This is a genomic window from Mesorhizobium sp. M0227 (genome assembly GCF_040321855.1).
Classification (GTDB): Bacteria; Pseudomonadota; Alphaproteobacteria; order Rhizobiales; family Rhizobiaceae; genus Mesorhizobium.
The window spans coordinates 738684-790502 of the sequence record NZ_JAMYSJ010000001.1 but is presented as its reverse complement, the minus strand read 5'-3'; the positions used below and the strand labels follow the sequence as shown (position 1 = coordinate 790502).

The window sequence follows — 51819 nt, the reverse complement described above, 5'->3', positions numbered from 1 at the left end:
CCGGCCTCAAACCCGAGCCGCAAGGCACCCCACATTGGCCCGACCCTCCCTCCTTGCCCCTATAACTTAATAACGCAACGGGCCCCTTGAGGGGGAGATCGCCGGCAGGCCAGGGGGGGGTGCAGCGCCATACGCCCGTCATTATCTAACCTGGCGCTCTACGAGAGCTATGGGCGCGTGCAGCGCCATCCTCAAGTAATCACACTTGGCTCGGCGCGGCCGGTATGGCTGTGAATACCGGCAATATCATCGGCCGCGGCAATCAAATCGGCAAGGGCGGCCTGGGTGTCGAGGTCGTGCCTCGACTTGTCCGACTCGTAGCGCTCGATATAGACGCGCAGCGTGGCACCTGACGTGCCGGTGCCGGACAGCCGAAAGACCACCCGCGAACCACCTTCAAACAGCACCCTGATGCCTTGATGCTCGCTGACCGAACCGTCGACGGGATCGTGATAGGCAAAGTCGTCGGCGCTGGCGATTGTCATGCCGCGCACGCTGGCACCCGGCAGCGCGCCGAGCTTGGCGCGCAGTTCGTCGACCAATGCGTTGGCGCGGTCGCTCTCAACCTCTTCATAATCGTGCCGCGAATAGTAGTTGCGACCGTAGGTCGCCCAGTGCTCGGCGACGATCTGCTTGCAGCTTTCGCCCCGCGCGGCAAGGATGTTGAGCCACAAAAGCACCGCCCAAAGGCCGTCCTTTTCGCGGACGTGGTTGGAACCGGTGCCGGCACTTTCCTCGCCGCAGATCGTCGCCATGTCGGCGTCGAGCAGATTGCCGAAGAACTTCCAGCCGGTCGGCGTCTCATAGAGGGCGATGCCGAGTTTTTCGGCGACGCGGTCGGCAGCGCCACTGGTCGGCATCGAGCGGGCAATTCCTTTCAGACCGGCCTTGTAGCCGGGCGCCAGGCGGGCGTTGGCGGCAAGCATGGCAACCGAATCCGACGGGGTGACGAAAATGCCCTTGCCGATGATCAGATTGCGGTCACCGTCGCCATCCGAGGCAGCGCCGAAATCCGGCGCGTCCGGCCCCATCATCTCGTCATAGAGGTGCTTGGCATGGACGAGGTTCGGGTCCGGGTGATGGCCGCCGAAATCCGGCAGCGGCTTGAAATTGCGGCAGGTGCCGTTGGGCGCGCCGAGCCGGTTTTCCAGGATCTCCTTGGCGTAGGGGCCGGTCACCGCGTGCATGGCGTCGAAGCGCATGCGGAAGCCGGATTTGAACAGTTTGCGCAGGGCATCGAAATCGAACAGGCTTTCCATCAGTTCGGCATAGTCGGCGACCGGGTCGATGATCTCGACCGTCATGCCGGCGGCCTTGACCGTGCCTGTTGTGTCGATGTCGATCGGATCGATATCGGCGATCTTGAAGCTTGAGATCGTCTTGGTTTTCTCGAACATCGCGTCGGTCAGCTTTTCCGGCGCCGGGCCGCCATTGCCGGCATTGTACTTGATGCCGAAATCCTCATGCGGGCCGCCCGGATTGTGGCTGGCCGACAGGATGATGCCGCCAAAGGTCTTGTATTTGCGGATGACATGCGAGGCGGCCGGCGTCGACAGGATACCGCCCTGCCCGACCATCACCTTGCCGAAGCCGTTGGCGGCTGCCATGGCGATGGCCTTCTGGATGACCTCGCGGTTGTAGAAGCGGCCATCACCGCCGATCACCAGCGTCTTGCCCTTGAAGCCGTCGAGCGCGTCGAAGATCGACTGGATGAAATTCTCGGCATAGTGCTCCTGCTGAAAGACAGGCACCTTCTTGCGCAGGCCCGACGTGCCGGGCTTCTGATCGGAATAGGGTTTGGTGGGGACGGTGCGTATCATGCTTCAGGCAACCCTTTTCGAAAGCAGCGAGCGATAGAGTTCAACATATTTGTCCGCGCTCTTGTCCCATGACACATCGGCCTTCATGCCCTGGCGCTGCAACGATTCCCAGACCGCCGGACTGGCATGGGCGTCGACGAGGCGGCGGATGGCATGCAGCAAGGCACCGCCATTGTTGGGCGCGAACTGGAAGCCGGTGGCGACGCCGGCAGAGACGGCGGCCTCATTGGCGTCGATGACCGTATCGGCCAGACCGCCGGTGCGCGCGACCACGGGCACGCAGCCATAGCGCAGGCCGTAAAGCTGCGTCAGCCCGCACGGTTCGAAGCGCGAGGGAATGACGATGGCGTCGCAGCCGCCTTGCATGATGTGCGACAGCCCCTCGTCGTAGCCGACGACGACCCCAATGCGGCCGCGATGCCGGGCGGCGGCGGCGAGCAGCGCGCCTTCGAGGCCGGCATCGCCCGAGCCGAGGATGGCCAGGCGCGCGCCGGTCGCAACAATGCCGTCGACCGCTGTCGCCAAGGTATCCATGCCCTTTTGCCAGGTCAGGCGGCTGACGACGCAGACGATCGGGCTGTCGTCGCGCTCAAGGCTGAAGCGGTCTTCCACGGCAACCCTGTTGGGCGCGCGCGCCTTCAGCGTGCTAGCCGTATAGGTCGACACCAGGTGCTTGTCGGTTTCCGGATCCCAGATGTCGGTGTCGATGCCGTTGACTATGCCATAGAGATCGCTGGAGCGCATGTTGATGAGGCCGTCGAGGCCCATGCCGAATTCCGCCGAGCGGATCTCCTGCGCGTAGGTCGGACTGACCGTGGTGATCGCCCAGGCGGCCTGCAGGCCGGCCTTGAGGAAGCCGACACCGCCATAATATTCGACGCCGTCGAGCGCCATCGCCGCTGCCGGCAGGCCGAGTTCGCCAAAGATGGCGGCGCCGAACTGGCCCTGGAAAGCGAGGTTGTGGACAGTCATCATCGATGGCACGCCGACCGCCTTGCCGTAGCGCATATAGGCCAGCGTCATCGCCGACTGCCAGTCATGGGCGTGGACGATGTCGGGCTGGTAGCCCGAGATGGCGCCACCGGCAATGTCGCCGCCGACCTGGCTCAACGCCGCGAAACGCCGCCAATTGTCTGGCCAGTCCACGCCGGTGGCGTTGCCGTAGGGACCGCCGGGACGGTCGAACAGATGCGGCGCATCGAGCACGAACAGTTCGAGCCCGGCGAGTTGGACTGAATGGACGGAGGCCTTGCCGCCCTGCAGCAAGGGATATTGCAGAACCGCCCGCTTCTTCTTGAAGGCAGCCATGACGGTCGGAAAACCGGGAATGAGCGTGCGCACGGTCACGCCCTTGGCGGCAAGCGCGATGGGCAGCGCGCCGGTCACGTCGGCAAGCCCTCCGGTCTTGATCAGCGGAAAGATCTCGGGCGTGACCGACAGAACCTGCATGCGTTAGAGCCCCAGCTTGTCGATCATGTCCTGGGTGACCAGGCAGATGCCCTTTTCGGAAACGCGGAAGCGCTTGGCGTCGAGGACGGGATCTTCGCCGACCACCAGGCCTTCCGGTATCCTAACACCATGGTCGATGACCACGCGCTTCAACTTTGCGTTCCGGCCGACATGAACGTCGGGCAGCATGACGACTTCTTCCAGCGTCGAAAAGGAATTGATGCGCGCGCCGGTGAAGATCAGGCTTCTTTTGAGCGACGCACCGGAGACGATGCAGTCGCCCGAGACAAGCGAGGACACGGCCGAACCGCGGCGGCCATCCTCGTCATGCACGAACTTTGCCGGCGGCTTCAATTCGGCATAGGTCCAGATCGGCCAGTCGCGGTCGTAGAGGTCGAGTTCAGGCGTGATGTCGGTCAGGTCGATATTGGCTTCCCAATAGGCGTCGACCGTTCCGACGTCGCGCCAGTAGGCCTCGTTCTCGGCGGTCGAGCGGACGCAGGATTTGGCGAAGCGATGCGCGATCGCCTTACCGTGCTGGACGATATAGGGGATGATGTCCTTGCCGAAGTCGCGACTTGAGCCCGGCTCGGCCGCATCGCGGCGCAATTGCTCCATCAGGAATTTGGTCTTGAACACGTAGATGCCCATCGAAGCCAGCGCGAATTCCGGCTTATCGGGAATGCCGGGCGGATCGGCGGGTTTTTCGACAAAGGCGATGATGTTGTCCTTGGCATCGACATGCATGACGCCGAAGCCGGTGGCTTCCATGCGCGGCACTTCGAGGCAGCCGACGGTGACATCGGCATTGGCGTCGACGTGCTGGCGAAGCATCATCTCGTAGTCCATCTTGTAGATGTGGTCGCCGGCCAAGATCACCATGTATTCGGGCCCGTAGGCCTCGATGATGTCGATGTTCTGGTAGACGGCGTCGGCCGTGCCTTCGTACCACTGCGTTTCCGAGACGCGCTGGCTGGCCGGCAGGATGTCGAAACTCTCGTTTCGCTCGGGCCGCAGGAAGTTCCAGCCGCGCTGCAGATGGCGGATCAGCGAATGTGCCTTGTACTGGGTGGCGACGCCGAGGCGTCGAATGCCGGAGTTAAGCGCGTTGGAAAGCGCGAAATCGATGATGCGCGTCTTGCCCCCGAAATAGACGGCCGGCTTGGCGCGCCGATCGGTCAGTTCCTTGAGGCGGCTGCCACGGCCGCCGGCCAATACATAGGCCATGGCATCGCGCGCCAGCGGCTGGGTCCGTTTCAAGTCTGCCATTTCTACCCTCCCAAGTTACTCGATCTCGACATGTTACTCAGTGTCGATGGGTTCAGTCGGCGACGAGCTCGAGCATGATCGTGGACAGCGGCGGCAAAAGCATCGTCGCGGAGATGCTTCCTTCCTCCGCCCGCGCCTCGACCATGCCGCCATTGCCCTTGCCGGAACCGCCATATTCAGAAGCGTCGGTGTTGATGATCTCGCGCCATTTTCCGGCGGTCGGCAACGGCACGCGATAATTATCGCGCGGCACCGGCGTGAAATTGGAAATGACGGCCACCGGGCTGCCGCCCGGCGCGCTGCGCAGCCAGGCAAAAACCGAATTCTGGCTGTCGTCGACGATCAGCCAGGAGAACCCTTCCGGTTCGCAGTCGCGGCCATGCAGCGCCGGACGCGAACGGTAGAGATAGTTGAGATCGCGCACCGTCTGCCACACGCCGCGATGCGGCCGGAACTCCAGCAGGTTCCAGTCCAGCGCGCGCGCCTCGCTCCATTCGCGGCGCTGCGCGAACTCCTGTCCCATGAACAGCAGCTTCTTGCCGGGATAGCCCCACATGAAAGCGTAGTAAGCGCGCAATGTCGCGAATTTCTGCCAGTCGTCACCGGCCATCTTGCCCAGCAGCGTGCCTTTGCCGTGCACGACCTCGTCATGCGAGAGCGGCAGCACGAAATTCTCCGAGAAGGCGTAGGTCAGGCCGAAGGTGAGGTCGTTGTGGTGGTGCTTTCGGAAGATCGGTTCCTTGGAGAAATACTCCAGCGTGTCGTGCATGAAGCCCATATTCCACTTGAAGCCGAAGCCCAGCCCGCCTTCATGCACCGGTGCCGAGACCTTCGGCCAAGAGGTCGATTCCTCGGCGATGGTCATCACGCCCGGATGGTGGCCGTAGACCTCCTTGTTCATCTTCTGCAGGAAGCTGACCGCCTCAAGGTTCTCGCGGCCGCCTTTCTCGTTGGGGATCCATTCGCCGGCCTTGCGCGAATAGTCGAGGTACAGCATCGAGGCGACCGCATCGACGCGAAGTCCGTCGACATGGTATTTCTCGGCCCAGAACAACGCATTGTTGACCAGGAACGACACCACCTCGCGGCGGCCGAAATTGTAGATCGCGGTGTTCCAGTCGGGATGAAACCCCTTGCGCGGATCGGCATGTTCATAGAGCGCGGTGCCATCGAAATTGGCCAGGCCGTGCTCATCGACCGGGAAATGCGCCGGCACCCAGTCGAGAATAACGCCGACGCCGGCACGGTGGGCGCCGTCGACGAAGCGGGCAAAGCCGTCCGGATCGCCAAAGCGGGCCGATGGCGCGTAGAGCCCGGTCGTCTGGTAGCCCCAGGACGGGTCATAGGGATGTTCAGAGATCGGCATGAATTCGATATGGGTGAAGCCGGTCTCGACCACATAGGGGATGAGCCGGTCGGCCAGTTCGTCCCATGACAGGAACGTACCGTCGTCGCGAAGCTGCCAGGAGCCGGCATGGACCTCGTAGATCGAAATGGCTTCGCGCCGGTGATCGGCATTGCGCCAGAAATTGCGATGCGCCTCATCGCCCCACTCATGCGCCGGCGGCACAGCAACGACCGAAGCGGTGGCCGGACGCAGTTCGGATTTGAAGGCGAACGGATCGGCCTTCAGCGGCAGCCTGACGCCGTCGGGGCCGATGATCTCGTATTTGTAGGGCCGGCCAGCACCGATATCGGGAATGAACACCTCCCAGATGCCGGTGTCGCGGCGGTCGCGCATCGAGTGCCGGCGGCCGTCCCATTCGTTGAAATCGCCGACCACAGAGACACGCCGCGCATTGGGAGCCCAGACGGCGAAATGCACGCCCGTGGCGCCTTCGTGCTCGATCACATGGGCGCCGAGCTTGTCGAATAGCCTGAGATGCGATCCCTCGGCGATGTAGTAGTCGTCCATCGGCCCGAGCACCGGACCGAACGAATAGGGATCGGTCAGCCACCAGTCGCCGCCGGCATTGCGCGCGTGATAGCGAAGCGGTTGCCGCTTCTTGATCGAGAGCTTGCCTTCGAAAAAGCCGCCATCGTCGCGCCTGGACAATTCACCCGCGATGGTGCCGGTCAGCGTATAAGCGGTGACGAATTCGGCATTCGGAACAAAGCAGCGGGCCACAAAACCCTTCCCAGCCTCCTGAACACCGAGAACGGCAAACGGATCGCCATGCGTGCCCGCAACAATCGCCGCAACATCGCTGGCTGCCGCCAGTCCGTCCGGCCCGCTTGTCGCAGCGGTCGCGCGCGGCTTCTTCATCAGGCAGTGTCCCTCCCCAGGCACCGAGTGTTTGTTTCTAGTGGTGTGATCCGACCTTTAAGTTCACACCACCGGGACCACATTGTTTGCGGCCTCATGCAATCACATCAGGCAGGCACGTTCCAGATTTCTTTCGCATATTGGCGGATCGTGCGATCGGAGGAGAACCAGCCGACACGCGCCACATTGCGGATTGCCCTGGCGTACCAGTCGGGACTGTTGCGCCAGACCGCATCGACCTCGCGCTGGGCGGCGGCATAGGCATCGAAATCCGCTGCGACCATGAACCAGTCGCTGTTGTAGAGACCGTTGATGAGGTCGCGGTAACGCTCCGGATCGTCCGGCGAGAAGACGCCTGACGAAACAGCCGCGACCGCTTGCGCCAGCTCGGGCGATCCTTCGATGACGGCGCGCGGATCGTAGCCGTTGTTGCGCCGCTCGGCGACCTCGGCGGTGGTCAGGCCGAAGATGAAGATGTTGTCGTCGCCGACGCATTCCTTGATCTCGACATTGGCGCCGTCGAGCGTGCCGATGGTCAGCGCGCCGTTCAGTGCGAACTTCATGTTGCCGGTGCCCGACGCTTCCATGCCGGCGGTCGAGATCTGCTCGGACAAGTCAGCGGCCGGCATCATGATCTCGGCAAGGCTGACATTGTAATTCGGCACGAACACTACCTTCAGCAGACCGCGCACGGCCGGATCGCGGTTGATGACTTTTGCGACATCGTTGGCGAGTTTGATGATCAGCTTGGCATTGTGGTAGCTGGGCGCCGCTTTGCCGCCGAAGAATTTCACGCGCGGCATCCAGTCGCGCTCGGGGTGCGAGCGGATCTGGTCATAGAGGGCGATCGCCTCGAGGATGTTCAGAAGCTGGCGCTTGTATTCGTGGATGCGTTTGATCTGGATGTCGAAAAGCGCCGAAGGATCGACCTTGATGCCGAGCCGGTCGGCGACGAGGTTGGCCAATCGCGCCTTGTTGGCGCGCTTGACGGCTGCGAACTTGTCGCGAAAGACGGCATCGCCGGCGAAACCGTCGAGATCCTTAATGGCGTCGATGTCATCGAGAAAACGGTCGCCGATCGCCTCGCGGGCGAGCGACGTCAGTCCGGGATTGCATTGGATCAGCCAGCGCCGCGGCGTGATGCCGTTGGTCTTGTTGTTGATACGATCGGGATAGAGCTTGTGCAGGTCGGCGAACACCGTCTCCTTCATCAGGTCGGTGTGAAGAGCCGAAACGCCGTTGATGGAATGCGAGCCGACAAAGGCCAGATTGCCCATGCGCACCCGGCGGTCGCCATTTTCCTGGATCAGCGAGATGCGGCCAATCTGCTCGTCCGAGAACTGGTTGGAAGCACGCGCCTCCAGAAGCACTTCAGCGTTGATGGCATAGACGATCTGCATGTGGCGCGGCAAAAGCCGCTCGAACAGCGGCACCGGCCAGCTTTCCAGCGCCTCGGGCAGCAGTGTGTGGTTGGTGTAGCCGAAGGTGCGCTGGGTGATATCCCAGGCCTGGTCGAAGTCCATGCCGTGGACGTCCATCAACAGGCGCATCAACTCCGGCACGGCGATGGCGGGATGGGTGTCGTTCAAGTGGATCGCAGCCTTGTCGGGCAGCGACTTCAGGTCGCCATATTGGCTCAGATGGCGCTGCACGATGTCCTGCAGCGAGGCGGTGGAGAAGAAATACTCCTGCCGAAGCCGCAGTTCCTGCCCGGCCTTGTGGGAATCGGCGGGGTAGAGCACGCGCGACAAGGCATCGGCCTTGTTGCTTTCGGCTAGCGCGCCGATGTGGTCGCCGGCATTGAATTTGTCTAGCAGGATCGGATCGACCGGCATCCCCGACCAGAGCCGCAGCGTGTTGACGCGGTTGGCCCGCCAGCCGACGACGGGCGTGTCATAGGCGACGGCCAGCACATGCTCGGTCGGTTTCCAGACATGGCGTTCGAGGCGCCCGTCCTTGGAGGTGATCGATTCCACCGAACCGCCGAAACCAACCTCGAAGGAGCGTTCGCGACGTTCGAATTCCCACGGGTTACCGTGATCAAGCCAGGTCTCTGGCAGTTCGACCTGCCAGCCGTCGTGAATCTCCTGCCGGAACATGCCATTGGCATAGCGGATGCCGTAGCCATGCGCCGGAATGTCGACGGTCGCCATGCTTTCCATGAAGCAGGCCGCGAGCCGGCCGAGGCCGCCATTGCCGAGCGCCGCATCGGGCTCGAGTGCTGCAATCAAGTCGAGGTCGACACCCAGCGACGACAGCGCCTCGCGCATGTTGTCCATCAGGCCCAGATTGGAGAAGGCATCACGCATCAGGCGGCCGATGAGGAATTCCAGCGACAGATAATAGACGCGCTTTTCCTTCTGGTCGTAAGCCTCTCTCGTCGCCTGCATCCAGTGATCGACGATCCGGTCGCGCACGACCTTGATCGAGGCGGTCAGCCAGTCGTACTGGGTCGCAACGGTGGTGTCCTTGCCGACCCTGTATTTGAGGGCCACCAAGACTTCACGTGCGAGTGTCTTTGGATCAGGATTTTCGAGCAGTGGCGGAAGGGGTTCGGATGTCATCGCGCTCGTCATGATGCCTCTCGTGCGGTTGCCATGATCATACCGGCTTTCATCGCTCCTCCCAGCCCATGCTAGCTGATACCGCCATATATTCAATCGATTTAAACAGGTTCGATCCGGCTTGCCCCCTGCGGCAATTTGGCAATTCTGAAGTGTGACGCGTCAAGACGGCCCGCGCGACGCGCTTCAAATTCCTGTTCCGTGCTTGCCGCTGTTGCCAAGCACCAGCCACTTTGGGCGACATGTATCAAGCCGCCAGCGCCGCCTCCGGCGGGGCCTTGGCTCCTGTCATGAAGGCGACGGCATCGGACATCGTATATTGCTTGGGGTCGATGACGGCGAGGCGACGGCCCAGCCGATGGATGTGAATGCGATCGGCCACTTCGAAGACATGCGGCATGTTGTGCGAGATCAGCACGATCGGGAGGCCGCGCTTCTTGACGTCGAGGATCAATTCGAGCACGCGGCGGCTTTCCTTGACGCCAAGCGCGGCCGTCGGTTCGTCCATGATCACCACCCGACTGCCGAAGGCGGCCGCACGTGCCACGGCAACGCCCTGTCTTTGGCCGCCCGAGAGCGTCTCCACAGCCTGGCTGATGTTCTGGATGGTCATCAGGCCAAGTTCGGTAAGTTTGTCGCGGGCGCGCTTTTCCATCGCCGGGCGATCGAGCATGCGAAGCCAATCGCCCAGAAAACCCGGTTTACGGATTTCGCGGCCAAGGAACATGTTGTCGGCGATCGACAGCGCGGGCGACAGCGCCAGGTTCTGGTAGACGGTCTCGATGCCGGCTTCGCGGGCCTCCATCGGCGATTTGAAGGAGACGGGTTTTCCTTCAAGCCGGATCTCGCCTTCATCGGGCACGGCAGCGCCGGAAATCGCCTTGATGAGCGACGATTTGCCGGCGCCATTGTCACCGATGACCGCAAGGATTTCGCCGGGGTAAAGGTCGAAGTCGGCGTTGTCGAGGGCGGTGACGCGGCCGTAGCGCTTGACCAGGCCACGCGCGGTGAGAATGGGTTCCTGGGTCGTGGTCATGCCGAAACCTTTCTGATCCATTGGTCGACTGCCACGGCGCCGATGATCAGCACACCGGTGAGCAGCACCTTCCATTGCGGATCGGCGCCCAGCATGTTGAGGCCCATGGAGACGACGCCGACGATCATCGCGCCGAACAGCGTACCCAGGATCGAGCCACGTCCGCCGAACAGGGAAATACCGCCGATCACCGTCGCGGTGATCGCCTGGAGATTGTAGTCGGTGACGGCGGCCGACGGCGAGATCGAGCCGTTGCGGCCGATGGAGACCCAGGCAGCGAAAGCGGCGATCAGCCCGGCAAGGGTGTAGACCGTCATCAGCACCTTCTTGGTCTGGATGCCCGACAGCTTCGCCGCCTCCTGATCATCGCCAACGGCGTAGACATGGCGGCCCCATGCCGTGTGATTGAGCACGTACCAGAGGATCATCACGAGCACGACCGTGGCAATGACGCCGAGCGTCAGCACCGCCGTGCCGACCTTGAAGCTGATGGCAAAGAGATGCAGCAGCGGCGCCTGGGTGTCGACATCGGTGTCGCGGATCGTCTCGTTGGCCGAATAGATGAAGTTAGTGGCCATGACGATGTTCCAGGTGCCAAGCGTCACGATGAAGGGCGGCAGCTTCATGTAGGCGACAAGCACCCCGTTGAGCAGCCCGCAGGCCGCGCCGGCGGCAAGCCCGATCGCCACGGCGAGCGCGCTCGGCATACCGTAGCTGACAGCGCAATTGCCCATGATCACCGCTGAAATTACCATGATCACGCCGATCGACAGGTCGATGCCGGCGGTCAGGATGACCAGCGTCTGTGCGGCACCCAGAATGCCGATGATGGCGATCTGCTGCAGGATAAGCGTCAGCGTATAGGACGAAAAGAACCGCCCTCCGATGGTGATGCCGAAGACGATGATCGCCAGAACCAGGACGATCAGCGGCACCGCGGCCGGCGTCGAATGCAAGAAATGCTGGATGCGCTTGACGGCCGATTTGTGCTCGTCAAAAGCAGCAACGCTGGTGTCGCTGCTTGAGAGAACCTTCTCGAATTCCTGAGCTTGAGCCATGTTTACTCCCCGTAGGCTTCAGCCAAACGCCGACGCCAGTCCACGCCTTTCCGGTCTGCTGCCGGGATTGTTCGCGGTCACGCGAGCCATCGTCCACCCGAAGCGGCCGGGGATCAAGCCCCGGCCGCTCAGGTTCCCTGGATGCCTGTCAGACCGGGATCAGCCCCAGCACTTGGCGAGGCCTTCCTTGGTGTCGATGGACTTCACGCCGGTAGCCGGCTTGTCGGTCACCAGGTTGACGCCGGTGTCGAAGAAATTCTTGCCTTCGGTCGGCTTCGGCTTGGTTCCGTCTTTGGCAAAAGCGGCGATCGCCTCGATGCCGAGCGCTGCCATCTGCAGCGGGTATTGCTGCGAAGTGGCACCAATGACGCCTTCGGCCACCGACTTCACTCCGGGGCAGCCGCCGTCCACGGAGACGATCAGCACCTGGCTTTCGAGGCCGACAGCCTTGAGCGCCTGGTAGGCGCCGACAGCGGCGGGCTCGTTGATGGTGTGGATGACGTTGATGGTGTTGTCCTTCTGCAGGAGGTTCTCCATCGCCTTGCGGCCGCCCTCTTCGTTGCCGTTGGTGACGTCGTGGCCGACGATGCGCGCATCGTCCTCATCGCCGATCTTGTTGGGATCCTTCACGTCGATGCCGTAGCCCATCATGAAGCCCTGGTCGCGAAGCACGTCGACGGTCGGCTGCGAAGGCGTCAGGTCGAGGAAGCCGATCTTGGCGTCCTTGGCCTTGTCGCCGAGCGTGGCGGCTGCCCAGGCACCGATCAGCTTGCCGGCTTCGAGATTGTCCGTTGCAAAGGTCGCGTCGGCGGCGTCGATCGGATCGAGCGGCGTGTCGAGCGCGATCACCAGCAGGCCCGCATCGCGCGCCTTCTTCACGGTAGGCACGATGCCCTTGGTGTCGGATGCAGTGATCAGGATACCCTTGGCGCCGTCGGCGATGCAACTCTCGATGGCCGCGACCTGGCTCTCGCTGTCGCCGTCGATCTTGCCGGCATAGGTCTTGAGGTCGACGCCGAGTTCCTTGGCCTTCGCGGTGGCGCCCTCCTTCATCTTGACGAAGAAGGGATTGGTGTCAGTCTTGGTGATCAGGCAGGCACCGACACCAGCCGCGGATGCGGACGACGCAGACGCCATCAGCCCCAGAGCCGCGGCGGCAAACACGGTCGATTTCAACAGTTTTGTATTGGTCACGATTTCCTCCCAGTGGAACTATCCGGATGCCGGCCAACCGGCACCTGCAGCGCGTCCAACGAAATTCTCCCAGCGTGGACGCCGTCTCAACAGACACCAGCACGAAGCCCCTGTCAATAATTAAATCACTCTTATTTATTATTGACAGCCTTGCTTCGTTCACCCATTCTGGCCCAAAAGCATTGAGGGGAAACGACGGGAGGAACAGGGTGGAAACGGCCATTGCGAGGCACGGTTCGCCCGAGGTGAATGACAGTCTCATTCACCGCGGCACCAACCAGAGCGGCATGCGCGACCACAACGAGCGGTTGGTGCTGTCGCTGGTGCGCCAGCACGGCAGCCTGGCAAAATCCGACATCGCCCGCATGACCGGCCTTTCGGCGCAGACGGTTTCGGTCATCATGCGCGAGTTGGAGGAAGAAAGCCTCCTGCTGCGCCAGGCGCCGTTGCGCGGCAAGATCGGCCAGCCTTCCATCCCGATGGCGCTCAACCCCGAAGGCGCTTTCTTCATTGGCCTGAAGATCGGCCGCCGCAGCGCTGAACTGGTATTGATAGATTTCCTTGGCCATGTCCGTTCGATGCTGCAGCATTCCTATCGCTACCCGGCGCCGCGCGAGACGGTGGACTTCGTCACCAACGGCATGCGGCAGATGCGCGGCGAGCTGACGCCCGCGCAAGACAAGCGCATCGCCGGGCTCGGCATCGCCATGCCGTTCGAATTGTGGAACTGGGCCGATACCGCCGGCGCCCCGCGCGATGTCATGGACGAATGGCGTCACCGCGACATCAGGGCCGACATCCAGGCGCAATGCGATTTTCCGGTCTATTTGCAGAACGATGCCACGTCGGCCTGCGGCGCCGAGCTCGTCTTCGGCCAGGCTGGCGCCGCGCGTGACTTCGTCTATTTCTATATCGGCGCCTTTGCCGGTGGCGGCATCGTGCTGAATGGCCGGCTTTTTGGCGGCCCGACCGGCAATGCCGGAGCGCTCGGCTCCATGCCGGTGCCCGGGCCGGACGGCAAGCCGACCCAACTGATCGATGTCGCTTCCATCGCCATGCTCGAAAAGGCGCTCAATGCGCGCGGCATCGAGGCCTCGCATCTGTGGACCTCGCCGGAAGACTGGGGCGAGATCGGATCCGAACTCGACGACTGGATCGCCAGCGCCTCAACGGCGCTCGCTTACGCCATCGTCGCCGCATCCTCGATCATCGATTTCGAAGCGGCGGTGATCGACGGTTGGATGCCGAAGGCGGTGCGCCGCCGGCTGGTCGACGCCATCATTGCGGCCATCGCCACGATCGACAGCGAAGGCTTGAAGCTGCCCGCCATTCGTGAGGGAACCGTCGGCATTCACGCCCGGGCGCTCGGCGGCGCCAGTCTGCCCCTTTCCGAACGCTTCCTGATCGGCTCGACGACAATTTCCAGGAGCGCCTGATGCTGATCGGAATTCCGGCGCTGCTCGGTCCGGAGCTTCTGGCGATCCTGCGCGGCATGGGCCATGGCGACGAAATCGCCCTTGTCGACGGAAATTATCCGGCGGAACAGCAGGCAACCCGGCTGGTACGCGCCGATGGCCACCCTCTTATCCCGGTACTCGACGCGATACTAAGCGTCTTGCCGGTGGACGACGCCGTGCCGGAGGCGCTGTTTCGCGCCTCGGTCAAGGGCGATCCTTCGCTTGCCGATCCCGTCCATCATGAGATCGAGGCGATCTGCGCCAAACGCGCGCCTGGCCGCAAGGTGGTTGCGCTGGCCGGCGCCGACTTCTATGCACGGGTCAAATCGGCGCATGCCATCGTCGCGACCAGCGAGCCGCGGCTCTACGCCAACATCATCATCCGCAAGGGCGTGATCCATCCGCCGGAGACCAGGAAGCCATGATCCTCTGCTGCGGCGAAGCCCTGATCGACATGCTGCCGCGCACGACGACAGCAGGCGAGCCGGCCTTTGCGCCTTATGTCGGCGGCGCCGTGTTCAACACGGCGATCGCGCTTGGCCGGCTCGGCGCGCCGGCAGGCTTCTTTTCGGGCCTGTCGTCGGATCTGTTCGGCGGCCAATTCCGGGATGCGCTGGGGGCAAGCAAGGTCAGCTCCACCTATGCGCACACCTCACCACGGCCAACGACGCTGGCCTTCGTCAAGCTCACCAACGGCCAGGCGACCTACACTTTCTATGACGAGAACACCGCCGGCCGCATGCTGACCGTCGACGACCTGCCGCAGCTTGGCAGCGAGATCGAAGCCATGCTGTTCGGTGCCATCAGCCTGATTTCGGAGCCCGCCGGCAGTGCCTATGAGGAATTCATGCGGCGCGAGCATGAAAGTCGAGTCATGATGCTCGATCCCAACATCCGGCCGAACTTCATACCGGACAAGGCCAAGCACCTCAGGCGCATTCGCGCGATGATGGCGATGGCCGACATCGTGAAATTGTCGGACGAAGACCTGAACTGGTTCGGCGAAGCCGGCTCGCACGAGGATGTCATCCGCAACTGGCTGGATCGAGGCCCGAAGCTGATCGTCGTCACCCATGGCAGCGAAGGCGCCGTCGGCTATACCAGGGAACATGCCGTCACCGTCATGCCGGAAAAGGTCGAGGTGGTCGACACGGTCGGTGCCGGCGATACCTTCAACGCCGGCATCCTCGCCTCCTTGCATGAGCAGGGCCTGCTGACCAAAGCGGCGATTTCCGGCTTGTCGAAAGACGCCATCCACAAGGCGCTGGCGCTCGGCGCGAAGGCGGCGGCAGTGACCGTGTCGCGGGCCGGCGCCAATCCACCCTGGCGACATGAAATCGCCTGAGCAACGCTCAACATAAGCTGAGCCCAATCGATCACTTTATGTTTCGCAGGGGCTCTTTCCAAGGCTATGAGGGCGGGATGGCGCCCGACGAAGCCCGGATTTCCGGCATCTGACTGACATTCGCCGGGAAATACTGGTAACGGACTGCGACACTTGGGCAATTTAGGGCTCCGCCTGCCCGGCTTTCTCGGCAAGCGCAACTCTGGTACCAGCGGCCGATTATCTGGCTAACCCGTTTTGAGGCCGACATGCAGTTCATCGATCTTGGCGCGCAGCGCGAACGAATCCGCGACCGGCTGAAGGCCGCGATCGACCGTGTCGTCGACGAAGGCCGTTATATTCTTGGCCCGCAAGTCACCGAATTCGAGAACAAGCTTGCCGCCTATATCGGCACCAAGCATGTCGTGGCCTGCGCCAACGGCACCGACGCGCTGCTGTTGCCGCTGTTTGCGGCCGGCATCGGCCCGGGTGACGCGGTGTTCGTGCCGAGCTTCACTTTCGCCGCCACCGCCGAAGTGGTGGCGCTGGCCAAGGCCGAGCCGGTGTTCGTCGATGTCGACCCGCATAGCTACAACATCGACATTGCCAGCCTCGAAGCGGCCATCGCCATGATCAAGAAGCAAGGCCGGCTGAAGCCGAAGGCAATCATTCCCGTCGATCTGTTCGGCCTTGCCGCCGACTACGAGGCGATCATGGCGATCGCCAACCGCGAAGGGCTGATGGTGATCGAGGATGCCGCCCAGTCGATGGGCGGTTCGCTCGACGGCAAGATGTGCGGTGCTTTCGGCCATGTCGGATCGACCAGCTTCTATCCGGCCAAGCCGCTTGGCTGCTACGGCGATGGCGGCGCGATGTTCACCAATGATGATGCGCTGGCCGAGCAGCTCAGATCCTTCGCCTTCCACGGCAAGGGCGAAACGCAATATGACAATGTCCGCGTCGGCATCAATTCGCGGCTCGACACGATACAGGCGGCGATCCTGATCGAGAAGCTGGCCATCCTCGAAGACGAGATGGTTGCGCGCCAGGTGGTGGCAAAGCGCTATGCCGACGGGCTTGGCGACATCGTCACCGCGGCCCGCAATCTGGACGGCAGCCGTTCGGCCTGGGCGCAGTACGCCATCGAGACACCCAAGCGCGACGGGCTGAAGGCGCATCTCGGCGATAAGGGCATTCCGTCGGTCATCTACTATGTGAAGCCGCTGCATGCCCAGGTCGCCTATCGCGACTACCCGCGCACGCCGACCGGCCTGGCCGTTTCGGAAGACCTGCCGAAGCGTATCCTCTGCCTGCCGATGCACCCCTATCTCAGCGAAGCCGACCAGGACCAAATCATCGAGACGATCCGCAACTATATCGGCTCGAATTCAGCGCAGGCCGCAGCGGAGTAAGCTGCCGAGCCTTTCTCAGCCGGGGCCCGCAGCCCTGCCGCTGGCAATGAAATGCGGATTGGCAAAATCCTCGTCGTCGCTTTGCCTGCGCTTGCCATAAACCAGAGGCTGGCCATCGAGCGTGCGCGTCATGCCGCCGGCGGCGCGCAGGATGGCGTCGCCCGCCGCTGTGTCCCATTCCATGGTGCGGCCGAAGCGCGGATAGACATCGGCCTCGGCACTGGCGAGAAGGCAGAATTTCAAGGACGAACCGACCGAAACGATTTCGGCGGCACCCAGGTCGCGAATATAGGCCTCGGTTTCCGGTGTGTTGTGAGACCGACTGGCGACGACGGCCAGCGGCGTCGCGGCCGTTCTCGCCGCGATCGACCGGCGGCCGACGACCTGGTAATCGCCATCGATTTCGAGTGATTCCGCCCTGCCCGGCTGGCCGGAAAAGAAGCGCCCCGTACAGGGCGCAAAGACGACGCCGACTTCCGGCACGCCATCGCGAACCAGCGCTATGTTGACGGTGAAATCGGTGCGGCGGTTAACGAACTCCTTGGTCCCATCGAGCGGATCGATCAGAAAAAAAGCCCCGTCCAGGTCGGGCGGCACGATCCCGGCGGAAGCTTCTTCCTCGGCCACGCAGGGGATATCGGGAAATGCGGCACGCAGTCCGGCGAGAACGATCTTTTCGCTCTCGCGGTCCGCCTCGGTCACCGGCGAGGCGTCGGACTTGCGGTCAACCGCACAGCCGGCGTGGAATACGCGCATCACCTCGCGCCCGGCCGACAAGGCCAGGCGCTCGAAGATTTCGAGCATCAGCCTGTCGTCAGATGCCGCCGCCGCTATCGTATTGGTCTTCGGCAATGTCGCGCTCGTTCAGCCAGTGTTCCAGGGCGTCGACCATCTCTTCGGCCGACTTGCCGAGTGTCCGCAGATGGATCTCCGGGGTTTCCGGCGCTTCATAAGGGGAATCGACGCCGGTGAAATTCTTGATCTCGCCATTCAGTGCGCGCGCATAGAGGCCCTTGGGATCACGCCTGGCGCATTCCTCGAACGGCGTATCGACAAACACCTCGATGAACTCGCCATCGGCCATCAATTCGCGCGCCATGCGCCGTTCGGCGCTGAACGGCGAAATGAACGACACGATGACGATCAACCCGGCATCGGCCATCAAACGCGCCACTTCGGCGACGCGGCGGATGTTTTCGACGCGATCAGCGTCGGTGAAACCAAGATCGCGGTTGAGACCGTGACGGACGTTGTCGCCGTCCAGGATATAGGTATGGCGGCCGGTAGCGAACAGCTTCTTTTCGAACAGGTTGGCGATGGTCGACTTGCCGGATCCCGACAGCCCAGTGAACCAGAACACGGCGGGCCGCTGGTTCTTCATGTCGGCGCGCACGCGCTTGCCGACATCGAGCGACTGCCAATGAATGTTTTCGGCACGGCGCAACGAGTGCAGGATCATGCCGGCGCCGACCGTGGCGTTGGAGATGCGGTCGATCAGGATGAAGGCGCCGGTGGTGCGGTTTTCGGCGAAGGGATCGAAGGCGATCGGCGTCCGCGTCGAGATGTTGCAGATGCCGACTTCGTTCATTTCGAGCGACTTGGCCGCTTCATGGGCAAAGTCATTGACGTTGATCCGATATTTTAGGTCGGTGACGGTGGCGCTGGTCTGGTCGGTCTCGGTGCGCAGGATGTAAGAGCGGCCTGGTAGCAACGCATGCTCGTCGAACCAGACGATGTTGGCGGCGAACTGGTCGGCGACTTGCGGCCGTGCGGCAGGCGAAACCAGCATGTTGCCGCGCGAGATTTCGACTTCGTCATCGAGGACGAGCGTGACGGCCTGGCCGGCGGCCGCCTGGGCGAGATCGCCGCCATACGAGACGATCCGCTTGACGCGCGAGGATTTGCCGGACTTGGCGACAACGACCTCGTCGCCGGGCGCAACCGAGCCGGAGGCGACCGTGCCGGCAAAGCCGCGAAAGTCGAGATTGGGACGATTGACATACTGGACCGGGAAACGGAACGGCAGTTCGACCATCGCTTCGTCGACCGACACGGTTTCGAGATGCTCGATCAGCGTCGGGCCGGAATACCATTCCATGCTTTCCGACCGGCGGCTGACATTGTCGCCATAACGGGCCGACATTGGGATCGGCACAATGGTCTGGAAGCCGAGATCGCGCGAGAATTGCCCGTAGTCTTCGACGATCCGGTCGAAAACCGCCTGATCGAAATCGACAAGATCGATCTTGTTGACGGCCAGCACGACGTGGCGGATGCCGAGCAGCGAGGCGATGATCGAATGCCGCCTTGTCTGGCGAAGCACCCCCTGCCGGGCATCGATCAGCACGATTGCCAGGTCGGCGGTCGAAGCGCCGGTGGCCATGTTGCGGGTGTATTGCTCGTGGCCAGGTGTGTCGGCAACGATGAATTTGCGTTTCGGTGTGGCGAAGAAGCGGTAAGCGACGTCGATGGTGATGCCTTGCTCGCGCTCGGCCTCCAGACCGTCGACCAGCAGCGCGAAATCGATGTCGTCGCCCGTCGTGCCATGCTTGCGCGAATCGCGTTCGAGCGCGGCGAGTTGATCCTCGAAAATCTGCTTGGTGTCGGACAGCAGGCGCCCGATCAGCGTCGACTTGCCGTCATCGACCGAGCCGCAGGTCAGGAAGCGCAGCAGCGATTTCTTCTCCTGCGCAGCCAGATAGTCGCGAACGCCGTCGGTGGGAGCGAGGCTCTTTGCCATGATGTGGCGCATGGTCAAAAGTACCCCTCGCGCTTCTTCTTTTCCATCGAGCCGGCTTCATCGCGGTCGATCAGGCGGCCCTGCCGTTCGGACGTGCGTGCCGTCAGCATTTCGCCGACGATGGCTTCCAGCGTGTCGGCATCCGATTCGATGGCGCCGGTCAGCGGATAGCAACCCAGCGTGCGGAACCGCACCAGCCTGTTCTCCACTGTCTCGCCGGGGCGCAGTTTCATGCGGTCGTCGTCCCGCAGGATCAGCATGCCGTCGCGTTCCACCACCGGCCGTTCCTTCGCGAAATAGAGCGGCACGATCGGGATACTTTCCTGCAGGATGTACTGCCAGATATCGAGTTCGGTCCAGTTCGACAGCGGAAAGACGCGGATCGATTCACCCGATGCGATGCGGGTGTTGAATATCTTCCACATTTCGGGGCGCTGGTTCTTCGGATCCCACACATGCTGGGCGTTGCGGAACGAAAAGATGCGCTCCTTGGCGCGCGATTTCTCCTCGTCGCGACGAGCGCCGCCAAAGGCCGCATCGAAACCGTATTTGTCGAGCGCCTGGCGCAGCGCCACGGTCTTCATGACATGGGTGTGGGTGTTCGAACCATGGTCGAACGGATTGATGTTGTCGCGCACGCCGTCTTCGTTGACATGAACCAGGAGATCGAAGCCGAGTTTCTGCGCCATCTGATCGCGAAAGGCGATCATCTCGCGGAACTTCCACGTCGTGTCGACGTGAAGAAAGGGGAACGGCGGCTTGGCGGGATAAAACGCCTTCATCGCCAGATGCATCAACACGGATGAATCCTTGCCGACCGAATAGAGCATGACCGGCTTGGCAAAAACGGCCGCAACCTCACGGAATATATGGATGGACTCGGCTTCAAGCCGCTGAAGATGCGTAAGCGCTGTTGTCATGGGCCGTGGGCGTTCTTTCGTATCTTCCAACAGAAGACCTTGCCTCAAATCATCGAGCTCTTCGCGCCCGGTTCGAGCCTTGTTTCCGGACAATCTTTCTCGTGCCGGCGTTCTAGCAGATCGCCATTGTCAAGAACAATGCAAGACTGGCCCGGCCGCACATGGTTCGAGAATGAATTTTCCACAGATGCCGGCAAACCCGGAAATTCCTGCCCGCAAGCTCAACGGCCCAGAAAACGCGGGGAAAATATTGCTTGAATGGACCAGTGTGCGGCTTTCAAGTGACTTCCTCTGGTCGGCCCGCGCCTGCCGCCGATTTTCGGTGGCAATCTGCCCTATACACTATCGAAAATGGGGGGCAGCCGCTATACCAGCCTCGGGAAGCGGGCAAGTGCATCATGAGGCATGGGCAATTTCGAGGCGAGCGCATTCAACTTCGCTAAACAGATCCGCCGCATGAAACTTGCCGAAGACAGCGAGCCCGAAAATTGACCCGGCTTTCATCCCTGAGACAGCAATTCACGCCTTCGCGGATCAACAACTACTTCTCCATCCTTTGCTTCTTTTTTCCACCGGTTCTGGGATCGGTGGTCAGCTTCGTATTCAATGGCGGAGGCCTTTCGTCAGTCCTGCTGATTGCTTTACGGAAAAGGCGCTTCAACGCCGACCGGCCCATGATCTGGATGACGGTCGCGATCTATGCCTACTGCGCCTCCAATCTCCTGGCTTCCATCGTCAACAATTCGTTCGCCCGGGATGCGCCGCATCTTATCCCGCTGGTGACCTTCCTGTTTTTCCCCGTGTCCTATTCGACCTGGAGCATCACGCAGAAAACCACGCTTGCCCGCATCATCGTGCTTTCCAGCATGGCCGCCTGCTTTGTCGCGCTGCTCATAGCCGTCATCCAGCAATATTGGATTGGCGTCAGGGCCGAGGGGGGAGCTGGAAATCCGATCGTGTTCGCAACCGTCGTCTGCCTTGCCGTGGTCATGTGTGTGGCTGGCGCCTTGTCCGGTATTGAGCAAGCCCGGACACCCCTCTTCTACGCGGCACTGGCCGGGACGATCGCCGTCATCTATTCCGGCTCGCGTATCGTCTGGCTGGCACTGCTGATCACCGGTATCGCCGTCATGCTGATCAACCGGCACAGGCTCAGAGGCAGGAATGCCGTTCGCCTGCTGCTGCTGCTGGCGGCGGTCGGCGTCGTGATCGCCGCTTCCAGCTTCCAGGCGATATCCGGGCGGGTCGACTTTTTGCGCTCCGATTGGGGTGCGCTTGGAGCCAGCGGCAACTACGATACCTCGCTGGGAATACGTGTTGCGCTTTGGGAGATCGGCCTCAAAGCATTCCATGACATGCCACTGTTCGGGCACGGTGTGGGTGCAACCCAGCTTCTGATCAAGCAGGGCTTTCATGAGCAGTTCGCGATGGACACAGGCTTCAACCATTTTCACAACGGCTTCCTGACCGCCTTGGTGCAAGCGGGAATTCTGGGCGCCGTGACGCTGGCGGCGATCTTTATCGTTGCCGCTGGAAATGCCGTCCGGGTCTTGCGAAACAGCAGCGATCCGAGCGAGCGGTTCGGCGCGACCATGATTGTCGTCGTGGTGATCACCTATCTGACGGCCGGAATGACAGGCATCCTGATCGGCCATGACATTCTGGACTCGGTGCTGATGGTCTTCCTGGTGAGCGGAACATATCTCGCCTCCGGCCGCCAGGTTCCATTGTTGGAAGAGCAGGCACCTGCGCCAGTGATGGAAGAGCGAGTAGTCAGCAAAGAGCTGTTTCGGGCAAGACCATGAAGGTTCTGGTCACGGGAGCGACAGGTTTCATCGGGCGTCTTGTCGTGCGCCACCTTCGCGAAGCCGGTGCCGAGCTTCGCCTCGCCTCCCGCCATCCCGAGAGGCTGGGTTCGGAAAACGAGACTGTGCCGATGCCCGGTTTCGACGCGCCGGCCGCCGCCTTCCTGGAACTGACCCGGGATATGACTGACGTCGTCCATTGCGCCGGCCTCAACAATGATCAGGGAAATGCAACCGAAGCCGATTACAGGGCAGTCAATGTGGAATTGAGCGCGCGGCTGGCGCATGCGGCGGCCGCCCAGATAAGCGGACGCTTCATCCATCTCTCCTCGATCCGAGCGGTGATCGGCGCGCATATCAGCGCAACGATCGACGAGGACACGCTTCCTGCCCCACAATGCGCCTATGGACGCTCGAAGCGCGAAGGCGAGATCAAGGTTTTGGACGCTTACGCGTTACACGGCCGCTCGGACGCCGCCGTGTTGCGCCTGCCTCCGGTTTATGGAAGCGGCATGAGGGGAAATCTGGCGACGCTGATGCGCCTGGCCGATACGGCACTGCCGCTGCCGACCGGCGCCTTGACGGGAATCCGCTCGCTGATGTCTGCCGGGGCCGCAGTGCGAGCGGTGTCGCACCTGCTGAGCCATTCGGGGTCACTTTGCCCGATCTATGTCGGCGCCGATGTACCGCCGGTCGCAGTCACCGCCATCATCGCCGCCTTTCGCAGGGGTTTCGGACGGCCGATGCGCCTGATGACCGTGCCGGCAGGCCTGATGCGGCCGGCCGCTGCCATGCTGGGCAAGCAGGCATTTTGGGACAGCATGACCGCGACACAGATATGCGATCCTGCCCTGCTGATATCGCAAGGATGGGTGCCTGAAACCGGCACGCTGGAGCGGCTGGCCGAGCTAGCGCGGCTCAATAAATCTCGACTTCCTGTTTGACCATGACCTTTCCCAAAAACCGGCTTCCAGTTTTGGGATCATGCTCCGCTCAGCTTCGATAGAGCGTCCCAGCCAGGATCCGAAGGTCGAGCCAGAACGACGCCGTCCCGAGATAGGCAGCATCCGTTTCAGCCAAAAGCTCCGGGTTCGACATGTCGATGCCCCTGATCTGGGCCAGGCCGGTTATGCCCGGCAGCGCCGCCAAAACCCCCAGCCGCCTGCGACACTCGATCAACTCCGTTTGGGTCGGCAGGCAGGGGCGCGGCCCGACCAGGCTCATTTCGCCCTTCAGGACGTTCCAGAATTGTGGCAGCTCGTCGAGCTTGAACTTCCGTAAGACCTTCCCGACCGATGTCACGGAATCCACCGGCGCCTCATGCGAGGGCAGTGACGGCGTCCCGACATACATCGTGCGCAACTTGTGGCAGCGAAAAAGCCGACCGTCACGGCCGACCCGTACCTGTGAAAAAATAGCCGGGCCCGGCGACGATGCCCGAACGGCAAGGACGGTGAGCGCCAAGACAGGAGATGTGGCCACCAGCAGCAGAGCCGCACCGGCAATATCGAAGATTTGCTTGGCTGCCTTCATGAACGGCCGATAGTGCTCCCTGCCGAAGTCCCGAGGCAACGCCGCAGGCAAATGCCGTCAATCCGGTCGAAGTAGCATGAGCCAATCTTTTGACCAAGCGTGCCACGCACTCGTGCCAATGTTCAGATGCGCCCCAGGACGAAAGCGAGATAGAGCCCTAGGTTTCCGGAAACTGTCTGCCTATAGACGCCGCTTTGGCGCAAGCCCGCCAAACGCCGGAAAAGACCTCCGTTGCGCCCGTTGGTGAACAGGTCGAGGCACGCCGTCGCGTCCTCGGTCAGGAGGTCGCGATTGAGGGCGAGACCGTCGAGGTTAAGGTCTGTCCAGCCGGCGAATTCCCCCTTGAACAGGCGGCCAAGCCGGGAGAACCTTGCTTTCCAGGACACGTTGGCGCCGACCAGGTTCGCCGCGTGCTGCCGGTAGCGCACCAGCGGCCGCGGATCGTAGCGGACGATGCCGCCGGCGGCGGTCACGATGAGATAGGCCCACCAGTCATGGCTGACGAACCCGGTCCGCGTGGAGGCCCTGGCCAGCAGGTCGCGTGCCGCAGCGTTGAGCAGGATTGTGTTGCCGCCGGCGATGCTTTGCACAAGCGCGTTGCGAAAGGTTGGCGGCCGGGCAAACAGCGGCGAATGGCCGACGAGACTTCCTGTTTCCGTCATGGTTGCGGTTCGCGAACAAAACATCAGCGGGGTTTTCGCATCCTGGGTCCGCATCCAGCTGATAGCGCTCTCCAGCCTGTCGGTCTCCCAGATATCGTCCTGGTCGCAGAAGGCATAGCAGTCCGCCTCGATGCGTCGATCGACGATCATGGAGCGGAAATTGGCGGCGAAGCCTTGCCGCGGCCCCTCTACCAGCGTCATCCGACCTTTGGGCCGCCAGCGGGATTTCCATGTCTCGATGATGGCGGTCGTGCCGTCGACGGAGCCATCGTCGGAAATCCACAGGTCGACCAGAGGGTGCGACTGCGCGAGCAGGGACTGCAGCTGTTCATCGATGAAGGCCGCGCCATCCTTCGTGCCCATCAGGACCGCGACGCGCAGATCTGCTTTGCTCACGACCAAGACCGCTTTCTGAATTCTGAACCTAGCTCGCCTGCCCCGCCGTTTTCGGGATCGCGCCCTGATGAGGGCTTTCCCGGGCCTTCTTGGCGCGGTCGAGACCTGCCAATGCGGCGAGCGCGGCAGCCTTGTCCTGGTTTTTCGCCGACTGCTGCAGGGCCGTGAGCGCGACCTGGACATCCGACCATTCCACGACGTCCGTGCTGAGGCCGAAAACCTTCGAGATGCCGAGTTCGACGAGTTCCTCGTCTTCGCCATGCAGCGTTTCGTGAAGTTTTTCGCCCGGCCTGATGCCGGTGAACCGGATCGCGATGTCCTTGTATGGGCTCTTTCCGGACAAGCGGATCATCGTTTCGGCCACTTCAAGGATCGGCACCGGCTTGCCCATGTCGAGCATATAGACGGCATAATCGTGTCCGCTCTGCCGCGACGCGGCATCGGCCGCCGACATGATGACGAGATCGACGGCTTCGGCCACGGTCATGAAATAGCGCGTCATGCGCCGGTCGGTGATGGTGACGGGCCCCCCAGCCTCGATTTGCGCCTGGAATATGGTCGCCACCGAACCATTGCTGCCGAAGACATTGCCGAACCGCACTGCAATGAACTTGGTGGCCGGGTCACGCCCGCTTGTCTCGCCTGCCGGCGTGCCATGCAAGGCGCTGATGATCTGTTCGGCGGCCCGCTTCGTCATGCCGAGCACTGATGAGGGATCCACCGCCTTGTCGCTCGATATCAGGACAAATTGCGCAACCCCGCACTTGGCGGCAACTTCGGCGCAGACGAGCGTTCCGAAAATGTTGGTTTGAACGGCTGAATCCCAGTTTTCCTCGAGTAGCGGAACGTGCTTGAGCGCCGCGGCATGAAAGATGATGTCCGGCCGGAATTCCGTGACGACACGCGTTATCTGGCGCCGGTCCGCAACATCGACGATGCGGACCTTGAGCCGGTCATGGTCCTTCTCGTCAACATACTGGCTCAACTGGAAAATGCCGAACTCGGAGTTGTCGGCGACCAGCACCGCCTCGGCTCCCAGTTCCAGCGACCGCTTGACCAGCGTCTGGCCGATAGAACCGGCGCCGCCGGTCACCAGAACGCGTTTGCCGCTGACAAAGGCGCCGATGCGCTGGATGTCGGACGCGACCGCCGGACGGCGCAGGATCGTTTCCATCTCAACGGTGTCGAGAACCAGCTTTCCGTGCTGTTCCAACTCCGAAAGGCCTGAGAACTGCACCACATTTATGTCGCCGTGCCGGGCAATGCGCACGAGTTCCGAATAGTCCTCGATTTCGTGCTCGGCGCCGCTGCCGAAAATCAACAAGTCCAGGCTTTTGGTGCCGGTCGCATAGTCTTCCAGGACATCGATCAGGCGCGGCATGGTCGCCACCACGGGAACACCTTGAATCCGCGTGCCCAACGGTGCGCCGCGCTCGGTCGCCATGATGCCTGCGATGGAATAGTCCGCCGGTTGCGCCGTGCGTGTGAAACGAATGATCAGGTCGGCCTCGCCGAGCCGGCCGACGAACAGAGCACGCTTGGCCTGCCTGATGTCGGTCTTGCGGCTCAGAATCCCCCAGCTCGCGCCGTCACGCAGGAAGCGGTAGAACAGCCGGGGTGCCGAGATGATGGTGAAGGAGACGAGGAAGAAGACGATGAACTGCCGCTCGTTGAGCCCCGCGACCGGCCGGTAAAAACGCAGCAGCAGCGACGCCATGTAAAGAGTGAACGTCAAAATCGCGCAGCTCTTCAGGATGTTGAAAAAGTCCGGCGTCGAGGCGAAGCGCCAGACGGTGGTGTAGAGGCCACTGTAGCGGAACAGCAAATGGCTGATGACGACGATGCCCGCCCATGTCGCCAGACCCTCCTTGGAGAGCGCTTCGAACGAAAGATTCGACCGCGAAAGCACGAGGCTGAGTGCCACGGCGACCAGGACCATGACCACATCCTGGACCATGATGAAGGCGCGCCGCATCTGTGGCCTGAGCCCTAATACTGATTCGAGATAAGAATTCATTGGACGGCAGAAGACTCCAGGCTCACGGATATGAACACCAGAAAAGCACGAACACGAAGATACTTCGCGGCCGCTTTCTCAAAGTGCCGTCCCCGGCCCCCGCCGTCCTGTATCGCATACTGCGAGGTTGAGGGCATAGCTAGATGTTTTTTGGTAGAGCGCACGCATAATAGTAAGCTTGACGCCCTGGCGCCGGATGCTTGTTGCCGAGCCGGCGCTTGCGATTACACACTGCCGCAACGTTAGCGTGTTTCCAATTTTGCCGCAGTTGACTCTGCTGCCGACCTCGCTACGACGCAATGCGTTGCCATGTACCTGTCGAAATGGCTATTAGAGACGAGCTTGGTGGTTCGCTATGGCAGCGAAGGATAATGCGCCAGAACAACGGATTGCGATACTCCCAGCTATGATAGCGGCACTAAACGGCGCTTTTGACGACATCTCAAAGGCCATGAGATTACACCGGGTCTGGATCGCGCTTGCCCATGAAGACATCGGCGACCAGCACAGGCGCACGACGCTCGGCCCGCTTTGGATGCTGGTCAACTATTTCGCTTTCGTCGGCACATTTGCCTTTGTTTTCGTGACCAAAGACGCAAGCGACCCAAGTTACATCGCGTACGTAGCCATCGGCATGCTGGTGTGGTTCTATCTTACCGAGACCATCACCATGAGCGTGTCACTCTTTCAGCGCGAAGCGAGCTTCATTCAAGGCACCACGCTGCCGTTGTTCGTATATGTGATGCGATTGACGATGCAATGCATCATCAGGGCCGGTTATTCGTTGGCGGGTTGCGTTCTTATTCTGCTGCTGAGCGGCTACGGAATCAACATGAACTGGCTATTGTCGGCGCTGGGTCTGTTGCTCCTCGTCTTGGCAACGCCTGCGTTTGTCATGGTCTTTGCATTCTTGGGCGCCTTCTTTCCCGACAGTGAGTTCATCGTCGGGAATCTGATGCGGGTGGGCATGTTCTTCACGCCGGTCTTCTGGGTCTATAACGGGCAAGAAGGCGTTCAAAAATACGCCTATCATTGGAACCCGTTCACCTATTTCCTGGAGGGCGTGCGTGAGCCGATAACGGCGGGCATATTTCCGGGACATGCCTTGGCCGTGACAGGTTACGTCTGCCTCGGCGTCTGGGCGCTTGCGCTGCTGCTGCTGGGCCTTTATCGCAAGCGCATCGTTTTCCTGATCTGAGTTCCATGACCTCCATCACACTGAACAATGTCAGCCTCGTTTATCGCCTGTTCGAAAAGTTGACGCTTTCGGCGCCTGGCCGGCGTCGGAGCGCTCTCGGCGGCAACATAGCGAAGTCGGGCACCAAACAGGTCGTGCAGGCGCTCGACGATGTCAGCTTCGAGCTCAAGGCCGGCGACCGGTTGGGGCTTGTCGGCCCGAATGGCGCCGGCAAGACCACCCTGCTCAAGGTTCTGTACGGAATCTACCAGCCATCGGCTGGCACGATATCGATCGCGGGCAAGGTCGACGCCCTGTTCAACATCCACATCGGGTTTCGTCCCGAGGCCACCGGACGCAGAAACATCGTGCTGAGGGGGTTGATCAGCGGTTGGACGGCGGACGAGATCGACGAGAAGATGGAAGAAATAATTGATTTCAGCGAACTCGGCGACTTCATCGACTTGCCGTTCAAGGCTTACAGCCAGGGTATGGCGGCGCGCTTGGCATTTGCGGCGGCGACCACGCTTGAGCCTGAAATCCTGCTGATGGATGAATGGATTGGCGCCGGCGATGCTTCATTCCAGGAAAAAGCCAAGCGACGGATGGACGAACTGGCCGAAAAGGCCGGCATCATCGTGCTGGCCAGCCACGACGATTCGCTCATCCAGCGCGTCTGCACGAAGAAAATGACACTTCGAGCTGGCCGGGTGGAGTCGCTGACCTAAAGACGTCTTGCGATCTACTAGTTTTGGGCCGCGCGCAATCGCGATTATCGTTCGCAGGCCGCGATGAAGCGGCCTGAGGGCACAAAACGCCGTCGTTCACCGACCAGCTGACCGCGCCAAGACGGTTGTACTCCGATTCGGCGAATCACTCTTCTTTCCCCCGACGCCGGCCAACCGGGCAACCCATCCCGATTTGTTGATGCGGCGCTCGATTTGATAGAAGCTGAAGAAGCTGAATGGGATAATCACCGCGAAAAGGGAAAGCCACAACACGTACTCGTTTATTTTTCCCACGAGGCCTAATTGCCCATAAATGGCTGCCATTATCGCGAATAGCAGTTGATGCCACAGGTAGAGCGAATAGGACGCGTCGCCTAGGTGAATCCATGCCTTTGAGAACGTCCACATTTGTCTCAACTCGACGGCGACGAAGCCGTAGACAATGAAGCTGCTCGGCAAGCCAAAGCACATCACTCGCCACATCGGTGACAATGCCCACGCGCCAGCGGGGTCGTGAAGATGGTAGTAGGCCGCGCCGATGAGCAGTCCTCCAAAGCCTATGGCCAAAGACGACACCGCGTATTCCGTGAACTTCCTTTCGATCAGCAGGGCGACAAAGATACCGAAGGCGAACTCCAGCACGATCGTCGCCATGAACACTGACGGATTGTAGACGTCGGCCGTCCAAACGTAGAGAACGACGGCAAACCAGAGCGCCAGAACAGCCACAATGCGGCGCGGGAATAACAATATGCCGACCGCGCACATGACGTAGAAAACCATTTCGAATTGAAGTGTCCATGCCGGCATAATCCGGTTGTTCGGCTGGTCGGCGAGCAGCGCCAGCTTCCACCACGGCTGCTGCGCCATCCCTGCTGGGAATAGTTCAGCCGTAGGCATCAGGACTAACACCAGCGAAGCGACGGCAAACGCTATCCAATAGACGGGGTAGATGCGAAACGCACGCCTCACCACAAATTCTCGCAAGGCGCGCAACATTCCAGTGACTTCGGCGCTTTTTCCCAATCTATCTGCCGACAAGAAAACGACGAAGCCGGAAATGACAAAGAACAGATCGACGCCACTCGGCCCGATGGCGCCGACCAGGGGTGGCCAGTGCTCCCGCATCGGCGTGAGAGGCAAAAAAGAGTGCGTGAATACCACCATCAGCGCCGCGATGGCGCGGAGACCCTGGATGTTCTTGTAAAACATTTCGCTGCCTTTTTAGTGGCGGGAGCCATAGCAGCATAGGGCGAATGCGGCAACGGTTAGACAGGCAAGCCTTGCTCCCAATGCGCGTCAGACGGGCGCATGGATCTGTTTGTGGCATCCACACCGTAGGCGTTGGCGCCGCATGGCTGCCTCTGTTCCCATGCAGTTCTATCCGATAGCGGCGGGCACGATGCGCTTCATTGAGCCCTGCCATTGGCTAGGCGTAATGTTCGCTTGCCGGAGGGGTAGGATAGAAACGTCCGCATCTGCAAGCGGCTTGCCTCTCGTTTAGCAGGACGAAAAGAACGCCCCCGACTGGTCGTTCCTAAGAAGGGGCACGAAAGCCGGCTGCTAACCTCTAGGCGCAATTATCCTTTGCAGGCAGCGATAGAGTGGCCTGAGGATCCTGAACGCTGTTGGCGATCTGGCCACGATTGATCTCTTGATCGAGAAGATGAGGCCATGAAAGGCTCTTCTCACCCCCAGGTTTCCAAATTCCATCGGCGCTCCATTGGCGCACAATGCCTGCAATTTGGCCTCCAGCATAACGTAGTTGTGAGCAGCGTGCCCCTCGGCCATCACGTGTCGGAAGGTATATCCTGCGTCGATTGCGACATAGGCTATGATCCGCTCCAAGGCATGGACCAAACTCCCGTCCCGGTATTCCAAATTGGCAAAATCGTCCCAGCTCCATTTATGTTCGAAAAGCTTCCTTAGAGCAGCAGGACGAAACCAGTACATTCCACCATAAGGCGCGACGGGCGTACTATCGTCTAAATGCACGATCAGGCGCAGCTGTTTGGCCAGCTTTGCAACACTAGCTTTGTTGCCAGCCCATGCGTTTCCCAAGGTCGGGTAGCCGATATGAACCACAGGTGGCATAACCAGACCAAGCGCTGGATTGTTGACGAAAAGCTCAAGCAAGTTTTCGACATACCCAGGTGTGTGAAGAAGGTTGTCGAAATTGTGAAGCTTAAATAGCTCTCCCCTTGGGCCGTCTTGGGGAGAGCGTTTGGAATGGATCCGACAGATCAGATCGTAGCGGTCCCCGATCGCGTAGTCCCGGCACCCGACAAGGAGTGCTGAAGTATCCCTGCCGTCGTTCGGAACGATCAGGACTATGGAGTTTCTGGCGTTCGGCGCCTTCGCTACCGCTTGTTGGATCAACGCCTGCTTGCTGGCATTGTCGGTCGTGACGATCAGATCGTGGCCCTTCGGCACGTTTGCGGTGTAGCCCAGCATCTCATCGATCATGTCAACGTGATATACATGCGCAAGAACCGCTATCCGGTAACTGTCCCAATTCCTTTGCGCACCAATGCGAGTGTCCGGCAAGATGGACAGCAACGCCGCATTGCCATTTAGCGTACGAGGTGGGCCTAGGCGGCCAACGCTTTTCCATATCAATGACAAATCATAGTCTGATTGATTCTCTACTATCTCCAAGGCGCGCGGCAGATTGATAGCCTCGCGCTCGAGCGTTAGCGTGTCATGAAAAAAGAGTCGCCGCTTCAGGATCGGGCTACGGTCCTCCAGCGTTTTGTCCGGTTCCATGAAAACTGGGTATGGCGTCTTATATCGTTCCGGATCGAGCAGGACCGAACAGGTGAAGCCCAAGGCCTGGAAATGTTCCGTGAACACCGTCTCATGCTTCGCGACTGAATCCATATAGGAATTGATAGGCGCCATCTGGGTCCAATAGAGACGAAACGCCTTTGACTGGTGCAAGGATCGCCGCACCGCGATGAAATGGGAGTTGAGGTGGAAGGGCAGTTCCGACCTTCTGACGTCGATCGGATTGGGTTTCATCGCCCTGTGAGCGGAAATTCCCCAAAAATCACAGCGACGTCGGTCCATTTCGGAAAACATTTCCGAAAACGGAAAAATCGGCCCATAGAAGGTGTGGTTGAAAAGCAAAATCTCGTCGAAGCGTGAAAGTTCGTCCCAGCCAATATGTTCGAGGCCGCTTCGATAGGCCCATACATCGAACCCTTTGTTTTCCCTGATCAGGAAGCTATCAGCTGTCTCGGAAAGCCGAGACTGAGCTTCTTTGTCAACCGGACCGTTGCAAACCACTAGTAGTTTCTCAACAAAAGGCCGAATCGACGCAATCAGGTGAAAATAGTAATCATCTACCTTGCCGTATTGGTCGTAGTAAAATGCAATGGCCAGACGCCTCATCAGCCTCTCTCTTTGGTGGCTTGATAGGTGATCCGCATGCGTATGCCTTTTCGTTACGAAGTGTTGCGCCGGGAGCCTGGTTTTACGACCGAGGCGATGCCGCGATAGATCGGCCTGAGTATTTTGAACAGGACAGGCGCCCTGAACTTTAGCGAGTTTTTAACGGCGAAATTGAGCCCGGCCAGAGAGTGCCTCACTGACGTCTGCGCCCATGGCACAGGGGCTGGTAGATGGTTTGCCGAGGGATAGCCAGCGTTCTTCCACTCAGACAACATATGACACTGCCATTGGAAGTCGCCCGACGGCATCAGGCTGGCAAGCTTCTGCAGCTTGAACTCCAGCATGGTGTAGTTGTGCGCCGCCTGATGTGCGCACATGATGTGCTGCGTGGTGTATCCAGCGTCCTGCGCCGCGTAGGCAATCAGCCGCTCGAGCGCATGCGCCAACCCGCCGTCGAGGTGATCCGGCTCGGCATTGAACTCTTCCCATTTCCATTTGTGCTCGAACAGCTTGCGCAGGGCGCGTGGCCGGAACCAGAACATGGTGCCATAGGCAGCCACCGGCGTGCTCTCGTCGAACTTGACGTTGATCTTCAAGAGCCGCGCGGTTTCCTCGACCTTGGGCCTGTTAGCAAACCAGGAATGCCCCATGGTCGGATATGAGATATGAAAGATCGGCGGAATGGCCAGTCCGATCGAAGGATTGCCGTGAAACATGTCCAACACGTTGTGAACGTAGCCACGGCTATTCAGCAGATTGTCAAGCATGTGCCGCTTGAACAGATTGCCCCTCGACGACTGCACTTGCGGCGACTTCTTTGTATGCAGGCGGCAGACGAGGTCATAGCGATCGTCGATGAGCAAATCGCGCAAGGAGATGAACAGCGATGACATGTCACGACCGCGATTTTTCTCGATAACGCGGACGACGGCGTTCTTTACGCCAGGGCGTTTTGCCAAGGCAGCTTCAATCTCGGCCTTCTTCTCCGGGGTATCCGTGGTGGCAACAAAATCATAGGCAACCGGAATGTTCTCGGTCAGGGCCAGTATCTCGTCGAGCATGTCGGTGTAGTAAATATGCGCGCAGACCGCGACCTTGCCGTAGTCGGCAGCGGCGCCATCGCCTTTCGTCCACTCATCCGGCAAGACGCTCATCAGCGCAGCGTTGGTGTTGAGATTCCTCAGCTCCGAAGAGCGTAAAACATTGCGCCAAATCAAATTGAGGTCGTAGTCGGATGTCTCTTTAAGCGCCCGCAAAGCCCGAGGCAAATCAATGCCTTCAGCATTCAAGAAGGTTGGGTCGTGAAAAAATGGGCGTCTCTTTAGCAGAGGGAAGCGGTTGACGATCGTTTCATCAACATTGATAAACGCAGGATATCGCGATCCATATTGATCCGGATCAACATAAGCTTCCGCTGTATAGCCGAGATCCGTGAAATACTTGGTAAAACGCGACTCGTGAAGCACAATGGCATCGATGTAGGTTTTGATCTGCGGAAGATTCTCCCAGTATTTTTTGAAGGGGAGCGATTTCAGCATACCTTTTCGGACAGCAATGAAGTTCGCGGTGAGATGACGGGGCAGATGGCCTGTGCCGGTAAATGGATTTGGGGTCATTTCCTGATGGGCAGCACTGCCCCAGAAATCACAACTCCGGCGTTCCATTTCCGAAAACATTTCCGAGAATGGGAAAAGAGGCCCGTAGCAGGTGTCGTTCAGCAGAATGAGCTCATCATATTCAGAAAGATCATTAAAACCGATGGCTTCAATCCCGGTCTTGTATCCCCATACGTCAAATCCCTCGTTCTTCCGTACCAGAAGCTGGTCACAGCTATTCTTGATTGCAATCTCAGAAAGCTTGGAGAGGTCTCCATTGGAAACGACAACAATCCTCTCGACAAACTCGCGCAACTTTTCGAGAAGGAAAATAACATAGTCATCTGCAATTCCACGTTCGTTGTAGAGCGAAAATACGGCAACACGACGCACCTTGTACCTCTGCCTAGACTGTGAGTTCTACTTGTCTTATCCCCGCAATTACCACAAAAATACTATCCGCCGTTGCGCCGGGAGCCTGGTTTTACGACCGAGGCGATGCCGCGATAGATCGGCCTGAGTATTTTGAACAGGACAGGCGCCCTGAACTTTAGCGAGTTTTTAACGGCGAAATTGAGCCCGGCCAGAGAGTGCCTCACTGACGTCTGCGCCCATGGCACAGGGGCTGGTAGATGGTTTGCCGAGGGATAGCCAGCGTTCTTCCACTCAGACAACATATGACACTGCCATTGGAAGTCGCCCGACGGCATCAGGCTGGCAAGCTTCTGCAGCTTGAACTCCAGCATGGTGTAGTTGTGCGCCGCCTGATGTGCGCACATGATGTGCTGCGTGGTGTATCCAGCGTCCTGCGCCGCGTAGGCAATCAGCCGCTCGAGCGCATGCGCCAACCCGCCGTCGAGGTGATCCGGCTCGGCATTGAACTCTTCCCATTTCCATTTGTGCTCGAACAGCTTGCGCAGGGCGCGTGGCCGGAACCAGAACATGGTGCCATAGGCAGCCACCGGCGTGCTCTCGTCGAACTTGACGTTGATCTTCAAGAGCCGCGCGGTTTCCTCGACCTTGGGCCTGTTAGCAAACCAGGAATGCCCCATGGTCGGATATGAGATATGAAAGATCGGCGGAATGGCCAGTCCGATCGAAGGATTGCCGTGAAACATGTCCAACACGTTGTGAACGTAGCCACGGCTATTCAGCAGATTGTCAAGCATGTGCCGCTTGAACAGATTGCCCCTCGACGACTGCACTTGCGGCGACTTCTTTGTATGCAGGCGGCAGACGAGGTCATAGCGATCGTCGATGAGCAAATCGCGCAAGGAGATGAACAGCGATGACATGTCACGACCGCGATTTTTCTCGATAACGCGGACGACGGCGTTCTTTACGCCAGGGCGTTTTGCCAAGGCAGCTTCAATCTCGGCCTTCTTCTCCGGGGTATCCGTGGTGGCAACAAAATCATAGGCAACCGGAATGTTCTCGGTCAGGGCCAGTATCTCGTCGAGCATGTCGGTGTAGTAAATATGCGCGCAGACCGCGACCTTGCCGTAGTCGGCAGCGGCGCCATCGCCTTTCGTCCACTCATCCGGCAAGACGCTCATCAGCGCAGCGTTGGTGTTGAGATTCCTCAGCTCCGAAGAGCGTAAAACATTGCGCCAAATCAAATTGAGGTCGTAGTCGGATGTCTCTTTAAGCGCCCGCAAAGCCCGAGGCAAATCAATGCCATTCTGCTCTAGAAAAATCGGATCGTTAAAGAAAAGTCGCCGCTTCAGTATCGGATTTCTGTCTAAAATAGTCTCATCAACTTCAATGAAGACTGGGTATTTCGACGTATACCTGTCTGATTGAACATAAATATCAGAACTGTATCCAAGATCTTCAAAAAACTTTGTAAAATACGACTCGTGAACCAATACAGAATCCGTATAATCCTTTATTATCGGCATACTTTCCCAATAATTACGAAAAGCAAGCGAGGTGAGCATCGTCCTTCTTACCGCGATGAAATGAGAGTTTAGATGGCTGGCCAAGCTCCCCTGTCCCGTGAAAGGATTGGGCACCATTTCCTTGTGACCAGATATGCCCCAAAAATCACAATCTCGAAGTTCCATTTGCGAGAACATTTCCGAGAATGGGAAAAGAGGCCCGTAGAACGTATGATTAAGTAAAAGGATTTCATCATAGTCGCCGAGCTTGTCATAACCTATGAATTTGAGCCCATCGCTATACGCTCCAACGTCAAGGCCCTTATTTTCACGGATGACGATCTCGTCTACAGCAGACCGCACCAAAATTTCCGACGATCTTGAGAGGTCGCCGTTGGAGACAAAGATAATCGTCTCTACAAATGGTCTCAGTTTGCCCAGAAGGAAGAGTATGTATTCGTCGACAAGACCTGTTTCATTATAGAAGAAAAAAATTGCCCCACGACGCATTCCCCAATTCCCCGCAAAACCAAATCCACGTGGCATCAGGACCACGTCTCCCATGGAAGCATCTCGATAGCGGAACACTTCCGTGTCACGATGTCGTAGTTCTAGCCAAGCTGCGAATCGATCCACTCTGAAAGTTCACCGATACCTTGCTCGACATCATGCGTCGGTTGCCATCCCAGTTCGCGGACCGTCCGGTCAATGTTGGCGACAGCACAGCGTACGTCGCCGTTGCGGAACATGCCGGTGACGTGCGGTTCCGGGGCTCCATATCTTTTTGCGATGATCCTTGCGAGCTCAAGAACCGTGGTCTTGGAACCGGTGCCGACATCGTAGGCGAGTGAACGCGACAGATCCCCTGTCGTCGCCTTGTCGAGGGCCGACACCACATCATCAATAAAAACGAAATCCCTGCCGATATCGCCATCTTCGTAGATGGGAATGCTTTTGCCTTCCTTGGCCATTCTGATGAACAACGACACAATTCCAGTGTAGCTATTCGTCAAGGACTGCCCAGGACCATATACATTCTGAAGACGAAGCACGTTGACGACTGTTCCGAACGACAGGGCCCAAGCTCGCAATATTTGTTCCTGGGTTAGTTTCGTCGCTCCGTAGATACTGGTTGGATTCGGTATCGTTTTCTCCGCGTCCATTGGGAGAGGTTCAAGTCCGGGAAAATCCCACTCCGCGCGTTCAAGCTGCTGCTTCGATCTCTGGCCCGGATAGGTTACTTCGCCTGCTTTCTTGGACCGCCATGCCCCTTCTCCGTAAACGGCACGGCTCGAAGCCAGAACAAAGCGTTCCGGGACGTGCGAAATCGCCGCGAAGGCGTCCAACATGCGGGTTGTGCCAACTACATTTGTTACAGCGTGGCGTGAAGCCTCTGTGAGCGATTGCCCCGTGCCCGTTTCAGCCGCCAAATGCACCACAACTTCCGGTCGAGCGCTTTCCAATGCCTGCGCCCAGGTCGAAGCTTCGGTCACATCGGCAATCAGGAGTTCAACGCGGGGGTCAAGTGCGGCCGGGCGTTTCTGTTCCGCATGGATCTGCGGATGCAAATTGTCGACGACAAGCACGCGGCCGAAACGGTCCGCCAACTTGGTCGACAGCGCACAACCAATGAATCCGGCTCCGCCGGTCACCACACATAGTTTGGACATTCGATCAGCATTCCACGTTTCATCGGTGCGGGTGTTCGCCATCAGCGGCGACCCAATTTGAAAAGATTGGCGACGCGAAACTTGAGCATTTTGGAATACCACCTGACATTGCCTGAAAATGCCCGCAGAGGTGCAGTGACTTGCCAACTTGTTGAGTTCTTGAATTCTTCAACGGTAAGCTCGGTTTGCGTTAGTTTTGCCTCAAGCGCAGTCGTCACCGCTTGCGCCCGCACAATCTCCTTATTGCGCCCTTCGATCTGTCGTTGCCACTCTTCTCGGCTCAGCGCAAAGTGTGCCTCGCACTCGCTCGCCCGCGTTGCCGCCCGCTCGCGCTCGACCGCCAGCGCAGCGATCTCACTGTCGCGCTGTTCAACCTGTCGCTGCCACTCTTCTCGGCTTAGCGTGAACTGTGCTTCCCTCTGCCTCGCCGCCTGGGACGTATTCTCGCGCTCGGCAACCGCTTGGCCAAGATGGGCGAAGGCTGTTCGTACCGCCCCCAGACCGGAATCTTGTTCGCCGGCCGCGAAAAGCGCCTCGACAGCCTTCGGATAACTGTCGCCAAGCGCCAGAACGCCAAGTCCGTGCCCATGCAGAAACTCGAAATGCGGCCGGCCCGCCGAGATCTCGCTCCAGAAACGAAAGACGCCGAAGCCGCGCTCTCGCACATTAGTATCGTGAAAGAGCACAACGGCGTTTTGCGAGAGCTTCGGCCGCCAGACGTCGAAGTCATGCCGAACAGCGTCGTAGGTGTGCAGACCGTCGATGTGCAACAGATCGATGCTGTCATCCTCGAAATGGCTAACGGCCTCGTCGAATGTCGACCGTACTAGGCGTGAGAAGGAGCCATACTTTGGCGCGTGGTAGGCGGCCAGATCGGAATAGACTTCCTCTCCGTAAAAACCCGCATGCTCGTCACCTGTCCAAGTGTCGACCGCGTAGCAATTGCAGGTCAGACGCAATAATTCGATAGCTTGGCAAGCGGCACAATAGGAGACCCCGTTATGCGTGCCAAGCTCCACAAACCGACGAGGTCTGAGCGCATCGACTAGCCAAAACATGAATGGGACATGCTCGACCCATGCAGATGGAGCCATGAGGTCAGGGAACCGGAATGTCGTCGAATTGAAAGGAATCATCATCGCTTTCTTCTTCAGGTCCCGGGCAATCGCGTTGCCTCTAATAAGGGCAAGGGCATCATCACGCCGTCCGAACGAGCCGACGCATCACCGCTTCCGTCGACTTCCGCCAGTCCGGAGCATTCCACCCGAACGTCACCGCGAATTTCGCGCTCGACAGCCGCGAATTGGCGGGACGCCGCGCCTTGGTCGGATAGTCCTTGGTGGCAATATCTCGCACTTGCGCCCAAGGACCACCCAACACGCGGCTTGTGTCGAGGATATGGCGGGCAAAGCCGCTCCAGTTGGCCTCGCCGGTTCCGGCCAGATGATAGATGCCGGATGTGGCGGCGCCCTCGTGCAGTTGTGCCGCCGCATGCAGGATTGCGTCGGCGATATCAAGTGCCGATGTTGGGTTTCCCCACTGATCGGCCACCACCGCGATCTCGTCGCGGTCGGCGGCCAGCCGCAGCATGGTCTTGACGAAATTCTTGCCGAACGGGCTGTAGACCCATGCCGTGCGCAGGATCAGATGGCGCGGATTGGCCGATGCAACCGCCTGCTCGCCGGCAAGCTTGGAGGCGCCGTAGACGCTGCGCGGGGCGGTGGCGTCGGTCTCGACATAGGCGCCAGGGGCGGTGCCGTCGAAGACATAGTCGGTCGAAAGATGGATGACGGGAACGCCCAGGCGGGCCGCGGCTTGCGCCACCTTGCCGGCGCCGACGGCGTTCACCGCGAACGCCAGATCGGGCTCGTCCTCGGCCTGATCCACCGCCGTGTAGGCGGCAGCCGACACGACGATATCCGGCTTCGCGGCTGCGATGGCTTCGATCACGGTGTCGGGTCTTGCAAGGTCGAGTTGCGGACGGCCAATGGCGATGACCTCAACGCCGGCGGCCGCCTGGCCGGCCTCCGCAAGGCTTGCCGCGACCTGCCCGTCGCGTCCTGTGACAACCAGCCTCACGCCGCCCCCTTGCGCGCTTCGCCCAGCCGTTCACCGGCATAGCGCTGCTCGCGGATCGGTCCCCACCACCATTTGTTGTCGAGAAACCAGTCGACGGTCTTGGCGAGGCCGCTGTCGAAATTCTCATTGGGCGCCCAGCCCAGGTCCCGGCCTATCTTCGAGGCGTCGATGGCATAGCGGCGATCGTGACCGGGGCGGTCGGTGACAAAGGAAATCAGGTCGCGATAGCTCTTGCCCCCTGCCCGCGGCCGCCTGCCGTCGAGCAGATCGCAGATCGTTTCGACGACGCCAAGGTTCGTCCGCTCGGAATTGCCGCCGACATTGTAGCTTTCGCCCGGCAGTCCCCTGGTCGCGACAAGTTCCAGCGCGCGCGCGTGATCCTCGACGAACAGCCAGTCGCGCACATTGGCGCCGGCGCCATAGACCGGCAGCGGCTTTTCATCGAGCGCATTGAGGATGACCAGCGGGATCAGTTTTTCGGGAAAGTGGTAGGGTCCGTAATTGTTCGAGCAATTGGAAAGCACGACCGGCAGGCCATAGGTTTCGTGCCAGGCCCGCACCAGATGGTCCGAGGCCGCTTTCGAGGCGGAATAGGGCGAGGACGGGGCGTAGGGCGTTTCCTCGACGAACATGCCGCCGTCGAAGGGAAGATCGCCGAACACCTCATCGGTCGAGACATGATGGAAGCGGAAATGGCTCTTCCTGTCTTCGGGCAGGCCGCGCCAGTACTCCAGCGCGGCATTGAGCATCTTGTAGGTGCCGACGATGTTGGTCTCGATAAAGGTGCCCGGCCCATCGATCGAGCGGTCGACATGGCTCTCGGCGGCAAGGTTCATGATGATGTCGATATCGTCGCGCCGGAGGATGTCGAGCACCGCCTTTTCGTCGCAGATATCGGCCTGCGCGAAGCGATAATTGTGTGCGTTCTCGATCGGCCGCAGCGAGGCCAGGTTTCCCGCATAGGTAAGCTTGTCGAGATTGGTCACCCGATAGGCCGGGTTGGCGCACAGATGCCGGCACACCGCCGAACCGATAAAGCCCGCACCGCCCGTCACCAGAAAATTCATGCCGCTGTCCTCACGTAACCCATCAGGCGAACACCTCCGCGGCGGCCAGCAGCGGCGCCTTGAGGTCCTTGTCCGAGAGCTGGAACCCGCCGGTCAATGACGGCCATTCGATGCCGATGTCGGGATCGTCGAAACGGATCGACCGATCATGCGCCTGCGAATAGGTGTCGGTCACCTTATACAGGACCTCGGTGTCAGGCACGAGCGTCACGAAACCGTGCGCGAAGCCTTTCGGCACCAGAATCTGGTTGCCCTTCTCGGCCGATACTTCGAGAGCGACCCATTTTCCGAATGTTTTCGAACCGCGGCGAATGTCGACGGCCACATCGAGAATGCTGCCCCGGATGACGCGCAGCAGCTTGTCCTGCGCGCGCGGCGCAAGCTGATAATGAAGCCCTCGCAAGACGCCCGCCGCGGCGGAATAGGAATGATTGTCCTGCACGAAAGCCAGGTCTATGCCGGCCTGCGAAAAGCGCTCGGCATTGTAGGTTTCCACGAAGAAGCCGCGCGCGTCGCCATGTCGCTTCGGAACGATTTCCAGCACGCCATCGATGCCAAGGGGCCTGACCTCCAACGCCTAGCCCTCCGACAGGTCGACGACACGCCGGCGCAGATAGGCGGCATATTCATTCTTGCCCAGGTGGTCGGCGCGACGCAGAACCTGGTCCACTGTCAGCCAACCCTGTTCAAAGGCGATCTCTTCGGGACAGGCGACCTTGATGCCCTGGCGGTGCTCGATGGTGCGCACGAATGACGAGGCCTCATGCAGGCTGTCATGCGTGCCGGTGTCGAGCCAGGCAAAGCCGCGCCCCAACCGATGCACATGCAACTGGCCGCGCTCGAGGTAGACGTTGTTGACTGCCGTGATCTCGAGCTCGCCGCGCGCCGAGGGACGGATGGCAGGGGCGATGTCGACGACGTCGTTGTCATAGAAGTAGAGACCGGTGACCGCCCAGTTGGATTTCGGCACCTGCGGCTTTTCCTCGATCGTCAGCGCCGTTCCCGTGGCCTTGTCGAAGGAAACCACGCCATAACGCTGTGGATCCTCGACATGATAGGCGAACACCGAAGCGCCCTTTTCGCGCGAGGCAGCGTCGCGGCAAAGCTGCGACAGCCCATCGCCGAAATAGATGTTGTCGCCGAGGATCATCGACACGTTGTCCTTGCCGATGAAATTGCGGCCGATGATGAAGGCCTCCGCCAGCCCGTTGGGCTGCGGTTGCTCGGCATAGGACAGGTCGAGGCCGAACTCCGATCCATCGCCAAGCAGATCGCGAAAAATCGGCAGGTCACGCGGCGTCGAAATGATCAGAATTTCCCGGATACCCGCGAGCATCAGAACGCTCAGCGGATAATAGATCATCGGCTTGTCGTATATCGGCAGAATTTGCTTAGAGACTGCTAATGTTAGTGGATAAAGACGCGTTCCACTGCCTCCAGCAAGGATAATTCCTTTCAAGAAGCTCTCCTTGACATGCCTGAACCCCCCGGCCCCAGCCGCCCGTGCTTAGGTTCCATGCAATGGCTTGTCAATCTCGGCGTTCGGCAAACGACCGGGTCACGGTCCAGCGCCAATCCATGGCCAATTCCAGGCGACGCATTGCTATCGTCTTGCCAAGGCCGGCCTGACGGGAACAAGCAGATTGTCATCATGGGCCTCGGTCGACTCGCCTCTCTGGCTTAACCGCCCAGCGAATCCCTTGTGAAAGATGATGCCATTCATATAGGCGAAAGTCATCGCAAGCGCCGCCGTTCGCATGGGATAATCGACCAGGGAATGAACGAGCAGAAACGATACTGAGAGAAATGCCATTTTCTGCAGCGGATCTCGCCGTGCCGCAAGGGAAAACGCAAAAAGCAATACCGAGTAGGCCGCGACCAGAAAGACAACAGGCGCGCCGCCTTCAAGTGCCAATTCCAGATAATCATTGTGGGCGTGATTGACGTAGGGCTTGAAGATCATCTCTCCCTTTTCGTAAATCTGGTAGACTTTCGGAAAACTCCCAAAGCCGACGCCCGTCGCCCAGTTCTCTTCAATTCCCGCGATCGTCGTGCGGGCAAATTCGGCCCGTCCAAAGGCCGGGTCAACCACTTCCGCATCGATCTTCGTCCACGCCCCGATCGTGTAGAGCGAAAGCCCGATGAAGACAGCGGGTATTCCATACCCGCCCAGCCTCGAGCGCGCGGACAGAAAGACAACCGATATTATTGTGATCGCCAGCCCTATCAGAATACCGGCGCGCGAACCGGCGGCCAGAAGCAGCAGCAGCAGCGTTATCAAACCGAGCGACCCGGATAGAAGGTGCCCGCGAAACAGGCCGTAGTAGACGACGAAGGGGATGGAGACGAAGAGCAAAGCTGAAAAATGGTTCTGGTTGGCAAACAGTCCCGCATTGATCGTGAACGGCAGCAAACCCTGTATGGCAACCGTATCGGAGAGCGAATACTGGATCGCCGCAGCCAATCCGTTACAGATGACACCCATCAAAAAGAAGGGCAGAAGGCCGTAGACCTGATCTGGGCGCAAGCGGGTGACGCTCAGAAAGAATACAGCCATCGCCACGAAGTACAACAGACACTCGATCGTACGTCCCACGCCGACACTGACGAAACGCAGCCCGGTTTCACCGCTCAGCCATGGATTTGCAAGTAAAACCTCAGGCCGCAATCCGCTCAACAGGGCGGCAGGCAGCGGCGCGATCTGAAAACAGAACACGGCTAGGCCCAGAGCAAGCAACCACAGGGCCGAGCGAGGGATGCCGTGCTCCGACGGCCTTGAAATGACGGCCGCGGCCGAGACGATCGCCGCCACCTCGATCAGCGCTTCGGTGTAGAGACCGCTCGCGGTGCCGCCGCCAATCAGCACTGACAGGAAAAGAACCGACCCAAGCAGATATTTTTCCCATTCCGTGGACCGGGTTGACCGCTCTCTCAAGATGAAACTCTTTCGATGCTCAATTTGTGCATGACCAGCGTGCCAACGTACCGAAATCGCCAGCTCTCAGCGATGGCAGCTGTTTCCAGCCGCAACAATTGCATGGGACACGCGCCTGGTCCGATCGCGAAATCCAGGCTCAACTGCCGCCGATTGAATGTGCCTTCCGGAATGTTGAACCGCGCTATTTCGCCCGCCGGATCCGCGCATCTGATGGACCAGAACAACTGTTTGGGCAGCTTCAGGTTTCTCGCGGAGGCGATCAGGGAAATCCTGTAGGAGCCGGGAGGCAATCCAACGTATTGCTGGAGCGCGGCGTTCTTTACCGGCGTATTCAGGAACCGGACAGTCGCTCCGCTATCGCTTTCGCCGACATCGCGCGCCCCGGCAAAGGTAATTTCCAGACCGGAGCGGTCGCGAACCTGCCAGTCGAATGGCTTGTCGCTGAGGATATGCTCAAAGCCGCCGTTGAAAATGTATCCGGCCAGTGTCCGCTCCTGATCGGACAGACTGAACAGGAACAGCCGATAGGCCGCCTCGTATTCCTTCTGCCGGATATACCCGTCGATTACGGCAGACAATTCCTTCGACGTCGGTCGTGAGCTCGATCCGGCAAGGTCAAGCAACAGTTGATTTGCGACGCGCAGGCCCCGCGGATCCTTACCAAGGGCGGAGAAAAGATTGGATCTCCACGGCGCCTCGATCCTTAAGGCTGCCAGGACAGCCTGATATCCGTCCGGGTTTGAAAGAATAGCCGGCAAGCCTGCCGCAATGACTGGAAATCTGTCGGGCCACCGGCGCAGCAACGTGTCGATCTCGGCAACGGCCTTTGACAGATCGCCCACCTCGATCGAGCGATCGATCGATCTCTGAAGCGAATGGATTTCGGTCTTGGACAGCTTTCGAGCCTGGTCGAAGAGTTCAAAAGCCTCGTCTTTCTCGCCTTGTCGATACTCAATCTCGCCTATCAGGCTGTAGAGCCGGGCGTCCGCGACGTTGAAACGAAGCGCGCCCCTCGCCTTTGCTGCCAAGACGTCGAGATCAACACCGTCGCCTGTTTCGCTCAACCGACCGGCAATTTCGCCTATCAAGGCATCTGTGTTCAAGGGATCAAGCGCAAGCGAGACGGCCGGCGTTTCCGACTCAAGAAGCCGACTTAGCCCTATCGACGAAACCGCCAACACCAGAACGGAGGCGACGAACCAAACGCCTGAACGCCGGAGATTTCGCGTGAGCGGGCTGGCCTGCTCCGTCATCGACTTTGCCCTCAATTTTCGGGGTACTCGCGCCATAGTCGTAGTACTGATAGTTCATGTATTTATAGGCGTAATTGTAATCGAATTTGTTGACCGTAAATTTCGACATCGCCGCTCCGATCACGTTCGCACCGGCTGAGCGCAGACGCTTGAGTGCCGTTTTGGCTGACTTGCGTGTGACCTGATTGGTCGAAACGACCATCAATGTGCCTTCGGCAAGCCGGCTGAGGATTGGTGCGTCGGAAAGACCGACGACCGGCGGGGCGTCGATGATGACCAGATCGAAGCGTTTGCCTAGATTGGTCAAGATCAACGCCATCTTCGGCGACGAGAGCAGGTCGGCCGGATTCGGCGGAATCGTTCCGGACGTCAGCACGGTGACATTGGGGTATTTCGTCGGTCTGAAAATGCTCGGCAGATCGTCCTTGCGAACGGTATTTGTCAGCAGGTTGCTCAACCCGATCGCATTGTCGAGGCCGAACAGCCGGTGCAGGTTGGGTTTGCGGAGATCGCCGTCGACAAGCAGAACCCTTGCGCCGAGTGCCGCGAAATCCTGGCCAAGCTTGAACGACGTGGTCGACTTGCCTTCCGACGGTTCCGAACTGGTCACCAGCAGCGATCGCGGCGCGCCCTCCGCACCGGAGAACTGCAGCGATGTTCGCAGCGAACGATAGGCCTCGGAGAGCCCGGATTTTTGATCGGCGATGCTGGCTATGATTTCGCGGTCACCGACAAGCGGCAGGATGCCGAGCATCGCCAGCCCCAGCTCTTTCTCGATCTGCTCCGGGTTGGTGAAAGTGTTGTTCAGCAACTCGATGATGTAGATGATCGATGCCGCCAGGGCCATGAAAAGCGCGAGAGCGACTGCAAGATTGATGCTCAGACGTGGAGAATAGGGGGCTGTGGGCAGCGAAGCGAAATCGACTATCGCAGCGCTTTGCGTCTTGAGCTCCGAGCTAACGCCGACTTCATTCAGCTTGGCGATAAGGCTGTCATACTGCGACCGGTTGGAGTCGACTTCGCGTTTCAGGATCGTGTATTTGATATTCTTGTCGTTGAAGACGACCTGCTGCCTCTCCATCTCCGCGAGCTTGGACTTGAGGTCGGTTTCCTTGTTCTGCGCTTCCTGATATTTCAGCCGCAACGAATCGGTTATCGCCAGCACGCCGTTGTTGTAGAGTCGCTGCAGTTCCTTGATCTGCGATTGCAATTGCTGCATTTCCGGAAAACCGGGCTTCAGGATGCCCAATTTCTGCTGATACTGGCTGGTCAGATCCGCCAGCTTGTCGCTAAGCTTCTGCAAACCTTCGCTTTCCAGAACCGGACCGAGGCTCGACCCGCGGCCCTTTTCTATCTGATCGACCACCCGCCCCGCATCAAGACGCTCCTGGATTGCAGTGGCCAGGGCGGTGTTCAGGGCTTCGATGTTGGAGCCGATCAGCGATTTGTCATCGCCGGTAACCGTGATGCCGGCATCTTTTGCATAGGTGACCAGTTCCTCTTCGGAGGTCTGCAGCTTTTGCTTCACTTGCAAAACCTGTTCCTGGATGAACTGCCGTGCCAGATCAGAGGTCTCGCTGGTCTGATCGAGACGTTGATCGATAAAACTCTGCGCAACCTGATTGGCAACGTCGCTTGCATATTTCGGCTTTTGATCGACGAAGGTGATCGATAGCAGGCTTGTATTGGTGACCAGATTGACAGTCAGATCTTCCTGGATGCGCTTGATCGCAATTGCCTCGCGCTCTTCGGGCGTTTTCTCCTCAATGGAGGGTGACTTGGACATCCCGAACGCACGGTAGACAATATTGCTCGGGGAAAAGCTCGGCGTCGGAAACAGAAAATCCGGTTTTTCGCTAAGCCCAAGCTGGAACACCACGCGCTGAGCCAATGCCCGGCTCTTCAGCTTCTCCCGAGCGGTCAGGAAGGCCCGGACGTCGCTGTTTTCGGAAACAACCTCAATGTCCTGAAACACTTTCGCCGAAGGCACCAGAACTTCGAGCTGCGTCATCGCCTGATACTTTGGTGTCTGCATCATCGTCACGATGACGCCGGCAACGAGCCCGGCCGCCGCCATCATGACGATCAGCCAGCGATACTGGACGATGTATAAAAGCAGCTTGAGCGGGTTGAACCCCTCATCCTGGCCCGCATAGTCGCGACCATAGGGACCGTAGTTTTGCGGCACGTCGTAATAGGAGTCCGCGGACAGGGCCTGGCCATGTCCGGGTCCGGCAAGTTGGGGCTGCCTGTTACGATCGAGCATGCGCGAGGTGATCCTGGAGTTGTCCGTGTCTACGGAATGACCGCAATGCGGGCAGCGCTGGAGGCGAGGCCCAGCGCATCCTTCAAATTGTTCATCGCGATTTTCGACTTCGAAGCAAAAACGACGACCACGTCGCCGCCATAGATCCGCGGGTTGCGGTTCTTGCCGGCGCGGATTTCCTCGACATTGTAATTTGCGACCAGCTTGTTTTGGCCGACATTGCGATAGACGAAGACCTTGCCGGCATCACCGACCGGATTGAACCCTCCGGCAAGGGCGATCGCGTCGAGCAAGGAAGCGCTGCTGGACACCGGATAAATGCCGGCCTTGTTGACTTCACCATCGACCGTGATGCGCTGGCCAATCGACTCCTTGACGAAAATCGTCACGTCAGGCGACTGCAAGTACTTTTCACCGTAGGCAGTCTCGATTTCCTTCTCGAGCTGACGAACGGTCTTGCCGGCTGCAGTCATGGTTCCAATCAGCGGAAGCGAAATCTGCCCGCCCGCGTCGACCTGAACTGTTCTGTTCAAATTATCGACCTGAAACACACTGACCTCGAGTACATCGTTGGCAGACAGCGGCTGCTCGCTGCCGTTCTGGGTATTCTGCGGCGGCGGGAGATCCTTGACCACCTGCAGCGTACCACCGCCTGAGAGCGCCGATGAAGACGCCATCGGCTGCAGCGCATCGACAGAACTGGTGGAGGACGTCGATGTCGACGAAGTGCTTGCGCAAGCAGATATTGCTAGCGATGCGAGCAAAGCGGGCACGGTGCCCGCATGACTTCTTGCAAGATCGAAAATGCCCATCAAAGAGCCCCGCTCTTGAACAACCGGCCCAATCCGCCAAACCGCCCCGCACTGCTGCCGCCCGATTTCCTCGCGCTTTGCTTTCCGATGGGCACGAGCGGCCGATTTTGCAATATCGCGTCCGGGCGTTTCACTGCCATGTTGTAAGCCTCATCTTCCCCACACCGGTTCGCGATGGCGACAACCGCCTGCGAAAGCCCTGGCCGCCGCCGGCTGGCGCCGTGCGTGTCGGAGGCGACAATATCCACCCTGCCCTCATCCAGCAGCTTCTCCGAGTAGTAGAGCGCCGTACGTCCAAAGGCCCCCGTCACAGAATCAGCCGTGAGCTGAATAAGGCAGCCTAGCGTATTCAACCTCTCGATGACGTCGTAATTCGCCTTGATCCAGGTCAACCGCTCTGGATGAGTGAGGATCGGCACGAAGCCGGCGCCTATGAGACGCGCGGCGAAGTCTTCGAGCCGCGGAGGCAGAATGTGATGTGGCGGTTCGAACAGGAAATAGCGGGATCCGTTCAGAGTCGGCACCGTACCAAGCCTCAATCGATCGGAAAGATCAGGCGCGAGATGAACATCAGCGCCAACGTATAGGGTAAGCGGTATGGCAGCGCGATGAAGCTCCAGTTCCAACGCCTGAACAGCCTCGGCAATGTTTTGCGTGGCGTTCTCATAAACCCCAGGCATTATATGCGGCGTACATGCCATATGCGTTGTACCGTCGGCGACTGCCAGCCGTGCCATCTCCAGCGACATGGCCAAGTCAGGAGAACCGTCATCGAGACCGGGCAGGATATGTGAATGCAGGTCGATCATTGGCGTTTCTGGTTGAGAGGAGGCAAAGCTTCGCCTCGACAAAAATAGAAACGCGTCACCCGCATGAAGGCGAATGACGCATTTGACAAATTTACGCAAAACAACGGGGGTCGTATCCCGCCTATTGGCTGACCGCGTCGTCGTCATCCTGCAGGCCGATAATAAGGGCGACGGCACCACCGACGGCGGCGCCGCCCAAGAGAACCGGCAGCATGCCAGGTTCTGAGCTGGCGGGTACGATCGTCGCAGATGGTGTCTCAAGCGAAACGCACATGCCGCCTTCGATAGGGTCGACCTTGACGGTGGCATTGGCTGGAATATCGAGCGCGCAATTGGCTCCGATAGCCAGCGAAGCAGACGCCTGCGCCCCGGTCATGATGCGCGCGCCCGCATACACCGGCGCCTCGGCATCCACCCCTGCATAGCCGCCGGCCTGGGACATCTGGACATCACCCCGGACCTGCGTAAGACGACCTATCGCGTCTTCGGACGCCGGCACGGGCGCAAGACAGGAACAGGTTTGCTGAGCTACAGCCTCGGGCGCGGCGAACAGGACGCCCCCTGCGACGAATGCAACAAAAGCAAAAGCAGCCCCGAACCGACGGCAACTCATCATTTTACCCCACCAAAATCTGTAACTCGCCCTGTTGGTACGAATTACAGCCCGCCCCGCCCCAAGCAATAGAACAATATGGTTAACAAACCCAATAAACCAGCCGGCCCGCCAACCTATCCAGACCCTTCTCTACAGCGGCCGACGCCGCCATATCTTCGTCAGCGGCTGACGCCGTTGTCGTCGTCCTGCGTCGCCGCGAGCACGCCAGACGTCAGAAGCGCCCCGGCGAAAATCGCCTCCGGCGGACCGAACCCAGCGCCGCCGCCGGAGGGCTGAATAGCAGCCGTCTGCTCCGAGCCGACAAGCTTGAGGCAAATGTTGTCGCCAAGGCGGGAAACGTCGAGGCTCGAATTGGCCGAAACCTCCAGATTGCAGCCGCCGACCAGAACGGAGGCCGCGCCCTTGGCGCCAACCACCACACGGCTGCCGAAATCGAGCGCGCTTCCAACCTTGGCAGCGCCATAGCCCGCCGTCTGCGACACCATCACATCACCGATGGCGGAACGTATGGATCCGATCGGGTTTGCCGAACCTTGATAGGGTGTCGCGCAGCTGCACGAAGCATCCTGGGCAAACGATGAAGCTGGACCAAACCCGATTGACACGACAAATACGGCAAGCGCAGTTTTGACCACAAGGTTCATCAGTCTTCGATCCCTTCTTGCTGCACCACTTCAGACGCACCCAGTCAAAGGCAGCGCATCAGCGCGTACCAGTTTTTGGCCACAATTCCAACCTGTTTCGCGCGCGCGAGGCGATTTAAGCTGATGCGTGTCTGTCCGAGCACAGTACTTTAGCCAAATCGCATTAATAGTTTTCGACTAACTTTCACAGGTTTCTTATTATCGGGCAAAAATTTGAGGTCTCCTTTCCGCGGTGACTGGCTCGATAAGATTTGACCAAGCCGAGCGCGCCAAACCTTCCGACAACCAAACTAATATATTGAATTATCGATACATTTTCGGTGTAGATGTTCCTGCTGACAGCATGTAATTCGAGATCGGCTCGATACCAATCGCGGCCAACGGGGTAGACGGCCGGCTCGGCTACCCATTCCTCATCTCTCGGCCATAGAGATCTGGCTCCATGCCCCCACCTCGATCCAATTCACCAAGTCGACGTGCCTCAGACTTGGAGCCTTTACCGCCTATTTTGGCCGTACCACGTTCCCTTGCCGGTTCCATGTTGGGCCAGATGGTTCGCTTCGACCAGAATGGCCAAGTGTTTTTTGACGGTGTTTCGGTTTGCACCTGTCAAGTTGACGATCTCGCTGATGGTTATGCGCCCACGCTCATTGATGGCCTCAACGATTTGCAGCGAGAGTTCGGGCAACGTGCCGAGCACAAGGCGTTCCCGCTCGATTTTTTTCTCCAACCTCCGCTTTTGCTGCTGCAGAGCGCGCAGGAAATACACAGCCCATGGCTGCCAATTGCGGTTCGGGCTGCGGATCGTCTTCTGGGTCTGGCGTAGCGCCAGATAGTAGCCTTCCTTGCTGTTCTCAATCACGCTTTCGAGGGAAGAGTAAGGCACATACGCATATCCGCTGCGCATCAGCAGGAGCGTCGTCAGAACGCGCGACAGCCGTCCATTCCCGTCCTGGAATGGGTGTATCTCCAGAAACACCACCGTGAAGATTGCGACGACGAGCAGAGGGTGCAGGCTTTGCTCGTTGAGTGTGTTGCGAGTCCACTCGATAAGCTCCTTCATCCGCTTTGGTGTATCGAAGGGCGTCGCCGTTTCGAAAATGACGCCAATCTCTTTCCCGTCGGCATCGAACGCACTGACATTATTGGCGAGTGTCTTATATGCACCGCGATGGCGTTCATCCTTGTTGCTGAACGCCAGCAGGTCACGGTGTAGTTGTGTCAGGTGGTTTTCGGTCAGATCAATCGCATCGAAATGCGCGAAGATCATTTCCATGACCTGCGCATATCCGGCGACTTCCTGCTCGTCTCGGGACTCAAAGAATTTGATGTCGAGGTTGGCGAGCAGCCGCTCCACTTCGCCGTCAGTAAGCCTGCTTCCTTCGATACGGGTAGAAGAGCCGATGCTCTCGATGGTCGCAACGCGGCGCAGAGCCGATAGGCGCTCCGGAGCGAGCGCGCCCAGCGCTCGCCAAGCCCCTTTGAATTCGTCGATCTCCGAGACCAGGGCAAGGATCTCGGTGGTAATTTGCAGAGAGTCGATCTTCAGGGTCATACCCACAAATATACCCACAAATACCCGAAAATTCAAGAACCGACATACCCAAGAAAGGACCCATAAATACCCAAATACGGGCAGCCGGCCAGCTTGAGAACAAGACCCACTCACTTCGCCGCAAGAGGCTCCGGTCTTTACTGGCGACCTGCTCAGCAAGGTTTGTACGTTGCGCCGGCCTGAACCGGCTGGCCGCAGAGAATTCCGCCCTGCGTAAGTATGGTGGCCAAATCTTCGCCCTCGGCCGTCAAGCACTGCACAACAAGGGTATCGCCAACCCTGGAGGCGATCTTGCCGTCGCAAGGTGTTCCGGCACCGACAGGTTTGCAGGCCAGGACGAGCCCCTGGTAGTCTCGGCGCGCCGCTTCCGTCACCAGGAGGCGCATAGCCTGCGGCCTGGAAAACGCCGCTCCGC

Annotated in this window: 41 protein-coding genes (1 of these 41 cut by a window edge); 8 read left to right on the top strand and 33 right to left on the bottom strand. The window is 59.5% G+C overall.

The window, feature by feature from the left end; translation table 11 throughout:
• Nucleotides 1–191: 191 nt before the first annotated feature.
• From NKJ00_RS03565 to NKJ00_RS03530, 8 genes are all read right to left on the bottom strand, one after another.
• Complete coding sequence (locus tag NKJ00_RS03565; protein WP_352628733.1) at nt 192–1820, bottom strand: alpha-D-glucose phosphate-specific phosphoglucomutase; 1629 nt, start codon at nt 1818–1820, stop codon at nt 192–194.
• 3 nt (nt 1821–1823) lie between these two features.
• Entirely contained in the window at nt 1824–3269 is a 1446-nt protein-coding gene (gene glgA, locus NKJ00_RS03560; protein WP_352628731.1) for a glycogen synthase GlgA, read from the bottom strand.
• A 3-nt stretch (nt 3270–3272) separates the two neighbouring features.
• Nucleotides 3273–4538: a glucose-1-phosphate adenylyltransferase gene (glgC, locus tag NKJ00_RS03555; protein WP_352628729.1), complete on the bottom strand. Its 1266-nt coding sequence runs from the start codon at nt 4536–4538 to the stop codon at nt 3273–3275.
• A 52-nt stretch (nt 4539–4590) separates the two neighbouring features.
• Entirely contained in the window at nt 4591–6804 is a 2214-nt protein-coding gene (glgB, locus tag NKJ00_RS03550; protein ID WP_352550726.1) for a 1,4-alpha-glucan branching protein GlgB, read from the bottom strand.
• A 107-nt stretch (nt 6805–6911) separates the two neighbouring features.
• Nucleotides 6912–9380: a glycogen/starch/alpha-glucan phosphorylase gene (locus NKJ00_RS03545; protein WP_352550728.1), complete on the bottom strand. Its 2469-nt coding sequence runs from the start codon at nt 9378–9380 to the stop codon at nt 6912–6914.
• Between the two features lie 235 nt (nt 9381–9615).
• The gene (locus tag NKJ00_RS03540; RefSeq protein ID WP_352441333.1) at nt 9616–10425 is read right to left on the bottom strand and encodes an ATP-binding cassette domain-containing protein; all 810 of its coding nucleotides are present in this window, start codon (nt 10423–10425) and stop codon (nt 9616–9618) included.
• Complete coding sequence (locus NKJ00_RS03535) at nt 10401–11462, bottom strand: ABC transporter permease (protein ID WP_127269995.1); 1062 nt, start codon at nt 11460–11462, stop codon at nt 10401–10403. The genes NKJ00_RS03540 and NKJ00_RS03535 overlap by 25 nt, the downstream gene beginning before the upstream one ends.
• A 159-nt stretch (nt 11463–11621) precedes the next feature.
• Nucleotides 11622–12599 (bottom strand): sugar ABC transporter substrate-binding protein, encoded by a 978-nt coding sequence (locus NKJ00_RS03530; RefSeq protein WP_502895823.1) that lies wholly within the window; start codon nt 12597–12599, stop codon nt 11622–11624.
• Nucleotides 12600–12865: 266 nt separating this feature from the next.
• Here NKJ00_RS03530 and NKJ00_RS03525 point away from each other — a divergent pair, with 266 nt between their 5' ends.
• The 4 genes from NKJ00_RS03525 to NKJ00_RS03510 all read left to right on the top strand — a co-directional run bounded on the left by NKJ00_RS03525 (nt 12866) and on the right by NKJ00_RS03510 (nt 16849).
• Nucleotides 12866–14092 (top strand): ROK family transcriptional regulator, encoded by a 1227-nt coding sequence (locus NKJ00_RS03525; protein WP_352609895.1) that lies wholly within the window; start codon nt 12866–12868, stop codon nt 14090–14092.
• Complete coding sequence (locus NKJ00_RS03520; protein ID WP_023808513.1) at nt 14092–14538, top strand: RbsD/FucU family protein; 447 nt, start codon at nt 14092–14094, stop codon at nt 14536–14538. Before NKJ00_RS03525 ends, NKJ00_RS03520 begins: the two co-directional genes overlap by 1 nt.
• Complete coding sequence (locus tag NKJ00_RS03515) at nt 14535–15458, top strand: carbohydrate kinase family protein (protein WP_023808514.1); 924 nt, start codon at nt 14535–14537, stop codon at nt 15456–15458. Before NKJ00_RS03520 ends, NKJ00_RS03515 begins: the two co-directional genes overlap by 4 nt.
• 248 nt (nt 15459–15706) lie before the next feature.
• Complete coding sequence (locus NKJ00_RS03510; RefSeq protein ID WP_023808516.1) at nt 15707–16849, top strand: DegT/DnrJ/EryC1/StrS family aminotransferase; 1143 nt, start codon at nt 15707–15709, stop codon at nt 16847–16849.
• A 15-nt stretch (nt 16850–16864) separates the two neighbouring features.
• On the opposite strand, the gene cysQ is transcribed toward NKJ00_RS03510, so the two are convergent.
• From cysQ to cysD, 3 genes are read right to left on the bottom strand one after another with little or no spacing between them, the layout of a single operon-like run.
• Nucleotides 16865–17653 carry a 3'(2'),5'-bisphosphate nucleotidase CysQ gene (gene cysQ / locus NKJ00_RS03505; RefSeq protein WP_352609932.1) on the bottom strand — a complete coding sequence of 263 codons (789 nt, stop codon included), beginning with the start codon at nt 17651–17653 and terminating at the stop codon, nt 16865–16867.
• Nucleotides 17654–17663: 10 nt separating this feature from the next.
• A complete protein-coding gene (gene cysN, locus NKJ00_RS03500; RefSeq protein WP_352609896.1) occupies nt 17664–19601 on the bottom strand; it encodes a sulfate adenylyltransferase subunit CysN in 1938 nt (645 codons plus the stop codon).
• A 2-nt stretch (nt 19602–19603) separates the two neighbouring features.
• Complete coding sequence (gene cysD / locus NKJ00_RS03495) at nt 19604–20509, bottom strand: sulfate adenylyltransferase subunit CysD (protein ID WP_352628726.1); 906 nt, start codon at nt 20507–20509, stop codon at nt 19604–19606.
• A 488-nt stretch (nt 20510–20997) separates the two neighbouring features.
• On the opposite strand from cysD, the gene NKJ00_RS03490 reads away from it, so the two are divergent.
• Both NKJ00_RS03490 and NKJ00_RS03485 read left to right on the top strand, forming a co-directional pair.
• On the top strand, nt 20998–22314 hold the full coding sequence (locus NKJ00_RS03490; protein WP_352628724.1) for an O-antigen ligase family protein: 1317 nt from the start codon (nt 20998–21000) through the stop codon (nt 22312–22314).
• Entirely contained in the window at nt 22311–23258 is a 948-nt protein-coding gene (locus tag NKJ00_RS03485) for an NAD-dependent epimerase/dehydratase family protein (RefSeq protein WP_352628722.1), read from the top strand. Before NKJ00_RS03490 ends, NKJ00_RS03485 begins: the two co-directional genes overlap by 4 nt.
• A gap of 49 nt (nt 23259–23307) precedes the next feature.
• On the opposite strand, the gene NKJ00_RS03480 is transcribed toward NKJ00_RS03485, so the two are convergent.
• The 3 genes from NKJ00_RS03480 to NKJ00_RS03470 all read right to left on the bottom strand — a co-directional run bounded on the left by NKJ00_RS03480 (nt 23308) and on the right by NKJ00_RS03470 (nt 26922).
• Complete coding sequence (locus NKJ00_RS03480) at nt 23308–23847, bottom strand: sugar transferase (RefSeq protein ID WP_352441340.1); 540 nt, start codon at nt 23845–23847, stop codon at nt 23308–23310.
• 122 nt (nt 23848–23969) lie between these two features.
• Nucleotides 23970–24905, bottom strand: a complete 936-nt coding sequence (locus NKJ00_RS03475) for a glycosyltransferase family 2 protein (protein WP_352628720.1) — start codon at nt 24903–24905, stop codon at nt 23970–23972.
• A gap of 28 nt (nt 24906–24933) precedes the next feature.
• Nucleotides 24934–26922, bottom strand: coding sequence for an SDR family NAD(P)-dependent oxidoreductase (locus NKJ00_RS03470; RefSeq protein WP_352628718.1), 1989 nt, complete (start codon nt 26920–26922; stop codon nt 24934–24936).
• A 355-nt stretch (nt 26923–27277) separates the two neighbouring features.
• Here NKJ00_RS03470 and NKJ00_RS03465 point away from each other — a divergent pair, with 355 nt between their 5' ends.
• Both NKJ00_RS03465 and NKJ00_RS03460 read left to right on the top strand, forming a co-directional pair.
• Nucleotides 27278–28120: an ABC transporter permease gene (locus tag NKJ00_RS03465; protein WP_352628716.1), complete on the top strand. Its 843-nt coding sequence runs from the start codon at nt 27278–27280 to the stop codon at nt 28118–28120.
• A 5-nt stretch (nt 28121–28125) separates the two neighbouring features.
• The gene (locus NKJ00_RS03460; protein WP_352628714.1) at nt 28126–28827 is read left to right on the top strand and encodes an ABC transporter ATP-binding protein; all 702 of its coding nucleotides are present in this window, start codon (nt 28126–28128) and stop codon (nt 28825–28827) included.
• Nucleotides 28828–28923: 96 nt separating this feature from the next.
• On the opposite strand, the gene NKJ00_RS03455 is transcribed toward NKJ00_RS03460, so the two are convergent.
• From NKJ00_RS03455 to NKJ00_RS03365, 19 genes are all read right to left on the bottom strand, one after another.
• Nucleotides 28924–30039: an acyltransferase family protein gene (locus NKJ00_RS03455; protein WP_352628712.1), complete on the bottom strand. Its 1116-nt coding sequence runs from the start codon at nt 30037–30039 to the stop codon at nt 28924–28926.
• A 351-nt stretch (nt 30040–30390) separates the two neighbouring features.
• Nucleotides 30391–32220 (bottom strand): rhamnan synthesis F family protein, encoded by a 1830-nt coding sequence (locus tag NKJ00_RS03450; RefSeq protein ID WP_352628710.1) that lies wholly within the window; start codon nt 32218–32220, stop codon nt 30391–30393.
• Between the two features lie 53 nt (nt 32221–32273).
• The gene (locus NKJ00_RS03445) at nt 32274–34208 is read right to left on the bottom strand and encodes a rhamnan synthesis F family protein (protein ID WP_352628708.1); all 1935 of its coding nucleotides are present in this window, start codon (nt 34206–34208) and stop codon (nt 32274–32276) included.
• 62 nt (nt 34209–34270) lie between these two features.
• Nucleotides 34271–36259: a rhamnan synthesis F family protein gene (locus NKJ00_RS03440; protein WP_352628706.1), complete on the bottom strand. Its 1989-nt coding sequence runs from the start codon at nt 36257–36259 to the stop codon at nt 34271–34273.
• A 47-nt stretch (nt 36260–36306) separates the two neighbouring features.
• Nucleotides 36307–37407: an NAD-dependent epimerase/dehydratase family protein gene (locus tag NKJ00_RS03435; RefSeq protein ID WP_352628704.1), complete on the bottom strand. Its 1101-nt coding sequence runs from the start codon at nt 37405–37407 to the stop codon at nt 36307–36309.
• Nucleotides 37407–38504 (bottom strand): class I SAM-dependent methyltransferase, encoded by a 1098-nt coding sequence (locus NKJ00_RS03430; protein WP_352628702.1) that lies wholly within the window; start codon nt 38502–38504, stop codon nt 37407–37409. The genes NKJ00_RS03435 and NKJ00_RS03430 overlap by 1 nt, the downstream gene beginning before the upstream one ends.
• Nucleotides 38505–38562: 58 nt before the next feature.
• Nucleotides 38563–39444: a dTDP-4-dehydrorhamnose reductase gene (gene rfbD / locus NKJ00_RS03425; protein WP_352628700.1), complete on the bottom strand. Its 882-nt coding sequence runs from the start codon at nt 39442–39444 to the stop codon at nt 38563–38565.
• Nucleotides 39441–40511: a dTDP-glucose 4,6-dehydratase gene (rfbB, locus tag NKJ00_RS03420; RefSeq protein ID WP_352628698.1), complete on the bottom strand. Its 1071-nt coding sequence runs from the start codon at nt 40509–40511 to the stop codon at nt 39441–39443. Before rfbB ends, rfbD begins: the two co-directional genes overlap by 4 nt.
• 22 nt (nt 40512–40533) lie before the next feature.
• Nucleotides 40534–41085 (bottom strand): dTDP-4-dehydrorhamnose 3,5-epimerase, encoded by a 552-nt coding sequence (rfbC, locus tag NKJ00_RS03415; protein ID WP_023808534.1) that lies wholly within the window; start codon nt 41083–41085, stop codon nt 40534–40536.
• 3 nt (nt 41086–41088) lie between these two features.
• A complete protein-coding gene (rfbA, locus tag NKJ00_RS03410; RefSeq protein ID WP_023808535.1) occupies nt 41089–41970 on the bottom strand; it encodes a glucose-1-phosphate thymidylyltransferase RfbA in 882 nt (293 codons plus the stop codon).
• A gap of 144 nt (nt 41971–42114) precedes the next feature.
• The gene (locus NKJ00_RS03405; RefSeq protein WP_352628696.1) at nt 42115–43446 is read right to left on the bottom strand and encodes an O-antigen ligase family protein; all 1332 of its coding nucleotides are present in this window, start codon (nt 43444–43446) and stop codon (nt 42115–42117) included.
• Nucleotides 43443–44552 (bottom strand): tetratricopeptide repeat protein, encoded by a 1110-nt coding sequence (locus NKJ00_RS03400; RefSeq protein WP_352628694.1) that lies wholly within the window; start codon nt 44550–44552, stop codon nt 43443–43445. The genes NKJ00_RS03405 and NKJ00_RS03400 overlap by 4 nt, the downstream gene beginning before the upstream one ends.
• 37 nt (nt 44553–44589) lie before the next feature.
• A complete protein-coding gene (locus NKJ00_RS03395) occupies nt 44590–46968 on the bottom strand; it encodes a GumC family protein (protein WP_352628692.1) in 2379 nt (792 codons plus the stop codon).
• 29 nt (nt 46969–46997) lie between these two features.
• Complete coding sequence (locus NKJ00_RS03390; RefSeq protein WP_031212196.1) at nt 46998–47780, bottom strand: polysaccharide biosynthesis/export family protein; 783 nt, start codon at nt 47778–47780, stop codon at nt 46998–47000.
• Nucleotides 47780–48589 (bottom strand): tyrosine-protein phosphatase, encoded by an 810-nt coding sequence (locus tag NKJ00_RS03385; protein ID WP_352628690.1) that lies wholly within the window; start codon nt 48587–48589, stop codon nt 47780–47782. The genes NKJ00_RS03390 and NKJ00_RS03385 overlap by 1 nt, the downstream gene beginning before the upstream one ends.
• Nucleotides 48590–48710: 121 nt before the next feature.
• On the bottom strand, nt 48711–49031 hold the full coding sequence (locus NKJ00_RS03380; RefSeq protein WP_128302902.1) for a hypothetical protein: 321 nt from the start codon (nt 49029–49031) through the stop codon (nt 48711–48713).
• 332 nt (nt 49032–49363) lie between these two features.
• A complete protein-coding gene (locus tag NKJ00_RS03375; protein WP_352628687.1) occupies nt 49364–49690 on the bottom strand; it encodes a hypothetical protein in 327 nt (108 codons plus the stop codon).
• 655 nt (nt 49691–50345) lie between these two features.
• Nucleotides 50346–51404: a Fic family protein gene (locus NKJ00_RS03370; RefSeq protein ID WP_352628685.1), complete on the bottom strand. Its 1059-nt coding sequence runs from the start codon at nt 51402–51404 to the stop codon at nt 50346–50348.
• A 152-nt stretch (nt 51405–51556) separates the two neighbouring features.
• Nucleotides 51557–51819: the 3' portion of a hypothetical protein gene (locus NKJ00_RS03365; RefSeq protein WP_127295725.1), read on the bottom strand. It continues 172 nt past the right edge of the window; the window shows 263 of its 435 coding nt (coding positions 173–435); its start codon lies off the right edge, out of view; the stop codon is at nt 51557–51559.

Bases quoted from the DNA above. Each gene is read 5' to 3' on its own strand.
- NKJ00_RS03565 (WP_352628733.1), bottom strand. From the start codon at position 1,820: ATGATACGCACCGTCCCCACCAAACCCTATTCCGATCAGAAGCCCGGC.
- glgA (WP_352628731.1), bottom strand. From the start codon at position 3,269: ATGCAGGTTCTGTCGGTCACGCCCGAGATCTTTCCGCTGATCAAGACC.
- glgC (WP_352628729.1), bottom strand. From the start codon at position 4,538: ATGGCAGACTTGAAACGGACCCAGCCGCTGGCGCGCGATGCCATGGCC.
- glgB (WP_352550726.1), bottom strand. From the start codon at position 6,804: ATGAAGAAGCCGCGCGCGACCGCTGCGACAAGCGGGCCGGACGGACTG.
- NKJ00_RS03545 (WP_352550728.1), bottom strand. From the start codon at position 9,380: ATGACGAGCGCGATGACATCCGAACCCCTTCCGCCACTGCTCGAAAAT.
- NKJ00_RS03540 (WP_352441333.1), bottom strand. From the start codon at position 10,425: ATGGATCAGAAAGGTTTCGGCATGACCACGACCCAGGAACCCATTCTC.
- NKJ00_RS03535 (WP_127269995.1), bottom strand. From the start codon at position 11,462: ATGGCTCAAGCTCAGGAATTCGAGAAGGTTCTCTCAAGCAGCGACACC.
- NKJ00_RS03530 (WP_502895823.1), bottom strand. From the start codon at position 12,599: ATGGCGTCTGCGTCGTCCGCATCCGCGGCTGGTGTCGGTGCCTGCCTG.
- NKJ00_RS03520 (WP_023808513.1), top strand. From the start codon at position 14,092: ATGCTGATCGGAATTCCGGCGCTGCTCGGTCCGGAGCTTCTGGCGATC.
- NKJ00_RS03515 (WP_023808514.1), top strand. From the start codon at position 14,535: ATGATCCTCTGCTGCGGCGAAGCCCTGATCGACATGCTGCCGCGCACG.
- NKJ00_RS03510 (WP_023808516.1), top strand. From the start codon at position 15,707: ATGCAGTTCATCGATCTTGGCGCGCAGCGCGAACGAATCCGCGACCGG.
- cysQ (WP_352609932.1), bottom strand. From the start codon at position 17,653: ATGCTCGAAATCTTCGAGCGCCTGGCCTTGTCGGCCGGGCGCGAGGTG.
- cysN (WP_352609896.1), bottom strand. From the start codon at position 19,601: ATGCGCCACATCATGGCAAAGAGCCTCGCTCCCACCGACGGCGTTCGC.
- cysD (WP_352628726.1), bottom strand. From the start codon at position 20,509: ATGACAACAGCGCTTACGCATCTTCAGCGGCTTGAAGCCGAGTCCATC.
- NKJ00_RS03485 (WP_352628722.1), top strand. From the start codon at position 22,311: ATGAAGGTTCTGGTCACGGGAGCGACAGGTTTCATCGGGCGTCTTGTC.
- NKJ00_RS03480 (WP_352441340.1), bottom strand. From the start codon at position 23,847: ATGAAGGCAGCCAAGCAAATCTTCGATATTGCCGGTGCGGCTCTGCTG.
- NKJ00_RS03470 (WP_352628718.1), bottom strand. From the start codon at position 26,922: ATGAATTCTTATCTCGAATCAGTATTAGGGCTCAGGCCACAGATGCGG.
- NKJ00_RS03465 (WP_352628716.1), top strand. From the start codon at position 27,278: ATGGCAGCGAAGGATAATGCGCCAGAACAACGGATTGCGATACTCCCA.
- NKJ00_RS03460 (WP_352628714.1), top strand. From the start codon at position 28,126: ATGACCTCCATCACACTGAACAATGTCAGCCTCGTTTATCGCCTGTTC.
- NKJ00_RS03455 (WP_352628712.1), bottom strand. From the start codon at position 30,039: ATGTTTTACAAGAACATCCAGGGTCTCCGCGCCATCGCGGCGCTGATG.
- NKJ00_RS03450 (WP_352628710.1), bottom strand. From the start codon at position 32,220: ATGAGGCGTCTGGCCATTGCATTTTACTACGACCAATACGGCAAGGTA.
- NKJ00_RS03440 (WP_352628706.1), bottom strand. From the start codon at position 36,259: ATGGGAGACGTGGTCCTGATGCCACGTGGATTTGGTTTTGCGGGGAAT.
- NKJ00_RS03435 (WP_352628704.1), bottom strand. From the start codon at position 37,407: ATGGCGAACACCCGCACCGATGAAACGTGGAATGCTGATCGAATGTCC.
- NKJ00_RS03430 (WP_352628702.1), bottom strand. From the start codon at position 38,504: ATGATGATTCCTTTCAATTCGACGACATTCCGGTTCCCTGACCTCATG.
- rfbB (WP_352628698.1), bottom strand. From the start codon at position 40,511: ATGAATTTTCTGGTGACGGGCGGTGCGGGCTTTATCGGTTCGGCGGTG.
- NKJ00_RS03395 (WP_352628692.1), bottom strand. From the start codon at position 46,968: ATGCTCGATCGTAACAGGCAGCCCCAACTTGCCGGACCCGGACATGGC.
- NKJ00_RS03390 (WP_031212196.1), bottom strand. From the start codon at position 47,780: ATGGGCATTTTCGATCTTGCAAGAAGTCATGCGGGCACCGTGCCCGCT.
- NKJ00_RS03385 (WP_352628690.1), bottom strand. From the start codon at position 48,589: ATGATCGACCTGCATTCACATATCCTGCCCGGTCTCGATGACGGTTCT.
- NKJ00_RS03380 (WP_128302902.1), bottom strand. From the start codon at position 49,031: ATGTCCCAGGCCGGCGGCTATGCAGGGGTGGATGCCGAGGCGCCGGTG.
- NKJ00_RS03375 (WP_352628687.1), bottom strand. From the start codon at position 49,690: ATGGTGTCGCAGACGGCGGGCTATGGCGCTGCCAAGGTTGGAAGCGCG.
- NKJ00_RS03370 (WP_352628685.1), bottom strand. From the start codon at position 51,404: ATGACCCTGAAGATCGACTCTCTGCAAATTACCACCGAGATCCTTGCC.